Raw genomic sequence first — 54,597 nt, forward strand, 5'->3', positions numbered from 1 at the left:
GATCCATATTGTCAGTTTTATACCCCTAGGGGGTATCCGTCAAGGATGCGTCCGTCACCGCGAGCGGCGGAAGTGCTCGGCGACTATCGGTGCGACACAGCGTTCACAGAGCGGTCGCGAACGGATTGTCCAAGAACGCGGCAACCACCTGAGGCCAGGAACGGAGTTGATGCGGGGTGTCCGCGACCGTCAACCGGGCAGTCGGCAAGGTATCGGCCAGGAGTTCTCCGCTGCTCACCGGATGTGCGTGATCCCCGGTCCAGCTCAGCACGAGCGCCGGGATCCCCAGGGATGCCAGCACCGAGGGCGCCGGGAGATCCGATTCGGCGGCCCCGCGGAGCACCCAGGGAAAGATGGACGCGCGGACGGCGATCGGGGCGACGAATCGCCTGGCGTCGGCCAGGGCGGGCGAGATCGGTTCGTCCACTCCGCCCCGCTCGAAGGCGGCGAGACCGTGGCGATCGATCAGGTCTGCCGCCTCGAGGCGCTCCGTGGCCATCACCCGGCGAGTGCCCCAGATCGTCGGCGGAGTGACGAGGACGAGGCTCCGGAACCGATCCGGTTGGGCAAGTGCGGCGTACACGATGGTCGCGGCTCCCATCGACGCCCCGATCGCATCGACGGGGTCGCCCGGCGCGGCGACATCCAGCAAGCCCAGCAGATCGGCCCCCAGCTCTGGCCAGGTGTATTCGTGGGCCGCCGTACCGCCCGTCGACCGGCCGTGGCCTCGGGCGTCGTACCGGATGAGGCGCCGCGTCGAAGAGACCGCCCGCCAATCGAATTCGCCGGACAACTCCTGCCGGTAGGCACTCGAGCCCAGTCCGTGCGCCCAGATCGCCGCGGGCCCGCGCCCAGTTTTGGTTCCAGGCGATGCGGGCACCGCGGACATCGTCGACCCGGAACGCCGGCGTCATCGGTGGTCGGTGGCCTCGACGGTCAGAGTGTCGCGGTGTCGATCACGAAGCGGTAGCGCACATCGCTCGCGACCACCCGCTCATACGCCTCGTTGATCTTGTCGGCACCGATCACCTCGATCTCGGCCCCGATGCCGTGCTCGGCACAGAACTCCAGCATCTCCTGGGTCTCGGCGATGCCACCGATCATGGACCCGGCAAAGCTGCGCCGGTTGGCCGTGACCGCGAACGCCGGCACCTCGATGGGGTGTTCGGGAAGGCCGAGCTCGACGAGCGTGCCGTTGATCGCCAACAGTCCCAGGTACTGCTTGATGTCGAGGTTGGCCGACACGGTGTTGATGATCAGGTCGAACTCGTTGCGCAGATGGTCGAAGGTGTCCGGGTCGCTGGTCGCGTAGTAGTGGTCGGCGCCGAGACGCAGGCCGTCCTCCATCTTCTTGAGCGACTGCGAGAGCACGGTGACCTCGGCGCCCATCGCGTGCGCGATCTTGACGCCGACGTGCCCCAGCCCACCGAGCCCGATGATCGCGACCTTCTTGCCGGGGCCGGCCTGCCAGTGACGCAGCGGCGAGTAGAGCGTGATGCCGGCACACAGCAGAGGCGCGGCGACGTCGAGGTCGATGCCCTCGGGGATGCCGCACACATAGTTCTCGTCGACGACGATCCCGGTGCTGTAGCCACCGTGGGTGGGCTCGCCGTCGCGGCCGACGGCGTTGTAGGTGCCGGTCATCCCACGTTCGCAGTACTGCTCCTCGCCTCGGCGGCAGGGCTCGCACTCGCGGCACGAGTCCACGAAACAGCCGACGCCGACTCGATCTCCCACGCTGTGGCGGGTGACGTCGGAGCCGACGGCCGAGACGGTCCCGGCGATCTCGTGGCCGGGGACCACCGGGAACGCGGTCCGGCCCCACTCACTGCGCGCGGTGTGGATGTCGGAATGACAGATGCCTGCGTAGGCGATGTCGATCGCGACATCGTTCGCGCCGAGGTCACGGCGTTCGATGGTGGTGGGGCCGAGCGGCTGGTCGGCGGCGGTCGCGATGTAGGCGTTGACGGTGGTGGGCATGGAAGCTCCCTCGGTTCGACGTCGGATTCGCGGATCGGACTCCTGGTCCGTGACTCCGCTGCGGGTCGCCCCGCACTCCTCCAGTGTTCCGGAGAAGCGTCGGCACGTGGGGTGCCGCGCGAATAGATCACATTCAGGAATATTCATGTGCGCAGATGGCTCGTACGACACCACCAGGTCACCGGCGAGACTCGGCACGACTGGCGCGACACCCACCCAGATCCGGTTTGACCGACTTGCCAGTTCGGGTGGTGGACGGTCGGCACCTCGACGATTGATTCGAGCGATTCCTCTCCGACATCGACGTGCCGCGGACCATCGCCTTCGACGGCATGGTGGTCGTGACACAGGGTGTGATCCTCACTTTGATCTACTTCTTCGCACCCCGAAACGGGCTCCTGACCAGGTGGATCGACAGTCGCCGGACGTCGATGAGCGCCGCCTGACGCGCCGCGTACCGGGTGCGGGGCATGCTGCGTCGTTACACTTGCCGATGGTGACGATGCAGAACTCCGCAAACGACGACCTACGCAGACAGCTGCCCACGGTGTCGCCGATCGCCGAGATCACCCGATTCGGCACGGCGACCGCCCACACGGCGGCGGGCGTCGGGCGCTTCGTGTTCCACACCCTCGACGACGCCGTCCACGGTCGTCGCCCGACCGCACAGCGCGTCGCCCACGAGATCCGGACCACGTTCGAACATCTCGGCCCCACCTACGTCAAACTCGGGCAACTCATCGCCTCGAGCCCCGGGGTGTTCAGCGACACGCTCTCGGCCGAGTTCGAATCCCTGCTCGACCGGGTTCGTCCCGCCGACCCCACCGACATCCGGCGACTGTTCATCGAGGAGTTCGGCCGCGGTCCCGAGGAGGTCTTCGCGGCCTTCGACGTCGAGCCGATCGCGTCCGCCTCGATCGCGCAGGTTCACACCGCGACCCTGCACACCGGCGAAGAGGTCGTGGTCAAGATCCAGCGCCCGGGAATCACCGACCGTCTCGCACCGGATGTCGCCCTGCTCGAGCGATTCGCGGGACTCGCGGAGATCTCCGAGTACGGCCGGATGCTGAGCGCCCGACACGTCGTCGAGGACTTCGCCGACGGCCTGTCGGCAGAACTCGACTTCCGCAACGAGGCGGACGCGATGCGGGAGTGGTACGAGTGCCTGCGAGACGGCCCATACGGTAGCCGCGTCCGGGTTCCCGAGGTCCACGACGAGTTCACCACCTCGCGAGTGCTCACGATGGAACGGGTGTACGCGATCCGCATCGACGACGCCGCGGCAGTCCGCGCCGCGGGCCATGACGGCGTCGCGCTGTGTCGCAATCTGCTGCTCTCCCTCCTCGAGTCGGCGTTCCACGGTGGCCTGTTCCACGGCGATCTCCACGCGGGCAACGTGCTCGTCGACGCCAACGGCACGCTCGTACTACTCGACTTCGGCATCGTCGGGCGGTTCACCAAACGGACGCGACGGATTCTCCGGCAACTCGTCGTCGACCTCATCGTGCGCGGCGACTACGAGTCGGCCGGCCGCGCGATCTTTCTGCTCGGGGCCGTCCACAATCCGACGTCGTCGACCAGCGAGGGCGCCGAGGACATCAAGCGCGTGGCCATGCCGCTGTCGTCGACCGATCTCGGCTCGATGTCGTACGGCGATCTCGGACGCCAACTGGCCGCGGTCGCCAAGGCACACGACGCCCGATTGCCCCGCGAACTCGTTCTCGTCGGCAAACAGCTCCTTTACGTAGAGAAATACATGAAGTTGCTCGCGCCGCGCTGGAAAGCCATGTCCGACAAAGAGATCTACGCATATATGGCCGGGATCATGAAAGAGGCCGAACGCGACAGACGGTCCGATCGCAGCCGGTCGGGCTGACCGTCGGACGGCTCGGGGGAGGCGTATGGCACGGTCGTTGCCAGGAATGTCCGAGACCTCCGTCGGGTTACGGCACGGCGCCGCTACTGTTGTGACGTTGAGTCCGGAGTACAGGAGTGGAGAGAATGAGACGACTTTGGCTGGCGCTGCCGGCGTTCCTCGGCGCCGCATGCATCGCCGCTGCCATAGCCATACCGCTGTTCCTCGTACCGCAACTGCGCGTGGTGCCACTCGACCTGGACATCACGTCGGTCGCCACCACAGTGCCCGAGGACGGATCCAGCGGTGACCGGTTCCCGGCCGAGATCTTCGATCGCTGTTCGGTGAGTGAGCGCAAGGCACGTGTGCTGGACGCCCATCTCACCCAGCAGCGCCGATCGGTCATCGTCGACCCGTCGGACAAGCGCCAGGCGACCCTGCAGTCGGCGCAGACCGTCCAGATCGACCGTGTTCGCGACGCCGCAGGCAACGAGACGGACCCGTCGATGGCAGGTGCCGACGGCGAGCGCAAATGCGACGATGGTCTGCTGACCGCGAACATCGACCGGGTGTCGGTGAATCGCAAGTCGTCGGTGCCGAACGGGACCGTCAGCTCTCTGCAGCTCGAGGCCGCACCCGAAGGGGTGAACCCGAAGGACGTCTCGGTCGACCTCCCCGATCGCAAGGGCTTCCAGTACAAGTTCGGCTTCGACGTCGGAAAGCGCGCGTATCTCTACTACGACACGAACACGCGCCAGGACATCCCGGTCAACTTCAAGGGCGAGAAGGACATCAACGGGGTCAAGACCTATGAGTTCGTCGGCGACGTACCGGAGACCGACGTCTCGGGCCTGCCGAACGCCCAGGGTGAGGCGGCGCTCGGCACGATGCTGACCATGCCGGCGAGCTGGTGGGGTATCAGCGGACGCGGCGTGAAGCCGAACGACAAGATCACGATGCACCGGTACGCCACCGCCACCCGGCATGTGTTCGTCGAGCCGGAGACCGGCACCATCATCGACGGTCTCGAAGATCAGCACCAGTACTTCCGGTCGCCCGACCAGAGCTCCGACACCCCCGCACCGGTTCGGGACTTTCAGATGGACGTACTCAAGGCGCGATTCAAGTGGTCCGATCAAACGGTCAAGAACCAGGCCGAGACGGCCGACCACTACAAGGGGCTGTTGACCCTCGGCAGCTTCTGGCTGCCGCTGATCCTCGGCATCGTCGGTGTGTTGCTGTTGGCTCTGTGGGGCTTCCTGATGTGGCGTGCACGCCGCAACCGGGACGGCGACGACACCCCGCCCGCCGACGACGAGACGGCTACCTGGGACGCCCCCGACGCGGCCGGCACCACCGCCGGGCGACATGAGGTCGATCCGACCGTTCCGGTGGCCGGCGCAGCTGCCGCCGGCGCAGGCGCCTCCCTCGACCCATGGGACCGGCCGACCGAGCAGATCCCCCGAGTGGACACGCCGGACGAGACTCCCGCCGACGACACTGCGACGCAGACGTTCACGCCGCCGCCGGCGGACGACTCCGCGACGCAGACGTTCCGGCCCACGGATGAGTTCCGCCCGTCGGACGACGACGACGAGACCCACCACTTCCGTCGTCCGCCCGGCGAGTAGCCCGCCGTAGTCCCGCACAAGGCTCCCACCACCCGCTCACTCCGAGCACGTGGTGGGAGCCTTGCTCGTTGGCAGGGCCACCCGCCACCGTCGCCCGCGCTGCCCTGACCTGCCCAGCCGATCGTGCGCAAAAGCTCGCCGAACGTGCGCAGATTCCCGTCGATCGTGCACGGGTCGCAGGGCATGGACCCCCATTGCGCACGGTCGACGAGCAAGTGCGCACGGTCGACGAGGTTCTGCGCACGATCGACGGGGTTCTGCGCACGATCGACGGGGTTCTGCGCACGGTCGGCGAGCGAGCGCGCACGATCGGCACGACAACAAACGCGGCCGGTGACCCTCAGGTCACCGGCCGCGTCGGTCGGAAGTCAGTCCGCAGCGATCAGAAGAACGCCGGGCGGAACGTGGTGGCCCACGACTGCTTGAAGTCGCTCTCCCAGTAGTCCCACCAGTGGACGCCGTCCGGGGTGATGTGCGTGGTCAGCTTGACGCCGGGGACCACGGCCAGACGACCGATGTAGAGCTGGCTGCTGGTCGACGCGGCGACCTCGAGCGGAACCATCTGCGCGAACTTGACCGGGTTGAAGTTGGCGCTGGCCGGGTTCACCGACGAGTCGTACTTGCTGCCGACGCCGGTGCCCGCCGACACGTAGACACGCTTGCCCGCGAGATTGTTGGCAGTCAGGAACGGGTCGTTGGCGGCCCATTCACCGGCCGGCCAGAAGCCCCACATGTTGATCGGGTTGCCGCCCATCTCGGCGACCGACGCCTGGATGCCCTGGTTGAAGCCCGGCAGGGTGACCGTCGGGTAGCCGCTGTACGAGGCGACCGCGCGGTAGAAGCCGGGGTGACGCGAGGCGAGGTTCAGCGCCGACGTGCCCGACATCGACAGACCGGCGATGCCGTTGCGGCGGTTGTCGCTGTTGTGGCGACGCTGCATGTATGCGGGCAGCTCGCGGGTCAGGAAGGTCTCCCACTTGTTGACACCCAGCTTGGGATCGGTGCGCTCCCAGTCGGTGTAGAAGCTGCCGCCGCCACCGAACGGGATCGCGACGTTGGTGCCCTTGCCGACCATGAAACGGTCGACATCGGTGTTCTGCAGCCAGCCGCTGGTGTTGTTCGGGGCGCGCAGGCCGTCGAGGACGTACAGGGTGGGCTTCGGGCCGCCACCGCCACCGTCGACGATCCGGACCGGGATGTTGCGGTGCATGGCCGCGGAGTAGACGTACTCGGTGTTACCGGCCGCCTGAGCGGTCGGAGCAGCAACCATGGTCACGCCCGTCGCGGCCACGACAGCCACAAGTCCGGCGACCAAGCGCTTACGGGCGCGTGTCAGCATTGATTTTTTCCTTATCGATCTCGACCACGAAGTGGGCCACATCATCTCACGGGGGTCATCTCACGGGATTCTATGGCTCGTCGGCCCTGCGCATACCCGTCGTGAGGCAGTGTAACGGCTCGATAACACACCGGCAAAGGCCAGGACGAAGGCCGTGACCGACGACAACCCGACATAACGCACCGGCGGATCGCACCACCTGCGCAAACCCGAGCCGGACCGGCGGCTGGATCGGACCCCTTACTGGGACGGTCGTACAGCGTTATGGCGCCGTTATCGCATTGCTCGATGAACGGTGATCATCACCGATTCGCCGCCCGAGATCCTTCCGGCCGGACACCCCGGCGCCGTAATGTTTGCCCGGTGAACCTGAGCGAGTATCGCCGCCTCGACGCCACCTCCCTCGCCGAACTGGTCACCCGAGGCGACGTCACCCCCGCCGAACTGCTCGCACTCGCCAGGCAACGCGCCGACGCGGTGAATCCCCGACTCAATGCGATCGTCCGTCGGATGGACGAGGAGGCCGACGCACGAGCGGCCGGCCCCGACCTGTCGGGTCCGTTCGCGGGCGTCCCCTTCCTGATCAAGGATCTGGCCCAGGAGTACAGGGGCTACCCGACGTCGAGCGGCTCGCGATCCCTGGCACACCACATCGCTCCCGAACACTCCAACGTGGTGCGCCGCTTCCTCGACGCCGGACTGGTGATCTTCGGCAAGACCAACACCCCCGAGTTCGGCGCGAAGGGCATCACCGAATCCGACCTCTGGGGTCCGGCCCGCAACCCCTGGAACACCGACCACACGCCGGGAGGTTCGTCCGGCGGTTCGGGCGCGGCGGTCGCCGCGGGCATCGTGCCCGCGGCCGGCGCCAACGACGGCGGCGGGTCGATCCGAATCCCGGCGGCCTGTAACGGGCTCGTCGGACTCAAACCGACGCGCGGGCTTGCCCCGTTCGGCCCGGCCACCGGCGAGGCGATGTTCGGGATGGCGGTCCAGGGGGTCGTGTCCCGCACGGTGCGCGACGCCGCCGCCCTCTACGACGCCATCGTCGGGCCCACGCCCGGCTCGGTCTACCCGACACCGACGCCGAGCACGCCGTTCGCCACCCGGATCGCGGACCCGCCGTCGCGGCTGCGGATCGGTTACTCGGCGTCGTCGGCGATCAATCCGAATCCGGATCCCGAGGCGGTCGCCGCCGTCGAACATGCCGCGAAGGTCCTCGACGAGCTCGGTCATCACGTCGAGGAGGTCGCACCGCCCTACGACGACGCCGCGCTGGCCCGCGACTTCCTCACCATCTGGTTCGCGGTGCTCGCGACCGAGGTCGACGAGACCCGCGCACTCACCGGTGCGACCGACCGCGACTTCGAGGCCGACACCCTGGCGATGGCGGAACTCGGACGGTCCGCCGGTGCGGTCGCGGCGTTGAGCGCACTGAACAAGGTGAACGACCATGTGATCTCCCTGGAGACGTTCCACCGGTCCTACGACTATTTCCTCACACCGACGCTCGCCACTCCTCCGCTGAAGATCGGTGCCACCACCACGCCCCCGCCACTACAGGCCGCCTCTCGGGTGATCTCCAAGCTGCACGCGGGAAACCTGCTGGCACGCACCGGAATCCTCGACGATCTCATCGAGCAGAGCCTCGGCTGGGTGCCCTACACGCAGCTCGCCAACCTGACCGGCCGCCCGGCCATCAGCGTGCCGCTGCACTGGACAGCTGCGGGCCTGCCGCTCGGCGTGCAGTTCGTCGGGCGCCTCGGTACCGACGGCGACCTGCTCGCGTTGGCCGCCCAGCTCGAACAGGCCGATCCCTGGGTGCATCGCTACGCCGACATCCGAATCTGAGAGCGTCGGGCGAATCTGAGAGCGTCGGGCGAATCTGAGAGCGTCGGGCGAATCTGAGAGCGTCAGGGGGTCACACAGGTCAAGTCGGGGTGCCCGTCGCGTGACGGGCGCTAGTCTCGACGTCAACGGAGAAGTAGGGAGGGCGCGGTGAGCCAGCAGCAAGCCGACGCGGTGGTGGTCGGATCGGGGTTGGCCGGACTGGTCGCGACCTACGAACTCACCCAAGCCGGGCGCAAGGTCATCGTCGTGGATCAGGAGAATCGCAACAACCTCGGCGGGCAGGCGTTCTGGTCGCTGGGTGGGCTTTTCCTCGTCGACACCCCCGAGCAGCGCCGGCTCGGTATCAAGGACTCGGCCGAACTCGCACTCCAGGACTGGATGGGGTCGGCCGGCTTCGACCGCGACGACGAGGATTTCTGGCCCCGGCAGTGGGCCCGCGCCTACGTCGACTTCGCCTCGTCCACGAAACGGCAGTACCTGCACGACCTGGGGCTACGGATCACCCCGGTCGTCGGGTGGGCCGAACGTGGCGGCGGATTCGCCGATGGCCACGGCAACTCGGTACCGCGCTTCCACCTCACCTGGGGCACCGGCCCGGAGGTCGTGCGGGTGTTCGCCGAACCCGTCCTCGAGGCCGAGAAGCAGGGACTCGTCGAGTTCCGGTTCCGCCACCAGGTCGACGAGATCGTCGTCGAGGGCGACGCCGCCGTCGGTGTCCGTGGCTCGGTACTATCCCCCACCGAGCTCGACCGGGGGGTCGCTTCCGCCCGAGACGTGGTCGGCGACTTCGAGATCCGGGCCGACGCGGTCATTGTCACCACCGGCGGCATCGGTCACAACCACGAGCTCATCCGCAAGAACTGGCCGACCGAGCGTCTTGGCCCAGCACCGAAGACGATGATCTCCGGCGTCCCGGCCTACGTCGACGGCCGAATGCTCGGCATCGCCGAATCGGCGGGCGCCAGTCTGGTCAACCGGGATCGCATGTGGCACTACACCGAAGGCATCCACAACTGGGATCCGATCTGGCCGGACCACGCGATCCGCATCATCCCGGGACCGTCGTCCCTGTGGCTCGATGCCAACGGAAATCGACTGGCCCCACCCAACTTCCCCGGTTTCGACACCAACTCGACGATGAAGGCGATCCTGTCCACCGGCCACGATTATTCGTGGTTCATCCTGACCCAGAGCATCATCGAGAAGGAGTTCGCGCTCTCCGGCTCCGAGCAGAACCCCGACATCACCGACAAGGACCTCAAGTTCGCCGCCAAGAGCCGCTTCGCCAAGGGCGCCCCCGGGCCGGTGGACGCGTTCACCCGACACGGCGTCGACTTCGTGGTGCGCGACAACCTGCCTGAACTCGTCGCCGGGATGAACGCGATCACGCGCGGCCCGAAGCTCGACCTCCAGCACGTGGAACGGGTCGTCTCCGCGCGCGACGCCGAGATGGGCAACAAGTTCTCCAAGGACGCCCAGTTGATGGCGATCACGAACGCCCGTCAGTATCTGGGCGACAAACTCGTACGCGTCGCGAAACCGCACCGACTGCTCGACCCCGCGCACGGCCCCCTGATCGCGGTGCGGCTCAACATCCTGTCGCGCAAGACATTGGGCGGACTGGAGACCAACCTCGATTCCCAGGTCATGCGACCCGACGGCACGGCGTTCGACGGTCTGTTCGCGGCGGGCGAGGTCGCCGGGTTCGGCGGCGGCGGGGTTCACGGCTACAACGCCCTGGAGGGCACCTTCCTGGGCGGCTGCATCTTCTCCGGGAGGGCCGCCGGACGGGCGATCGCCCGCGGCTGAACCCGTCCGTCGGAGGCCTAAAAGGTTTGCCTCGCCAACCCATTCGGGGCGCGGGCGCTACGCTCACCGCCCATCGGTGGTCCGCTAGAGTGAACTGGTGCCGGTCCCGCAGACGATCCTGACGCGCAAGACGAAGGCGGCCCTGTTTCTCGTCCTCACCATCGACGACGGCGGCGAGGACACGGTCCGCGATCTGTTGTCGGATCTCCCCACGCTGGCCCGCGCGGTCTCCTCACGCGCTCCCGAGGCCGCGCTGTCGGCGATCGCCTCCGTCGGATCGCAGGCATGGGACCGCCTGTTCGACGGCCCCCGGCCCGGGTCGCTGCGTCCCTTCGTCACCTACGAGGGTGAGGTGCACACCGCGCCGACCACCCCCGGCGACATCCTGCTCCACATCAAGGCCGATCAGCTCGATCTCTGTTTCGAGGTGGGTCGCCTGGCCATGGATGCGCTCGGTGACGCGGTGACCGTCGTCGACGAGGTCCACGGCTTCCGCTACTTCGACCTGCGCGACCTCATCGGATTCGTCGACGGCACCGAGAACCCGGTCGGCCAGGCGGCCATCGACGCCATCACCGTCGGCGACGAGGATCCCGACTTCGCGGGCGGGAGTTACGTCGCGATCCAGCGCTACGTGACCGACCTGGAGGCCTGGAACGGGCTCACCGTCGAAGACCAGGAAGCCGCGATCGGCCGCACCAAGACCGACAACGTCGAGATGTCCGACGACGTGAAGCCGACCAACTCCCACATCGCGCTCAACGTGGTCGAGGACGACGACGGCGAGGAGATCGACGTCGTCCGCGACAACATGCCCTACGGCGACGTCTCCGCGGCCGGCGAACGCGGCACGTTCTACATCGCCTACTCCGCGGGCCCGGATGTGACCGAGGAGATGCTGCGGAAGATGTTCATCGGCGATCCGCCCGGGAACTACGATCGGCTCCTCGACTTCACGACCGCGGTGACCGGCGCACAGTTCTTCACGCCGACGATCGACTTCCTCGAGGACCTGCCCCCGGCACCGGCGGAGCGCTCCGCATCGGACGAGCCCGCCGCGACCGACGAGACGCCGGAACCCACCGTCGCCCGATCATCCGATCGCTCACTCGGCATCGGATCCTTGCGTTGACCACCATCAGAACCCCGTACCGGCCGACCCCCAGGAGACACCAATGAGCAATCTGCATCGCGAACTCGCACCGATATCCGAGGCCGCCTGGGCCGAGATCGAGGAGGAGGCCACCCGCTCGTTCAAGCGCAACAGCGCGGGCCGCCGTCTCGTCGACGTCAAGGGCCCGCTCGGCAACGACGTCGCGTCGATCACGCTCGGGCATCGCACCAAGATCGACTCCCCCGCCGACGGCATCCTCGCGTTCGCCCGGCAGTCCCAGTCGCTGGTGGAGCTGAAGGTGCCGTTCACGGTCACCCGAGAGGCCATCGACGACGTCGACCGCGGCTCCAAGGATTCCGACTGGGACCCCGTTCGCAACGCCGCCGCCGAGCTGGCCCGCGCCGAGGACCGCGCGATCTTCGAGGGGTACCCGGCCGCCGGGATCAGCGGAATCCGCGCCACCGCGTCGGCCACGCCGATCGCGCTGCCCGAGGACGTGCGGGACTACCCGGAGGCGCTCGCCCAGGCCACCAGCGCACTGCGGCTCGCCTCGGTCGAGGGCCCGTACTCGTTGGCGCTGTCGGCGGACGTCTACACGCTGGTCAACGAGACCTCGAACCACGGCGTCCCGATCCGCGACCATCTCCAGCGACTTCTCGTCGCCGGCGGCGAGATCGTCTGGGCACCCGCGATCTCGGGCGCTTTCCTGCTCAGCACCCGGGGAGGAGACTTCGAGCTGAACATCGGCCAGGACGTCTCCATCGGGTACGACTCGCACGACGGCGACACCGTGACCCTCTACTTCAAGGAGTCGTTCACCTACCTGACGTACACGCCCGAAGCCGCGGTACCGTTCACATTCGCCGGCTGAGTATCGGGCCCGCCGCGGCCTGGCATCAGGGTCAGATATCCGGTCGCAGGCCGTCGGTCGGAGTTGCTAGCGTCATCGGGGTGATCTCGTCATGTTGAGTCGGCTGATCCGCACGTATCTGTCGAATTACCCCCGGAACATGGTCGCCGTCGTCGGGCTGCAGCTCGTCGCGACCGCGGCGATGCTCTATCTGCCGACGCTGAACGCCGACATCATCGACGACGGCGTCGCCCGCGGCGACACCGACTACATCCTGCGCACCGGCGGCTGGATGCTCGTCATCTCCGTCGTCCAGGTGATCTGCACCATCGTCGCCCAGTATTTCGGTGCGCGCGCTGCGCTCGGCGTCGGCCGCGACATCCGCCACGACCTGCTGCACCGGGTGAACACCTTCTCGGCGCGGGAGATCGGCGGGTTCGGCGCGCCGTCGCTGATCACCCGGACCACCAACGACGTGCAGCAGGTGCAGTTGTTGGTGGTGATGAGCACGGCGATCCTGGTGATGGCCCCGATCATGTGTGTCGGCGGCATCGTCATGGGTATCCACGTCGCGCCCGGACTGTCGTGGGTGCTGGCCATCGCGGTCCCGATCCTCGGCGTCACCATGGCGTTGATCATCGGACGGATGATCCCGGGATTCCGTGCCATGCAGGAGCGCATCGACGCCGTGAATCGTGTGCTGCGCGAGCAGATCACCGGAATCCGCGTGGTCCGCGCGTTCGTGCGGGAACCCCATGAGATCCAGCGCTTCTCCGTCGCCAACGACCGCCTCGCCGACGCGACCCTGCGCGTCGGCCGCCTGATGGCCCTGATGTTCCCCGTCGTCATGCTCATCACCAACGTGACCATCGTCGCGATCATCTGGTTCGGCGGGCACGCGGTGTCCGACGGCAGCGTCGAGATCGGCGCGCTCACCGCGATGATGAGCTACGCGATGCAGATCATGATGTCGGTGATGATGGCCTCGTTCCTGGCGATGATGGCGCCCCGCGCCACGGTCTGTGCCGAACGCATCTGCGAGGTCCTCGACACCGACACCTCGGTGCAACCGCCTGCCGAGGCGGTCGGGTTCGCCGGCGATCCCGCCACCGTGGAGTTCCGGGGTGCCGAGTTCCGCTACCCGGGCGCCGACGACCCGGTGCTGCGCGACATCCGCTTCCGCGTGGAACCGGGCACGACGACCGCGATCGTCGGGTCGACGGGCTCCGGCAAGACCACGGTCCTCGGGCTCATCCCCCGACTCATCGACGCCACCGACGGTGAGGTCCTCGTCGGCGGGACCGATGTCCGCCGGCTCGATCCGGACCGACTCCGCTCGGTCGTCGGACTCGTACCGCAACGGCCCTATCTCTTCTCCGGGACCATCGCGTCCAATCTCCGCCACGGCAAACCCGACGCCACCGACGACGAGATCTGGGCGGCACTGCGGATCGCACAGGCGGAGGACTTCGTGTCCCGGATGCCCGACGGCCTCGAGACCACGGTCGCCCAGGGCGGCACCACCGTCTCCGGTGGCCAGCGCCAGCGGCTCGCGATCGCCCGCGCGCTGATCCGCAAACCCGCCGTCTACCTCTTCGACGACTCGTTCTCCGCCCTCGACCTGACCACCGACGCCCGGCTGCGCGCCGCGCTCCGTCCGGCCACCCGCGAGTCCGCGGTCATCGTGGTCGCCCAGCGGGTCTCGACCATCGTCGACGCCGACCAGATCGTCGTGCTCAACCGCGGACGCGTGGTGGGGCTCGGGCGTCACGACGACCTCGTCGAGAGCTGCGAGACCTACGCCGAGATCGTCGAATCGCAGCTCGCGATCCAGGAGGCGTCATGACGCGCGGCGGCGGCCCGGCGCTCGCAGGTGCTCCGGCGGAGAAGCCCCGCTCCTTCGGTCCGTCGGTGAAGCGACTGATCCATCGGCTGCTCGCCTACCGGATCTTCACGGTGACGGTGCTGACGTCGATCGTCGTGTCGGTGATCCTCGCGGCGGTGGCGCCCCGAGTGCTCGGGCATGCCACCGACCTCGTGTTCGACGGGGTGATCGGTGCGACGCTGCCGGCCGGGCTCACCAAGGACCAGGCGATCGCCGGGATGCGCGAGAGCGGCCAGAACACCTTCGCCGACATGGTGAGTTCGATGGACGTCACGCCCGGTGTGGGTGTCGACTTCTCCGCGGTCGGCAAGGTGCTGCTGATCGTGCTCATCCTGTACGTCGGGTCGTCGCTGCTGGCGTGGCTGGCCGCGTATCTGCTGAACATCGTCGTCGTCGGGACCATCCGGCGCCTGCGCGCAGAAGTCGAGGAGAAGGTCCATCGGCTGCCGCTGCGCTACTACGACGCCTCGGCGCGTGGCGATCTCCTCAGCCGGGTCACCAACGATCTCGACAATCTCTCGCAGAGCCTGCAGCAGACCATCGCCCAGTTCCTCAACTCGGTGCTGACCGTGATCGCCCTGCTGGTGATGATGATCTGGATCTCGCCGCTGCTCGCGCTCATCGCGGTCGTGACGGTGCCGCTGGCGGTCATCGCCACCACCCAGATCGCCAAACGGTCCAAACCCCACTTCATCGCGCAATGGTCGTCCACCGGGGCGCTCAACGCGCAGGTCGAGGAGGCGTTCACCGGACACGAGCTGGTCAAGGCGTTCGGTCGGCAGCACGAGATCGAGGCCACCTTCGACGACCGCAACGAGCAGCTCTACGAATCGAGCTGGCGGGCCCAGTTCATCTCCGGGATCATCATGCCGACCATCATGTTCCTGGGAAATCTGAACTACGTGGCGATCGCCGTCGTCGGCGGTCTGCGCGTGGCATCGGGCGCGCTGAGCCTCGGCGAGGTGCAGGCGTTCATCCAGTACTCGCGTCAGTTCACGCAGCCGCTCACGCAGATCGGGTCGATGTTCAACCTGATGCAGAGCGGTGTCGCCTCGGCCGAGCGGATCTTCGACGTCCTCGACGCCGAGGAGGAATCGCCCGACCCCACCGATCCGGAGTCGCCGACGCACGGCCACGGGCACATCGCCTTCGAGGGGGTGTCGTTCCGCTACACCGACGACAAGCCGCTCATCGAGAACCTCTCGCTGGTGGCCCAGCCAGGACACATGGTCGCGATCGTCGGGCCCACCGGCGCGGGCAAGACGACCCTGGTGAACCTGATCATGCGGTTCTACGACGTCGACGACGGCACCATCCGGGTCGACGGGGTCGACTCACGACGGATGACCCGCGACGACCTGCGGGAACGCACCGGCATGGTGCTGCAGGACTCGTGGCTGTTCGGCGGCACCATCTACGACAACATCGCCTATGGCGATCCGACGGCGTCGCGAGCCGAGGTCATGGAGGCGGCCGCGCTCAGCCACGTCGATCACTTCGTGCGCACGCTCCCCGACGGCTACGACACCGTCCTCGACGAGGAGGGTGGCGGCGTGAGCGCCGGTGAGCGACAGCTGATCACCATCGCACGTGCGTTCCTGGCGAAGCCGACGATCCTCATCCTCGACGAGGCCACCAGCTCGGTGGACACCCGCACCGAACTGCTCATCCAGAAGGCCATGGCCAACCTCCGCACCGACCGCACGAGTTTTGTGATCGCACACCGTCTCTCGACGGTCCGCGACGCCGACGTCATCGTCGTGATGGAGGACGGGCGGATCGTCGAGCAGGGCAATCACGACCAACTGCTCGCGGCGCAGGGTGCCTACTGCCGGCTCTACAACTCGCAGTTCGCCGGACCGGCGGAGGTCGAGGAAGAAGAGTCGGTGACCCCGTAGTACGTGATCCGGGTAGTACGGGTGCCGGGTCAGCGTTCCCGACCGGGTTCGAGCGCGGCCGCGATCCGGCCCTCGAGTTTCTCGCTCGCGGCCGGCGGGACCGCGATGAGGCCGTCGAGCTCGGAGCGCGCCTTCCGGTACGCGGCCTGGCGTTCGGCCGGTGTGGCGCCGCTGTCCGCGGCCACCGCCACCAGCCGCCGGGCGCGCTCGAGACGCTCCCGCTCGACCGGGGAGAAGTCGCCCTGCTTCCGACGGCGGGCCTCGCGCTCGGCAGCGTCGAATGCCGTCGCGTACTCACCGACGGCATCGCGGTACTCGGCGAAGACGGCGGGGTCGAGAAGTTCGCCGGCATCGGCGGGGCGCAGGTCGTCCGCGTGCACCTTGGCCCGATGGAAGGCCAAGGTCAGTGACTCACGCAGGTCGGTCATCATCGGATATTCGATCAGGGTGGCCAGATCGAGTTCATAGCCGAACCAGCGGGCATCGACGTCGTCGTGCCGCGTCAGCACCTTGGCGATCGACGCCTTGCTGGTCTGGGTGATCCGCAGCTGCTCGGTGTGTGCCGACGCCCTGATCCGGGCCAGCTCGATCTTGTCCTTGCGACGCTTCTCGTTGTAGGCGGCCACGCGCGCGGCCCAGCCGCCCGCCACACCCATGACCGGGAAGACCAGCCACCAGTGTCCGCCGATAAATGCGAAGACCTCGCCCACCCCTCAACTGTACCGAGGCCACCTAGGCTTCTTCCATGGCCGACCCCGACGCCGAACACCTCCATCCCGGCTCCCTCGACGAGTGGCACAGCTGGCTGCGCGAAAACCACGACAAATCGGGCGGAGTCTGGTTTGTGTTCTGGCGCAAGGAGTCCGGAAACCCGCCGCTCGACTATGACGAAGTGGTGCGCGAGGCGCTCTGCTGGGGTTGGGTGGACGGCCACACCCGCACCATCGACGACGCACGGCGCGGCATGTGGTTCACCCGCCGCGGACGCAACAGCGCCTGGGCGGCGTCGAACAAGGCGCGGGTCACCGACCTGATCGCCCAGGACCGGATGCAGCCCGCAGGCCGGTCGGTGATCGACGACGCGAAGGCGCGCGGCCTGTGGACCCTGCTCGACGACGCCGAGGCACTCGTCGAGTCCCCCGAACTCACGGCCGCGCTGAACGCCGTCCCGCAGGCCCGGGCGAACTGGGATGCCTTCCCGCCCAGCGCCCGCAAATTCGGGCTGAGCCAGCTCGCCTTCGCCAAGCAACAGGCGACCAAGCGCAAACGCATCGCGACCATCGTCGAGAAGGCATCGCGCAACGAACGCCCCTGAGCTGCACGCCCGCACCCCCACCGCCGATCGAGCAGCCCGCGCGCCCACAACCACCCGCCGGTCGAGTGGCCGCGAACGTAGTGAGTGGCGTATCGAGACCCCCCGACCCCGCCCCCCCCCGCGACCTACAGATCCGGGATCGGCAGATCGAGATTTGGCGTGACGATCCCGCCGTCGACCTCGAGGATCTTGCCGGTGACATACGAACCCGCAGGCGAGGCGAGGTAGAGCGCCGCCGCTGCGACATCCTCCGGATCGCCGAGCCGGTGCAACGGGGTGGCCGCCTCGATCTCCGACCGCATCTTCTCGTCGTCGGCGACGATGTCGAGCGCCGACGTCAGGATCGCTCCGGGCGCGATGCCGTTCACCCGAATCCTCGGGTTGAGGTCCATCGCGGCCAGCCGGGTGTACTGCGCGAGGGCGCCCTTGGCGGTGCCGTATGCGGCATAGGCCCGCCCGGGCGACCGCCCGACCATCGACGTGATGTTGATGACCGACCCACCGTCGGCGTTGGCGAGCAGATGCGGCACCGCCGCGACGACCAGGGCGTGCGCATTCGAGACGTTGAAGTCGAACGCCTGCGAGAGGTGTTTGGGCTTGGTGTCCATCAGGGGCCTCGGCAGTGCCCCGCCGACGTTGTTGACGACGATGTCGAGCCTGCCGAACTCGTCGACGGCGGTCTGCGCCAGCCCGGCCACGGCGTCGAGGTCGCTGAGGTCGGCGGCCACCACCTTCGCCCGTCGGCCGACCTCGCGGATACGCGCGGCGACCTTGTCGAGTTCGCCTTCGTTGCGGGCGGAGATCACCAGGTCGGCGCCCGCCTCGGCGAACGCCACCGCGATGGCGGCACCGAGACCGCGTCCGGCGCCGGTCACCACGGCCACTTTGTCATCGATACGGAATCTGTCGAGAATCACCACCCGAGGATGCCACCGATCCCGCAAAACTGGAACACGTTCTAGAAGATCCGTCTATCCCGACCGTCCCGACACCCACTCCATGTCCGGGTACCGCTCCCCCGCCGGACGCAGCGCCGCCAGCCGATCCAGCTGATCCGCCGACAACGTCAGTTCGACCGCACCGACGTTCTCGTCGAGATACCGGCGACGCTTGGTGCCGGGGATCGGGACCACGTCGTCGCCCTGGGCCAGCAACCACGCCAGCGCCACCTGGCCCGCCGTCGCCCCGACCTCGCGGGCCACGGCGCGGACCTCGTCGACGAGCGTCAGATTCGCGGCCAGGTTGCCACCCTGCCATCGCGGCAGAGTTTGACGGAAGTCGTTGTCCGACAACTCTGTCGGCGCCGATCCGGTGAGCATGCCCCGGCCGAGCGGGCTGTACGGCACGATCGCGGCGCCGATGTCGCGGGCGGCGGGCACGTCGTGGTCCTCGATGTCACGACTGAACACCGACCACTCCGACTGCAATGCCGCGATCGGATGGACCGCGGCAGCACGACGCAGTGTCTCGGCATTCGCCTCGGACAGTCCCAGCGCACGCACCTTGCCCGCTGCCACCAGCTCCGACATCGCGGCGACCGTCTCCTCGATCGGACGTGACGCATCCACCCGGTGCAAGTAGTAGAGGTCGATGACGTCGGTGCCCAGGCGGCGCAGTGACGCGTCGACGGCCGCCCGCACGTACTCGGGGGAGCCGTTCAGCTCGCCGGTCGGGTACCCGGTCTCCGGATCCGTGATGATGCCGAACTTGGTGGCGAGAACCACCTCGTCGCGACGCTTGCCCAGCACCCGCGACAGCAGCTTCTCGTTGGCTCCGCCGCGGCCGTACATGTCGGCGGTGTCGAGGAAGTTCACGCCCGTGTCGATCGCGTGATCGAGGGTGGCGAGCGCTTCGGCCTCGTCGACGTCGCCGTACGCGAAACTCATTCCCATACAACCTAACCCGATGGCCGAGACGTCGAGATCGCCGATGCGTCGTCGCACGATCCCGCGGTTGTTCGATGCAGTGTTGTTCGATGCAGTGGCGTTCGATGCAGTGGCGTTCGATGCAGTGCTGTTCGATGCAGTGGCGTTCGATGCAGTGCTGTTCGATGCGGTGCTCATGGCTGCGTCTTCCCTCCGTAGGTGGCGATCTTGTATTCGGTTGCGGCCAGCGACAATGTCAGCTCCGCGATCTGCCGTCGAACCGTGTCACGGTGCTCGAGCAGCATCTCCAGCCGCTCGTCGACCGTGTCGTCGCCGCGGTCGACCAGTTCCACATAGTGCTGCAGGTCGCGGATGGCCATGCCCGACAACCTCATCCGAGTGAGGAACACCAGGCGCCGAACTGCCGCGGCATCGTAGGTCCGGTTGCCGACGGCGTCGCGCGGAACGTCCACCAGGCCGATGCGCTCGTAGTAGCGGAGAGTGTGCGCGGAGACGCCGAGCAGGTCCGCGGCCTCCGCGATCGTGCGGACGCCGGCGATCTCGTCGGCCTCCACCAGTTGATGGATGACCTCGACGGACAGCGGTCCGTCCTGTTCACCCAGCGCCGCGAGCGCCTTCTCCATCAGGTGATCTGTGCTCATGGAGACGACGCTAGGCCTTCGAGCGCACTCCAACGCAAGGCCGAGCCGGCGACAGGTGCGCGATCAGTAGTCGCTGCCCGGCGTGACAACCGCCAGGAGCTCCTCACCGGCCAGGAATCGCCGGATGTTCTCGGCCAGCCACGGCGCCATCGTGCGGGTGAGTCCCGACGACGGGTTCGCGACGTGCGGTGTGATGATGACGTTCGGCAGCGACCAGAGCGGGTCGTCGGCGGCGGGCGGCTCGGGGTCGGTGACGTCGAGTGCGGCCCCGGCGATCTGCCCCTCCCGCAGTGCCGTCACCAATGCGGCCTGGTCGACCAGTGGTCCCCGCGCGACGTTCACGATCCAGGCGTGGGAGGGGAGCGCGGCCAGCGACTCCGCGTTGATGACGTGTCGGGTCTCCGCGGTCGCCGGTGCCGCGAGCACCACGTGATCGGTCTGCCCCCACACCTCGCCGGTGCGGTCCGACGGCAGCGTCACGGTCGCACCGTCGACGGGACGTCCGGACCGGTTCACCGCGATGACGTCGGCACCGCACGCGGAAAGGCGCGGGATCAGCGACGCGGCGATCCCGCCCGCGCCGATGATGGCGACGGTCGAACCGTGCAGTGAGCGGACCGCGGTGTCGATCGGCTCTTTGTCCCAGTGCCGGAGCACCCCGGTGTTGACCTGGCGCAGGCCGGCGAGCAGCAGGGTCAGCGCGTGCTCGGCGACGTTCTCGGCGTAGAAGCCGGATGCGTTGGTCCAGACCCGGCGGTTGTCGATGGCCCCGGCGGACACGAACTCCTCGATACCCGCGGTCTTCAGGGCCACCCATTCGACCTGGTCGGGCAGGTCCGGAAAGTCCGCGGCGGTGCCGATCCACACCAGCACACGCGCCTCGTCGATCCCGACCACCCGCCCGCCGGCGCCCTCGACCGCGGCCACCAGGTGCCGATCGGGCGTGGGTTCGACGGCTACCGGCAACGGCTCACTCATCGGCGCCCGTCGGCGATCTGCCTCGCGGCGGTCGTCGCGAGTTCGTCGGCGATCTCGTTGTAGTGGTCACCGGCATGGCCCTTCACCCATTTCCAGGTGACCTCGTGGCGCTTCTCCTCGTCGATCAGGCGCCGCCACAGGTCGGCGTTCTTGACCGGCTTCTTGTCGGCGGTCTTCCAGCCGTTCCGCTGCCAGCCCGCGACCCATTTGGTGATGCCGTTGCGGACATAACTCGAGTCCGTGTAGAGGATCACGGTCGACGGTTTGGTCAGCGCGGCCAGTGCCTCGATGGCGCCGGTGAGCTCCATCTTGTTGTTCGTGGTGTCCGGATCGGAGCCGGAGATCCGCTTCTCGTGCTCCCGGTATCGCAGGACCGCACCCCAGCCGCCCGGACCCGGATTGCCCAGGCACGCGCCGTCGGAGGAGATCTCCACGACGTCGGTCGAACCAGGCGTCACGGTGTCGCTCGGGGTCACGATCTGCGGGTCGTCGAACACGGCGTCTGTCACCCAACGAAGGGTACTGCACCCCTGTCCGGGGCCGGGTCGACCATGTTTGTCACCTTTCGACCCTGCTCGTACCCGCTCTCTCGCACTACCCTGGACCCATGCAGACCTGGGATCCGGACCGCTACCTGCAATTCGCCGATGACCGCGCGCGCCCATACCTCGACCTCATCGCCCAGATCCCGACGGCACCGGCGACGATCGTCGACCTCGGTTGCGGTCCAGGTCATCTCACCCGCCACCTGCGTGCACTCTGGCCCGATTCACAGGTCCTCGGCATCGACTCGTCGGCCGAGATGATCGACAAGGCCATCCGCGAGAACGCGGATGCGCTGGCCAACTACGACATCGCGGAAGTGTCCTGGTGGACACCGAATCAGCCCGTCGACCTCATCGTCTCCAACGCGATGTTCCAGTGGGTGCCCGACCAGTTCGACGTCATCGATCGGCTGCTGGGGCACCTCACCGACGGCGGCGTCTTCGCCCTGCAGGTGCCCGACAACGGCGACAATCCCACCTACCGGTCGCTCCTCGAACTAGCCGACGATCCACGCTTCGCCGAGCAGCTCTCCGCCGTCCGACGCGTGCCGCGCTTCGGTCCGCTCGAATATCTGACCTTCTTCACCGAGCGCGGCTTCTCGACGAATGCCTGGTCGACGACCTACCTGCATGTTTTGCACGGCGCCGACCCGGTGTACGACTGGATCTCCGGGACGGCCGCGCGTCCCTACCTCAGGGCCCTCGACGACGACACCCGGGAGGTCTTCGTCGCCGAACTCAAGGAGCGGCTGCGTGCGGCCTACCCGGCGGAGTCCTGGGGGACGGTGCTGCCGTTCCAGCGGACCTTCGCGGTGGCGGCGCCGTCGGCCTGAGCGACTCGGCGCGGGCCGTGCAACATCACCGGCCAACATCACCGTGCAACATCATCGCGCGGCAGGCCGTATCCCGCCGGCGGTGCGTGCGAGCAGATCCAAGATAAGCTCCGCCCTCGGATCGTCCGGCCACGTGCGCGATATGTCGGGCCGCCGCCACGGTGATCGCCGATCCCGTGAGTACCCGATCGGTGCCCTGATGCGACGGGAGAACTGGCCGGGTAACGCCTCCGTCTCGGTTCGGCCCACAACCTGTGGAGGAAGTGCGACTTCTGCAACACTGGCGACACTTGTCACAGGTCCCCAGGGGGTACCGATGTCCGGATGGCGGATGCTCATCACCGGGACGGCGGTCGCGGCGTTGGCGGTCACCGGTACTGCGTCGGTGTCCGCACCTGCCGATGCCTCGGTCTGTAGCGCAGTCGGATTCCACGGCGGCGATGTCGGCAGCACCGGAAGCGCCGGATCGAGTCAGATCGGTCTCGGCAGCATGGATTTCGGCAGCTACCGGGCGGGTGGCAAGAAGCCGCAGGGTCCTCTCGTCAAACTTCGCGGGGCGAGCACGGCGATCCAGTGGGTGACCGGGCCACGCAGCCCCAACCGCACCGACCAGCGGTTCTCCATCACCTCGACCGACGTCGGCGTGCCGTGGGACAACGGGTCCGGCCAGGTTCTGATGGCATTCGGCGACACCTGGGGCAGATGCGCGGGACAAATGGTGTGGCGGCACAACACGATGCTGCGCAGCAACGGCAGCTCGAACCTCGACAATGGCATCACGTTTCCGAACGCCATCCCGGGGGCCATCCGGTCCGGAGCTTCGGTGACGCCCGCGCACCCGACCTTCGCGCAACCCATGCTCAACGCGATCGCGATCCGCAACACCGAGGTCGGCAAGATCCCGACCGGCGGTATCTCGATCAATGGCGTCCAGTTCATGAGCTACATGTCGATCCATCAGTGGACCGGCCCCGGCCGGTGGGTGACGAACTATTCGGCGATCGCCGTCTCCCGCGACAACGGGCAGACGTGGACCACCGACAACAACACCGTCCGGGCCAACCTCGAACTGACCGTGCCGGGCATCACCCAACTCGCCCAGGGACACGGACGCTTCCAGATGGGCGCGTTCCTCCGCTCCGGCGGCTACGTCTACCAGTACGGCACACCCAACGGCCGGCTCGGCGCGGCCTTCATCTCCCGGTTCCGGCCGGCGGACATCCTGAACCTCAACCGCTACGAGTACTACCGGGGCGGCGGCGCGTGGTCCCCCCGCCCGATCGACGCCGTGCCCATCGTGCGTCAGCCGATGAGTGAGATGTCGGTCGCCTACAACGGGTACCTCAAGCGGTTCGTCATGCTCTCCGAGCGCGCCGGGAGCATCGAGCTCCGCACCTCCCCCACACCCGTCGGTCCGTGGAGTGGCGAGAAGGCGATCGTGCCGGCCACGCAGACACAAGGGCTCTACGCACCCTTCATCCATCCGCGGTCCACCGGCCGGTCCCTCTATTTCGTCGCGTCCCGCTGGGACGACTACAACGTCATGCTCATCCGGACCGATCTGGCGAAGGTCCGGTGACGCTGGATCGAGCTCGCCGTATTCGTCGACAAGATGCGGCTGCACGTCGGGCCTTTGGGCCGGGCCGGGCCTGTCCGCGCCCCGGCCGGCGCGCGGCATCGTCAGGTCACACATCTCACGTATGCCGTGGCCCCGGTCGGGTCGGCGGCGTAACGTCGCCAGCAGTCGACTCGGCCGGTTCACCCGCTCCGGCGCCGGGTGGGCCGACCGCCATCACCGACGAGCAGTCCCGCTCAGTGAGGAGTGTGATCATGGGTCAGCCTGTCCCACCCCCACCACCGCCACCGGAGCCGGTTCCGGCGCCGGAACCGATGCCCGAACCAACCCCGGAACCGCCGATCCCGGTACCGGAACCCGAGCCGATCCCCCAGCCGGGTCCTGAACCCGGACCAGGACCACAACCCGAACCGGGTCCGAATCCCGGACCCCCGCAGCCGGATCCGCCGCCGCGACCGGTTGTCATCTGACCGAACGCCCGACCGGCGAGGAGAACGATGCCGCGACGAGTGGTGCTGATCCGTGCGATCAACGTGGGCGGGGCGAAGCTCCCGATGGTCGATCTCCGGGCCATGGCAGCCGAACTCGGCGCCACCAAGGTGTCCACCTACATCGCGTCGGGCAACCTGCTCTGTGATCCGCCCGGTGCGACCGACGAATTCGACCGGGCTCTGGAGGCGGCGATCACCGAACGCTTCGGCTATTCGCGTGAGGTGATCAGCCGGTCCCGCGACGACCTCGCCGCCGCCCTGGAGGCTCATCCGTTCACCGTCGTCGACCCGAAGTATTCGTATGTCTACTGCCTCACCGGCACACCCGACGCCGCGAAGATCACCGAGTTCGGGAAGCGCGCCTTCGGCGACGACGAGTTCACCGTCATCGGCGACGACCTCCACATCCGATATGACGGCGGCGCAGGCGTCTCGAAGCTGACCGCGCCCGTCATCGCCAAAGGCCTCGGAGTGCAGGGCACGGGCCGCAACCTCAAGACGGTCCGCAAGCTCATCGAGCTGGCCGACGAGGACTGAGCCGGCTCGGGCCCGACCACGTGTCAGGCTGTCGACGGCGGACGTTCTGGCACAGCGTGTTTCCGCAACATCCGCACCCGCAGCGCATCATAGATGGGCTGCGAGCGCAGCAACGAGGCGACGACCACCGCCATCGCTCCCGACATCAGCATCGGGATCGTGACGGTGGTGACCGCAGTCATCTCGATGACGAGCACGAGTCCGGTGAACGGCGCCCGCACGATCGATGCGAACAGTGTGGACATGCCGACCAGCGCGAACGCGACGGTCAGATCCGTGTTCAGTCCCGGCACCACGACCTCTGTCACGCGACCCGCGATGAGCCCCATCAGGGCTCCGAGCGCCAGAATCGGCGCGAAGATGCCGCCGGGAGTGCCTGCCGCGTACGACACCGGGCCCGCGACGAAGCGCACCGCGACATACAGGATCACGACGGGCAGCGCGAAACGCTGTCCCGCCAGGATGAGATCGGCGAGCCCGTCGCCACCGCCGACCACCACCGGCTCGGCAAAGAGCAGCGCGCCGACGGCGGCACCGATGAGTCCGGCCTTGACGATCGCGGGTACGCGGCGGACCCTGTCGAATCCGTCGAGGCACACCAGGATCAGCTTGTTGTAGACCACACCGAGCAACCCCACGACGAGGCCGAAGACGGCGAAGATCGGCAGGGTCGTCAACGACGGCGTCTCGACCGATCCGACATGCGTGAAGTCCGGCTCGTTACCGAGGACCAGCCGACTGGCACCGACACCGATGGCGACCGCGACCATCGTCACGATCGCCTCGCGCAGCCGGAATGTCTTGGTGACCTCCTCGAAGATGAAGAACACCGCGCTGATCGGGGCATTGAAGGCGACCGCGAGTCCGGTACCCGACAGCACTGTCTGCAGCAGCCGGATCTCGTCCTGCGCACGGTGTGCGAGCCGTCCGGCAGCGGCACCGATCGCAGCCGCCATGTGCACCGTGGGGCCTTCACGGCCGAGGACCATCCCGGCCAGGCCGACCGAGAGCAGCCCGCCGACGAACCGGGCCGGGACCACCGACAGCGGCGGCGGGTCGGATTCCCCGCGGTCGACGGCCTCCACGTGCTGGATGCCGCTCCCCGCGGAGAGCGGCTGCCATCGGGCGATCGCCGCCGCTCCTGCCGCCGCGACGGCCGACACCGCGATCGGGATCAGCCACCCCCACCCCGAATGCCCGTGCGCCCAATCGACCATGTCGCCACGCCACTGCTCGGTGTGTTCGAGGAGCCACCGGAAGGCACCGCCCACGAATCCGGCGAGGGCGCCGGCGATCGCGGCGAGCACGAGGATGACCCAGAGCGTGCGGCCGGTGAGGATGTCCTCGGTGACTCCGGCGTGGGCTGACGGCTCGTGGTCGGGATCGCCCACATCGCGCTGTGCCGTCATGCGTCGACGAGGGCCGACGTCACCTTCTCCAGGTCGGCGAGCTGAGTCTCCTTCGGCGCCTCCCAGAGCTTCCGAGGGAGTTCTTCGAGTACCAGGATGGCCGATTCGGCGGCCTCCAGCCTCGCCGACCGATCCTCTTCATCGACCACCTCCGCGGTCGCGATCAGCTTGTCGTCGAGGTCGAACACGGCGTCGTCGAGGCGGTCCCGCGCCGCGACGAGGCTCTGGTCATGCGGTATCGCCGGATTGGCGTGCACATCGGCGATCGCATACCGCACGCGTTGATGCAACAGAGCTTCCTTGGAGGTCGCCGACGTCCAAGCGACGGGTGCCCGTCCGGGCTTGCCCGGGATCAGATCGGTCGAGCGAGCGAACTTCTTGACCCGTTTGTCCGAATCCCAGGCGAACCATGCCGCGCCACCCAGGATGAACAGTGCCACCACGATGGTGACCACGATGACCAGGATGGCGATCACGCCGTTCACCTCGTCTCTGCGATCGTCGGCTCAGCCATGTGTCGACCTTAGCCGCCGGTCCTCGGACGACTTCAGCGGCGCGGCACCTGGCAGTACCGCTGGACCGGCAGCCACGGACCGAGCGATCCGAAGTCCGGCAAAGTGCTACTGGTGGTCAGGTAGCGGTTCTGGATGGCCAGCTTCGCACCGAGGAATCCGCCTCGCAGTCCCCAGAATTCGACGACATGGGCGATTTCCAGGCGCGCGCGCCGGTCACCGGTCCACACGCTCGCTCCGCGGAACTGCACCGGCTTGCTCGGCAGGAGTTGCTGCCAGCCCGACCAGGTGGCGCCCGCCATCGGCACCGCCCGCCCGTTGATCAGGCGAATCGCACGGGTGCGGATGTTGGCACCGGGACTCCGATCGGGAGAGAGGACGGTGAAGGACGCGTCACGTGCGGTGAGTCCGTTCGGTGAGACGCGACAGTCGGCCTGTTTGGCCAACAACACCTGTCCGGTTTGACCGCGCTTGACATCGATCTGGGCGTTGGCGACAGATCCCGCTGCGAGCACTGTCGCGAGCAGAACACCGAGGGTGATCAGCATGGCACGGCATCGAGAGTTGCTCATGATTCGCCTCCTCGCGGCGATCGACGACAACTACTTCGACGCTAACACCGTCGGGCCCACCGCGTGACCTGTCTCGACGACCGTCCGGCGGCCTCGATTCACGGCCCTTCCGACTCGGCACGGAGAGCTGCGACGTTCACCCGGGTGAGGACCGCATGCAGTTCCTCGAGGTCGGCCATGTCGACGCCGAGCGCGGAGACCACGGCCGGCGGGATGTCGAGCGCCTTGGTGCGCAGCTCGCGGCCGGCGCCGGTCAGTGCGACGTCGACATTGCGCTCGTCGTCGTCGCGACGCTGCCGGATCACCAGCCCGGACCCTTCGAGCCGCTTCAGCAAGGGCGACAAGGTCGCCGAATCCAGTTGCAGCACATGCCCGATGTCTTTGACGGCCCGTGGCGACGTCTCCCAGAGGGCCAACATCACGAGGTACTGAGGGTGGGTGAGACCGAGTGGTTCGAGCAGTCGGCGGTAGATCTTGAGGACCGAGCGATTGGCGACGGCGAGGGCGAAGCAGACCTGACGTTCGAGGAGCAGTTGATTCTCGTCGACCATCGCCCTGTCGGCCATTCGCCTCACCTCTCGACTGCACGTGCTCAGCCGAGTCTAGCAATTCGGTCGTGCGCGATCAGTTCGTGCGTCGCGTCAACTGGTCGGCGTCTGGAACTCGGGCTGGTCGATGATCCGCACCCACGAGCCGTCGTCCTGTCGTGCGACAACCTGCGCACGCGCACCCGCACCATCCCGCGGCGGAGTCGACGTCAAAGCCAGGTCGTCGCCGAAATACAGCGTCGGCAGGGGCGCTTCCGGGACGAATGTCGGATTGTGGGCCAGCACCGAGGCCCACAGCTCGCGGATGGCCGCGCGACCACGCGTGACCTCGCCCGGTGGGTAGGCCATCACGGCATCCGGGTGGTAAAGCGACGCCACGCCGTCCGCCTCACCGGCGTTCGAGAACTCGACGAACAGTCGAGTGATGTCCTCCGGGGTGGCGGCCCTGTCGGTGAAAGTCATTGTCTCCTCCTGGACTCGGGTGGTTCTGCTTCCACCATCGCGCGAACCCGATGAGAAGTACAACTGATTCTTTGTATCGGGACTATCATTCTTGGTTATGGAACTGCGCCAGCTCGAGTACTTCGTCGCGGTCGCGACCGAGTCGGGATTCACCACCGCGGCGGCGCGCGTGCGCACCACCCAGCCGAACATCAGCGCCCAGATCCGCGGGCTCGAACGTGAACTGGGCGCCGAGTTGTTCGATCGGTCGGGACGTCGGGTGACCCTCACCGGCGCAGGCCGCGCGGCCCTGCCTGCCGCCCGCGACGCGCTGGCCGCGGCCGAGTCGGTACGGCAGGCGGTGGCCGACGTGAACCAGGTGGTGCGCGGCCACCTCTCGGTCGGGATGGTCGACGGATGCACGGTCCGACCACTGTTCACCACGCTCGGGCTCTTCCGCGATCGCCACCCGGGAGTGGGACTGTCGCTCACCGAGGGCGCCTCGGACGGGCTGGTCGCGCAGGTACTGCGCGGCGAGCTCGACGTAGCGCTGGTCGGCTATGCCGGCGACCTCCCCGACGGTGTCGACGAACTGTCGGTGGTGCGCGAACGTGTGGTGGCGGCGCTACCCCGCGATCATCCGCTCTGTTCGAAAAAGGTGCTGTCCCTTGGTGATCTACGCGGTCACCCATTGGTGGGGCTGCCGCGCGGCGCCGGCATCCGGACCGCGTTCGACCGGGGGGCCGGCGACCTCCGGACCGCCTTGGCGGCGTCGTCGCCGGATGCCGTCGTCGAACTCGTCAGAAGCGGGTTGGGCATCGGGGTGCTGAGCGAGTCCATCGTCGCCGACCGCGCCGACGTCGTGGTCGGGCGCCCGATCCGCGGGGTGGACGACCCGGCCTCGCTGGGGTTCGTGTGGCGCACGCCCGCCGGGCCCGCGGTGCACGCCTTTCTCGACCTGGCCCGCCGGGAGTTCGGGTCGGGCGCCGATCAGGCCGTGTCCTGAACCGTGCCCGGGGTGCTCTGATCTCGACCCGCAGCGCCCGGATCTCCGCCGGCACCGCCCGGATCCTGGTCGGTCGGCCGGCCCGCGACGAGGTCCTCCACGTCGAGTCCCCATGAGCCATACCGGGCGTCGAATGTCGTCGCACGCGCGGTCGCCTTGGCCAGCTTCGTCGTCGAGTAGCGTCTGCGTGCCCATCGCGACCGAGGTCGCGCCAGGCGAATCGCACCCATCCACGCCACCGGTGCGATGAAGGCTCCGATGGCCGCCGTCGAGTACTTGCCTTTCGCGACGCACAGGAGCAGGCAGCCGATGGTGATCGGCAGGTTCACCGACAACACGAGGGGGCCGATCGAGACCTTGTCGTCGTCATCGGACTGCAGCGGGTTCACCCCGAGTACCGACAAACCCAGTGCCGCGATGGTGAGACACACAACCTGGACCGAGAGCTGCCCCTCGCGCGCCCAGTAGACGTCCTGCATGTGCAGGATGAGCGCGAACTCGTCGAGCACCAGCGACGTCCCGACGCCGATCAGTACGGCACTGATCTCGGCACCCGGCGAGGACCCGTCGACCGCCACCGAGACGAACGCGCCGCCCACGGTCAGGATGATGCCGGGCACCGCGTGGTGGATGTGGACCCCGCCCCGCACGTTGTTCTTGAACGGACCTCGACCGGCCCGGATGAGCCGGGTGATGAGACGCGTGACGAGGAAGGTGACCACGAACGACAGGAAGAGCAGGAACAGCGGCAGCCCCGCCCCGGTGATGTCTGCCGTGTCGAAATGCATCGCGATGCGGGGCGTGCGTGGGTCAGGACTTCGGCGCGACGAGGCCGGTGCGTCGTTGTTCGATGATCAGGCAGCGGTCCTCGACGTAGAGCAACCCGGCATCGTCGGCGATCGCACGGGCCTCCTCGGATGCGATGCCCAGCTGTAGCCACAACGCGGTCGCGCCTGCCGCGACCGCCTGCAGCGCAACCTCCGCGGCATCCTCGGACGGACGGAACACGTCCACCAGGCCGACCTCCTCGGGGACCTCGGCCAAGGTGCGATAGACCTTCTGGCCCACGATCTCATCGGCATGCGGATTCACCGGGATGATCCGCCATCCGTGCTCCGCCATGTACGCGGGAACCTCGTTGGCGGCCTTCGACGGATTGGCGCTCGCACCGACGACGGTGATGGTGTCGTAGGTACGCAGGATCTGTTCGACGACCTCATCGGTTGTGCTCATGGGTCGAGTCTAGGAGTCACACCTCACGCCGAGGGGGTAACCGCAGTTCTCCGGTCCGCCTCGAGATCCCGACCGCCACGAACGGCGTGTTTCGAGCGTCGCCCTCTGCGGACAAATATTCTCGTTCCCGTGGCCGATACGCACGACAGTCCCGGCGAGCCCGCGGACATACGCCCCGACAACGAGCGCGTCATCCGCTGGCGCGAGACCGTGGCCGTCGTGGTCCTCTCGGTCACGGCGATCCTCACGGCGTGGAGCGGGTTCGAGGCGAGCAAATGGGGTGGCGCGATGTCGATCTCGTTCTCCCAGGCGTCGTCCGCGCGTATCGAGGCTGCGCGCGACGCCGGTGCGGTGAACGCGGCCAAGCAGATCGACCTCTCCTCGTTCAGCCTGTATGTCCAGGCCGTCGCGGAGAAGGACGTGGCGCTCGAGAAGTTCGTCGAAGAGCGCTTCACCGACCGCTTCCGCCCCGCGTTCGACGAATGGCTGGCGGCGAAACCGCTGCAGAATCCGAACGCGCCGAAGACCCCGTTCGAACTCGCATCGTATGTGCCACCCGGCCAACGAGAAGCGGCCGCGGCAGATGCGCGCGCCGACCGGTTGTTCCAGGTGGCGCTGCGCAACAACCAGCGCGGCGACAACTACACGATTCTCACCGTCCTCTTCGCTCTCGTCTTGTTCTTCGCGGCGTTCTCCGGCCGCTTCGAGACCCACCGGCTCAGCTGGGCCATGCTGATCGGTGCCGTGGTGTTGCTGATCGTCGGGATCTGCTTTCTCGCGGCCTTCCCCAAGCTCGTCTGACATCGCGCGAAACGAGATAGCCGCACCCCGCCCTTCCGCCCTCGATGACCTCCGTGCACTCTCGACAGAATGACGACCTGGGAACTGCTCGCCGTGCTCGTGGCAGGCGTCGGAGCGGGAGCCATCAACGCCGTGGTCGGCAGTGGCACTCTCATCACCTTCCCCACCCTTGTCGCGTTCGGGGTGCCGCCGGTGAGTGCGACGATGTCGAACGCGATCGGTCTGGTCGCGGGTGGGGTGTCGGGCACCTGGGGATATCGACGCGAGTTGTCGGGCCAATGGCCGCAGTTGCGCTGGCAGATACCCGCGTCCTTCTGCGGGGCCATTCTCGGTTGCTGGCTACTGCTGCATCTGCCCGAGACCGTCTTCGAGGCGGTCGTGCCGGTGCTGTTGGTCGCCGCGCTGTTCCTGGTGGTCGCGCAGCCGCGAATCCAGAAGTGGGTCGGGCATCGTTCGATGGGCCCGGATCACCCGACCGTGAGCCTCACCGGTCCCCGGATCGCCGTGATGGTGACCGCCACGTTTGCCGTCGGCGTCTATGGCGGGTATTTCACTGCTGCGCAGGGCATCCTGCTGGTGGGCGCACTCGGCGTGATCGTCCCCGACGACCTGCAGCGGATGAACGCCGCGAAAAACCTTCTCTCGCTGGTGGTCAACGTGGTGGCCGCGGTCACCTACACCCTGGTGGCCTTCGACCGGATCGACTGGGCCGTCGCCGGGCTGATCGCGATCGGATCACTGTTCGGCGGCGTCCTCGGCGCGCGTTACGGGCGACGACTGTCGCCGACCGCACTGCGCGCGGTGATCGTCGTGGTCGGTCTCATCGGGTTGTGGCGGTTGCTGACGACCTGATCGTCGCGGGCTCACCGGGCGCGTTGAGTAGGTCGCCAGGAACGCCCGTGCCCACCCCATCCTGCTGGTTGAGTAGCCCGCGAGGAACGAGCGTGCGTATCGAAACCAAGCCTCCACAAACGCTGGTCAGCCGATCTTGTCGGTGCCCCCCGATATGGTTGTTTCCAGTTGATGGTGATGCGGGCTTTTCGTTTCCTATGACGGGCAGATGTTGTTGGTGTCCTGTCGGTTTCGATCTGCGAAGGCCCCTGCTGTCGTGTTCACATGTGCTGATCCCGCTGCCGCTGATGCGGCCATCTCGTCGGCGTCATCGACCGACGTCGCCGCGGCCGCACGCGATCATCTACGCACGAGCCGCCAACACGAAGCCCGATCACTACTGAGCGCCTACCGACTGGGCCAATCGGTCTATGACGACATGCTGGTCTCGCTGTCGACCACCCAACAGATGACCGTGCGCAGGGCCGCCGACAAAGCCGCCGTCGGCGAGATCTCACTGCAGCTATCGATGCGTCGACGGGGCGCGCCCCAACAGCGACCACCAGTACTCCTCGGGGATCTCCTCACCCGCACGGAGCACCCTCGCGAGTCCGATTGCCATGAAGATCCCGAGAACCCCGAGCCACAAGCCGGACAGCGAGATCAGCGTCCACGCGATCGCGACCGCGAACGACCAGGGAGCCAGAATCAGCAGAATCGGCGCGAAGAAGAACCCGACCGCCACGAACCAGTACGAGCCCCAGCGGTCGCAACGCATGACGATCGTCAGCCAGCGTGGGCTCGATGCTGTCGGTGCGGCGGTGGGAACCGGGACAGGATGCCGGACAGGATGAGTGTGCGATGTCATGCGGACCTCCTCGATGCCGTACGTCCATCCTCCGGCGGGACCCTCGTCGGATCCACTACCTACCAGGTAATGAATCCGCATGACCGCCGTGTCGGCGCCGATCGAGCAACCACTTGGCCCCAACCGTCGCGACCGCTGTCCCCGATGACACCTCAGCGCAACGCCGAACCGCCCACCGACGTCGTCCCCCGCTCTGGTGTCATCTGGGACACGGCGGCTCAGCGATACGGGTAGTCAGAAAAACGGGTAGTCAGAAAAACGGGTAGTCAGCGATATGGCTGGCGAGCGGTCTCCGGGTCGCCGTAGGTGATGGCGCGTTCCTTCCGGGAGTCGGTCAGTAGCGTCGCGCTCCAATTCATCACAGTGCCCATACGGTTACGCATACCGGCGAGGAAGGCGATGTGGATGACGCCCCAGGCCAACCAACCGGTGTACCCGGACAGCTGCAATTTGCCGGCCTGCACCACGGCATGCCGACGAGCGATATACGCGGCGCTGCCCAGATCGCGGTAGCGGAATGGCGCGCGCTCGGTGCCGCCACCGGCGAGATGGGCGATCACCGCCCCGACGTGCCGTCCACCCTGCATCGCCACCTCGGCCACACCTGGCAACTCGTCGCGGGAACTCATGTCCCCGACCACCCACACGTTCGGATACCCCTGCACCGAGAGGTCCGCCGCGACCGGGATCCGTCCGCCGCGATCCTGCTCCACACCGAGTGCGCGGGCAAGCGCCCCGGCGAACGGCACCGCCTCCACACCCGTGGTCCACAGGGCGGTCTTCGCCTCGTAGTGGATGACCTTGTGTGGCTCGGACTTGCTGGTGGTCTCCACCTGGTCGGCGGTCACACCGGTCACATGGACGCCGAGGTGGGTCTCCACGCCGAGCTCGTCGAGGATCTTCTGCGCACGTCGCGACAAGGCAGGCGTGAACGACGGCAACACCCGATCTCCGCCGTGCAGCAGGAGGACTCGCGCCTCACCGGGATCGATGGTGCGGAACTCGTTCTCGAGCGCCAACGTCGCGAGTTCGCGGATCTGACCGGCGAGCTCCACCCCGGTCGGTCCGCCACCGGCCACCGCGAACGTGAGCCACGGACGCCTCTGGGTCACGTCCGGCAGGGACTCCGCCAGCTCGAAGGCCCCGATGATCTTGCGGCGGATGGCGAGTGCATCGTCGAGGGTCTTCATGCCCGGAGCGAACTCCGCGAACTCCTCGCACCCGTGATAAGCGGTACGCATCCCGGCCGCGACGACGAGGTGGTCGTACAGGATCGTCATGGTCGATCCGTCGGGGCGCTCGACCGCAACGGTCCGCGCGGCCGCATCGACGTTCTTGGCCTCACCCAGCACGACGTTGGCATTGCGTTGTCGTCGCAGCAGGTGCCGGATCGGACTGGAGATCGCCCCCTGGGACAGCAGCCCTGTCGCGCATTGGTAGAGCAATGGCTGAAACAGATGGCTCGTGCCGCGATCGACAACGGTGACCTTGACATCGGCCTTCTTGAGGCGCCGAGCGGCATGTAGGCCACCAAATCCGGCACCGATGATCACGACGTGGGTTCGGCCGTTCTCGCTACGAGTGCGCACAACTCACGATTCTTCCAGAACGCAGACCCGGGGATCGGCCGATCGGTGTTGTCGACTCACCCCTTGCGGGTCACCGCATATGTACTCGCGGCGGTAGCCGCCGTCACCGCGAACACTGACGGCGAGGCCCCGATCTTCTTCGCGAGCGGATGCGACGCACCGAAGGCACCCAGATATCCGGTCAGCAGACCCGCCGCGACGACCGGACTCTGCCGTGCCCATTCCCGCGTGCACCAGGCGCCGGCAGCGGCAAGCACCACGCCGCCGAGTTCGCGGCGACCGGTGAATCGCGCTGCGGCATAGCCACCGACGAGGCCGGCGGATGAGACCAGGACTGTTGGGTTGACGCTCATGGCGGCCAGAATAGGCCCACACTATGGTCATGACCGAACCAGGTGCCCCTGATCCGATCAGCCCGGGCAGCCCCGTGGACATTCCTTCACACATGGCGGTGAGTTACCTCAAGGAGCGCGTCTACGCAGCGTTCACCGGACTGGCGATCGTCCTCGTGATGTACCGAGGATCAGACCACTACAACCCCGCGTACGCGTTCGAGATCCTCGCCCTCGGCGTTTTCGCAGTGGTCCTGGCCGGTTTCGCCGCCGATGGCATCGCCTACCTCGCGGTGCACCGGCATTTTCCGGTCGGCGACGACCTCCGCATCATCGTCGGCATCGCCACCGGCGCTCTCGGCACACTGATCTTCCCGCTCATCCTGATCACCCTCGCGTGGCTCGACGTTCTGCAGCTCGACACCGCGCTGCTCATCGCCGCCTACATCTACCTCGCGACTCTCGCCCTCATCGGCTGGCTGGCGGTTCGCAAGGCAGAGATCAGCTGGTGGCAGAAGCTGGCCGCACTGGTCTCGCTCGTCCTGATCGGCTTCGTGGTATTGGCGATCCAGGTACTGGCGCACAGCCACTGAGTCGCCCTCCGATCATACGCCGACCGATCTCCCCACACGATCGCGTGCACCGGAGAAGTGCAGGTGCTCATCCTCGACGTCACCGCGCAGCAGTCGACGATCGGCGTAGTAGCTCATCGACATCACCCATGGTGCCTCCGACCCCTGTTTGGGCAACGTCGCCAGCGCGCGCTGGACATAGCCCGCACCGAAGTCGAGGAGCGGCCTGGTCGGCATCGACGGGTCGGCGACGGCCCAGACGCTGTCGTATCCGTGGCCGTCCATGTAACTGAGCAGCTGGCAGAAATACTCACACAGCAGCCCGATCTTGAGCGTCCACGACGCGTTCGTATAGCCGATGGCGAGCGCGAAGTTGGGAACTCCCGAGAGCATCATGCCGCGATAGACCACCGTATCGGGCAGCGAGACCGGCCTGCCGTCGACGAAGAGGTCGATGCCGCCGATGATCTTGATGTTGAGGCCGGTGGCGGTGACGACGATGTCCGCCTCGAGTTCCTCGCCGCTCTCGAGCAGCACACCTGTCTCGGTGAACGTCGCGACGCGATCGGTGACGATCGACGCCTTGCCCTTGCGGATCGTGCGGAACAGGTCGGAATCCGGCACGACACACAGTCGCTGATCCCATGGGTTGTACGGCGGATTGAAATGCGTGTCCACCGGATAGCCCTCGGGCAGCTGGGATGCGTTGATCTTCCGGATCATCCGGCGTGCAACAGACGGGAACCGTTGGCAGAGCTCGAAGAGCAGGCGCTGCTGCGCGACATTCTTCTGCCGGGTCAGCGCGTATCCGCGCTTGTCGCCGAGGGCCTTCTTGAGGGCGTTGGCGATGGCGTCCTCACGGGGCAGAGGGATGATGTAGGTCGGCGTCCGCTGCAGCATCGTGACGTGCTCGGCGTCGTCGGCCATCGCCGGGAGCAAGGTCACCGCGGTCGCGCCACTGCCGATCACCACGACGCGCTTGCCCGCGTAGTCGAGGTCCTCCGGCCAGTGCTGCGGGTGCACGATCTGACCCTGGAACCGCTCGCGCCCTTCGAATTCCGGGGTGAATCCCTCGTCGTAGTCGTAATAGCCCGAGCCGCAGAAGATCCAGCCGGCACTGATCCGGGTCCGTTCGCCGGTGTCCCCACGATCGATCTCGACGAGCCATCGCGCGTCGTCGGACGACCAGGCCGCCGACACCACCCGGTGCTGATACCGGATGTGCTCGGTGAGTCCGTTCTCGTCGATGGTCTCGTGGAGGTAATCCAGGATGCGCGGGGCGTCGGCGATGGCCTGCTTGTCGGTCCACGGCTTGAACTCGTAGCCGAAGGTGTACAGATCCGAGTCCGATCGGATGCCCGGATATCGGAACAGATCCCAGGTGCCGCCCGCGGCGGCGCGCGCCTCGACGATCGCGAACGACTTCGCCGGCTGCTCGGTGGTCAGATACCGGGCGGCGCCGATACCCGAGATCCCGGCACCGACGATGAGGACGTCGATGCTCTCGGTGGTGGTCGAAGTGGTCACCCGGTGCTCCCCTGGTCGCTCGCGGTCATGGTGCTCCTACCAGCATGCGCAGCCGCGCGGCCCAACGCCAGGGGCAAAGTGCAACAACGACCGGACGCGAGTGGTGCAGAATTGTGCACATGACAGTCGGTATGCCGGATTGGCCGAGACCGTCGGAGCGGATTCGAGAACTGCTGAGGCGGGGCGCCGAGACCGCCCTGAACCCGCCGGACGAGTGGATCGAGGAGATGCACGCGGCGGCGCTGGGCGGCGTCCGGATGACCACCGTCGCCGACGACCCGGTACTCGCCGAAGGTGCACGTCGCACCAACCTCGCCAACATGCTGCACTGGGCGGCCGCGAACATTCACGAACCCGGCCGACGGGTCCCGGTGAACCTCACCGCCGACATCCTGGACACCGCGCGCGACCTGGTGCGACGTGGCCTCGGTGAATCCTCGCTGGACTCCTACCGGACGGCCCAGACCGTGGCGTGGCGCCGCTGGATGGACATCTGTTTCGACCTCACCGACGATCCGGCCGAGCTCCGCGAATTGCTCGAACTGTCGTCGTTGTCGATCTCGACGTTCATCGACGACACCGTCGCGGCGATGTCGGCACGGATGGAGGCGGAGCGGGCGGATCTGACCAGGGGCACCCACGCCGAGCGCCGGGCGACAGTCGCATTGCTCCTCGAGGGCGCACCGATCCCGGCGAGCCGGGCCCAGACGCAGTTGGGTTACCGGCTCAGCGGTCCCCACACCGCCGCGGTGATCTGGAGCGACGCGGGCAGCGACGCCGCCCATGACCTCGAGGCCGTCGCGGACGCGGTGACCAAGGCGTCCGAACACCGGGACCGACTCACCGTCGTCGCGAGCGCCGCCGCCCTGTGGATCTGGCTGCCGACGACCGCGGTGCCGACAATCCGTACGATCTCCGATCACCCGCGGGTCCGGGTCGCGTTCGGACGGCCCGGCCACGACCTCGACGGATTCCGCCGCAGTCATTTCCAGGCGCTGGCCACACAGCGCCTGGTCGCGCAGTTGGCGTCGCCGCAGCAGGTGGCCCGTCACGAAGATGTCCGGCTGGTCGCCTTGCTGACCACCGACCCGACCGCCACCGAGGAGTTCCTCACCGACACCCTCGGCCACCTCGCCACCGCCGACATCGACGTGATCGAGACAGTCCGCACATGGATCACCGAACAGTGCAACACTTCTCGCACCGCCGAGCGTCTGTACGCCCATCGCAACACCGTCATCCGACGTCTGGCCCGAGCCGACGAGCTCCTCCCCCGACCGATCGGCGAGAATCTCGTCGACGTGGCCGCGGCCCTGGAAATCCTGCGCTGGCGCCCGAACGACCGCTGACGGCAACCCATTCCCCGCCGACAGCAACCGCCACATCGCCCACAGCAACCCTCATCCCGCAGCGCCCAACCGATCGTCGGCGGTGAATCCCGCCGGCACCCGCCCGGCCCGTACCGCATCGGCGCCGGCCGCCCCGATCACCGGCGCGTGCTTGAACAAGTTGTGACCCGCCACGGCGAAGATCCGGCCGGCCTGCCAGATCGCCACCCCGTCGTCACCCCAGGGCAGCGCGGTGACCCAGCAATGCACGACGTCACGAGGCGTCGGGTCCATACCCGGCAGCGCCCGCTCGACGTATTCGGCTGCGGCGGAGGCCAACCGAGTGAGACGAGGCCCGTCGTCGATGGCACCGTCATCGTGTGCCTCGACGTTCTCCGACAGTCCGAGTCCGTATCCCGAACGGTCCGGGTACGCAGCCGCGTACACACCCGTGGCACCGAACGCGCCACTCCCGTCCTGCAACGTCGGCAGGCGATCCACACGCCCGCGAGTCGCGAACGACACCCGCACATGTGCGCCCAGCCGCACCGGTAGTGCCAGGCCGACACCACGAGCCAGGGCAGCAGTACCACGACCCGCACAGATGACCACCGCGCCGTGGTCACCGAGCGTGGTCGGAGCATGCACCGTGACGCCGTCTCCGCGGTGATGAAGGGAGATCACCTGTTCGGCGACGATCCGGTCTGCGAATCGCGACCGCAGCGCCTCGATCGCCGCGCGGGTGTGGATGGAGCCGCCGCCCGGATCGATCATCGCGGCACCGTCGTAGTCGGCGAGCGCCGGAAGGAGTTCGCGCAGCGCCCCTCGATCGATCGCCTCGACCGGGACACCGGCCTGCCGGAGCAAGGCCAGCCGTCGAGGCACCGCACCACCGAGAGCGATGGCGCCGTCGTCGGACACGAGCTCGGTTCCGAACTCATCCGACCAACCGCGCCACAGCTCACGTGCCCGCACCGCCAACTCGATCAGACGCGGATCGTCGTGGGCGTGGCGAAAGATTCTCGACTGCCCGGCGGACTGACCTCGCCCCGGGACCCCGGACTCGTAGATGGTGACCGAAAGGCCTTGTTCGGCAAGGTGATATGCCGTCGACAGACCGATGATCCCGGCCCCGACGACGGCGACATCGGAGGTGACGGACATGGCGCCCACGCTACGCGCCCGGTAACGGGTGGACAGCCCGGAAGACCAGGGTACGGTCGGACCCAGAAGGGTCTGTCCAACAGCGCGGCAGGCGGTCGGGTCTCTCCCACGCCGAAAGGACATCGCCCATGCCCGAAGAACTCAGCCGCATCACCGTCGCATTCCTGGTCGCGCCCGAGGGCACCGAACAAGTGGAACTCACCGAGCCGTGGAAGACCGTCGAGGCGACCGGCGGAACGCCGAAACTGGTCTCGACCGCGAGCGGAACCATCCAGGCGTTCGATCACCTCGACAAGGCCGACACCTTTCCGGTCGACGCGACAACCGACACCACGAGGGCCGACGAGTACGACGCACTGGTCCTGCCCGGTGGCGTGGCCAATCCCGACTTCCTGCGCACCGTCGACAGCGCGGTGGGATTCATCAAGAGCTTCTTCGACGCCGGCAAACCCGTCGCCGCGATCTGCCACGCGCCGTGGACGCTGATCGAGGCCGACGTCGTCCGCGGCCGGACTCTCACGTCCTACCCGAGCGTGCGCACCGACGTCACCAATGCCGGCGGCACCTGGGTCGACGAGGAGGTCGTGGTGGACAAATCAGGTCCGAACACGCTGATCACCAGCCGCAAGCCCGACGACCTGCCCGCCTTCAATGCGTCACTGGTGACAGAGTTCGCCAAGGCGCGCGCGTGACGGGGCCGCCACTCACCCGTCCTGCTCGTCGAGCTTCGTCGCGACGTCGGCCGGGAACCCGCCGGTGGCCACCGGGCCCCACCGGGTGGGCGTGATCCGGATCAGTGACTTGCCCTGCAACCGCATGGCGGCGCGGTATTCGTCCCAGTCCGGGTGCTCACCGGAGATGCTGCGGAAGTAGTCGACGAGGCCGTCCTCGGCCTCCGGCATGTCGAGCACCTCGGCGTCGCCGTCCACCTGCACCCACGCGGCATTCCACTCGTCCGACAGCACGCACACGCTGACCACCGGCGTGTGCCGGACGTTGGCGGCCTTCGCCCGTCCCGGATAGGTGGCGACGACGATCCGGCCCTCGTCGTCGACGCCACCGGACACCGGCGACAGCTGTGGTGTGCCGTCGCTGCGAACGGTGCTCAGCACCATCCGATGTCGCGGGCGGATGAAGTCGAGGAGAGCGGAGCGGTCGACGGAATCGGAGGTCGCAACGGTACTGGCCATGGTTCGACCCTACGCGGGGGTGTCCCCCAGAAGATGTTTCTCAGAGCTTGAACCGCCCGGCGAATCCCCGCAACGGCATATCCGCGCTGGTGAGGATTCCCGGTCCCGCCGCCACCACGGATCTGATGGAGTTCAGCGCGGGCAGACCGGTCACTGTCATGCCGATCGACGCGAACGAGGACGGATCGGACAGATCGACGCCGGCTTTCGGGAAGATCATGTGTTTGCTGTAGATCGACGGGTCGCCGGTGATCTGGGTGATGTAGCAGCCCTTGATGTCCCACGACGGATCGGTGTAGGGGGTCATCTGCCATTCCAGATGCGACTCGACCCGCGCGACGCCGTCGACCATGCCCTGGTACTTGATGTAGCTGCCGCCCAGCGATCCCTGGGGCAGGCTGTACCAGCCGAGATCGATGTCCTTGGTGCACGCCCCGAGTTCATAGCTGAAGGTCACCTCGTCGAGCTCTAGGTCGAAGCAGTCGGCCATCAGGTACACGGAATCGGCGAAGACCTCGGTGTACTTGCGCAGCGAGTCCGGGATCGACGGATCGTCCACCGGGCGTCCGTATCCGACCGCCTTCCATGTGTCGACCGAGTGGTGACACGAGACGTCGACCGACTCGGTGACCGTGACGTTCTCGATGTCGGCGACGTCCATCGATCCCACGATGCCCAACACCTGGCACGCGCCCGGATTCATGCCGGTCCCGTAGAACGTGGAACCGCCCTTCTGACAAGCCTCTTCGAGAATCTCGGTGGTCTTGCGGCCACTCGGGTGCGGATGATTGGTATTGCGGTGGAAGCCGGTGATCCAGTCCGCCGTGGTGACGATGTCGATACCGGCCTCGAGCACCCGTACATAGAGATCCTCGTCGGGAAACACACCGTGGAAGGTCAGCACATCGGGCTTCGCGGCGATGATCTCGTCGACCGATCCCGTCGCGATCACCCCGACCGGGTCGAGCCCGACGATCTCGCCGGCGTCGCGCCCGATCTTGTCCGCTGTGTAGCAATGCAATCCGACCAGTTCGAGATCCGGGTGATTCTGAATCCTGCCGATCATCTCGGTGCCCAGATTTCCGGTGGCCACCTGGAATACGCGGATCGTGTCGGGGGTACTCATCTGCTAATGCCTTCCTGTCGTGATGAAGACGCCGCGCGGACGGCGCCACTCTCGGGCCGTACGGGGTCGGGGCCGGCGGGTCCGCCGTCGGGGTAGAACTGTCCGGCCCACTCACGCAGCGCAGTGAAGCCTTGATACTCCTTGCGCGACAACGCCGGCGGGTCCGAGTAACGCTGGTGCGACCAGATGTGGACGTCGGCGGCGAACTGCTCGATGACGAAGTCGGCCATCGTCTTGCCGTACTCGGTCATCGGCCCGTCCTCATCGCCAGGCCTGCGGCCGATCCACACGGTGAACCGGATGTCCGAGGTGTACTCGTCAACCGGTGTCACCGCCGGCATGGTGCGGTTGTCGACCATGCCCCAGCTCTTGGTGACCGAGCAGCCGAGGCCGGCGTTGATCGATTCCACTCCACTGGTGGCGTTCTCGAGCGTGGCACCCTCGTCGAACGCGATGGTGAAGTCGACATAGGACACCGGCCCGGAGAAGTCGTGCCGGGTGAACTCCGGCATGAACGGCGTCTTGTGCACGAACTTGAAGTGCGCGAAGTCGACCCCGTTCTCCATCACGTACTGCGGGTGCATCTCGAGCCCCTCGCGGAGCAACGTCGCACCCGGCACCGGCGGGTAGTAATCCGCCGCCGTCCGCCCGTCGCCGAAGTCCGCGAAGATGTCCGGCACCTCGAAATACGGTGCGCCACCGTCGACGTCGTACCAGATCCACACGGCCTCGTTCCGCTCGACGGTGGGATAGCTGCGGATCCGTCGGCCCTTGTTGGGGCGGTTCTCGTACGGGATGCACACATTTCGACCCTCGCCGTTCCATTCCCACCCGTGGAACGGGCACACGAGGTTCTCACCCTCGACGTGGCCGCCGAAGCCCAGGTGGGCGCCGAGGTGTTCGCAGTAGGCGTCGAACACCGACACCACTCCGGACGCGGAACGCCAGGCGACCATCTCCCTGCCGAAGTACTTCATCGTGCGCACGTCGCGTTCGGTGATCTCCGCCGACCACGCAACCTGGAACCATCCCGTCGGCTCCATGGACAGGGGCGGTTTCGCCATGTCGATCGTCCTTTCCAGCACGCCGAGGTCTGGGCATCCAAAATGGTAGTGGGTTCTACGAAAGAATGACAGGGGGTTCTACGAAAACATCGCGGACCCGGCTAGGATCGGCAGGCATGACCACCCGAGCGGGCGTCAGCGGCCGACGGACCAACCGCCGTGGCGTCGCCACCCGTCAGGCAATGCTCGACGCCGCGCTGAGATCTCTGGCGTCTGGCGGTCCCGGCTCGGTGTCCGCCAATCGCATCGCGAAGGACATCGGCGCCACCTGGGGCACCGTCAAGTACCAGTTCGGTGATGTCGACGGACTGTGGGCGGCCGTCCTGCAACGCAGCGCGGAACGACGTGGAGAACTCCCGTATCGCGAGAACAACACGGCGCCGCTGCCCCGACGTGTCGCGGAGATCGTCGAGATGCTGTTCGTCGGCCTGACGACGTCGGTCGACGCGCGCGCGCTCGAGAATCTGCGGGCAGCTCTGCCCCGCGATCATGCGGAGCTCGAACGTCTCTACCCGAACACCGCCGCCGAGCTCGCCTCGTGGAAGGAGAGCTGGGCGCGGTCCTGCCAGAAGGCGTTCGCGGACCTTGACGTCGACCCGGTCCGGGTCCGCGAGGTCGCCGCGTTCATCCCGGGCGCGCTGCGTGGCATGGTCTCCGAGGCGCAGCTCGGTACGTACTCGGATCTCGACGAGGCACGTCGCGGTCTCACCAACGCAATCGTCGCGTACCTCGAGCAGCCACGGAAGGACTGAAAACCTACTGTGGACAGGAGTTTTGGGGGAACTCCCCATCAGCACCGGCCGATGCCCTAACGTCGGACGGTGATCATCACCATCAAGATCTACCCAAGGAGCCGTCTCGCATGTCGCCAGTGATCGTCGTCGCCACCATCTCCCCCAAACCCGGTGAGGAGGCCGCCGTCAAGGATGCCGTTCTCGCCGCGATCCCCAAGGTCCACGCGGAACCCGGGTGCATGAAGTACTCGCTGAACGAGGCCACCGGCGACTCGACGGACCTGGTGATGATCGAGAAGTGGGAGTCGATGGACGCGCTGGCCACCCACGGCGGCGCACCTGCCCTCACCGAACTCGGTGCCGCGATCGGCAACCTGCTCGCCGGCCCGCTCGACGTGAAGACATTCACGGCGGTACCCGCCGGGGACGCAGACCGCGGCGCGGTCTAGCCCGAACGGTCTAGCCGTCTGACCACGCGAACGGAACCCGCGGAGGTATTGATTCCGCGGGTTCCGCCGTGCTAGACACGTAGAACGAGCGTTAGATCGGCGCCCTTCACCCTGTCTCGGCGCCGCGTGCATATCCGTGCATATCCGTGCATATCCGTATCCGGGAGGAACCCTCATGCCTGAAGCCGTCATCGTCGACGTCGTCCGCCTCGCCTCCGGAAAGGGTAAGCCGGGAGGCGCACTCTCCGAGACCCAGCCGGTGGAGCTGCTCGCCCACGTCCTCCGCACCCTCGTCGAGCGCAACGACATCGATCCGGCGCTGGTCGACGACGTCATCGGCGGCTGCGTCGGACAGGCCGGCGAGCAGGCCCTCAACATCTCCCGCACCGCGCTGCTGTCGGCGGGCTTCCCGGAGTCCGTGCCGGCCACCACCGTCGACCGCCAGTGCGGCTCCAGCCAGCAGGCCGCCCACTTCGCCGCACAGGGCGTCATCGCGGGCGCCTACGACGTGGTGATCGCGGCAGGCGTGGAATCGATGAGCCGGGTCCCGATGGGCTTCACCGTCGCCGGTCAGAACCCGTACGGCCCCAGCATCGCGGCCCGCTACCCCGACGGCCTGGTCGGACAGGGCATCTCCGCCGAGCTCGTCGCCGCCAAGTGGAAGTTCGACCGCGACGCCCTCGACGCCTTCGCGGCCGAGTCGCACCGCCGCGCGGCGCAGGCCGCGGCCGACGGTTTCTTCGATCGGGAGATCATTCCCATCGACGTCACCAACGCCGATGGTGAGACGTCCACCCACACCGTCGACGAAACCGTCCGTGCGTCCACCACTTCCGAGAAGCTGTCCGGACTCAAGTCGTCGTTCTACTCCGAGGAGTACGCGCAGCGATTCCCGGAGATCAACTGGCACATCACGCCGGGCAACTCGTCGCCGCTCACCGACGGCGCGTCCGCCGCGCTCATCATGAGTGACACGATGGCGTCCAAACTCGGCCTCACCCCACGGGCCCGGTTCCACTCGTTTTCCCTCGCGGGCGACGACCCGGTCTTCATGCTCACCGCACCCATCCCGGCGACCCGCAAGATCCTCGAACGGTCCGGTCTGTCTATCGACGACCTGGATGCCTACGAGGTCAACGAGGCCTTCGCGTCGGTGCCGCTCGCATGGGCACAGGAGTTCGGCGCGGACCCGGCCAAGCTGAACGCGCGCGGCGGGGCGATCGCCCTCGGCCATGCACTCGGATCGTCGGGCACCCGCCTACTCAGCACGCTCGTCAATCACCTCGAGGCGACCGGCGGCCGCTACGGACTACAGACGATGTGTGAAGGTGCAGGCATGGCGAATGCCACGATCATCGAACGTGTCTGAGACCTCGCCCGCGACCGGGGTGAACCCTGGGGATTGGCGCCAGATCGAGCCCATCGCCTTCCCGGTCACACTCGCGGCGGCGAAGGACGCCTTTCACGATCGGGGCTTCCACGGCACGTCGATCCGCGACATCGCGGCTCGCGCCGGGGTCTCGCTGCCCACTCTCTATTACCACCACGAGAACAAGCAGGGCATCCTGGTCGCGCTCCTCGAAGCGGGCATGAGTTCGGTCCTCGGCCGGGTCCGCGCAGCGATCAGCGACGCCGGCACGCCGCCCGAACAACTGTCGAATGCGGTCGAGGCCATCGTGCTGCACATGACGGCCGACCTCGAACTGGCAAGTGTCGCTCGCGAACTCCGGTATCTGGACCACGACAACCCCCACCGGCAGCACTACGTCGGGATGCGCACCGAGGTGGAAGATCTCCTCGAGGGCATCCTGCGACGAGGCATCGACTCGGGCGACTTCCAGGTCGCGGGAGACATCAAGGAGTCGCTCCGCTATCTGCTCGGCGCCTGCCAGGAGGTCACCACCTGGTACCACCCGTCCGGCACCCGATCACCCGCGGAGGTGGCGGCCTCCTATGCCGCGACCTCACTGCGCGCCGTCGGTGCCCGGCCGACCACCAACCCCTGACCATCACCCGAACCACACCGAGGAGTTGAGGTAACACCATGAAACGCACCGTCTTCGAGTCCGAACACGAGCAGTTGCGGGCGACCGCACGTGAGTTCCTGGCCCGTGAATGCGCCCCCAACGTGGAGAAGTGGGAGGCCAACGGACAGATCGATCGTGAGGTCTACAAGAAGGCCGGCGACGCCGGACTGCTCGGCTTCAACATTCCGGAGGAGTTCGGCGGCGGCGGCACCGACGACTTCCGGTTCAATGCCGTGGTGGTCGAGGAGTTCGCCCGCTTCGGCGGTGCCGCACCCGGATTGAGCCTGCAGAACGACGTCCTCGTCCCATACTTCCTGAACCTGGCCGACGACGAGCAGCGGAAGCGGTGGATGCCGGGGATCGCCACCGGCGAAACCATTCTCGCGGTGGCGATGACCGAGCCCGGTGCCGGCAGCGACCTCGCCGGGATCAAGACGTCGGCGAAGCGCGACGGCGACCACTACATCCTGAACGGCAACAAGACCTTCATCTCGGCAGGTATCAACTCCGACCTCGTCGTCGTGGTCTGCCGGACGAACGCCGATCCCGCCGCAGGCCACAAGGCGTTCTCGCTGCTCGTCGTCGAGCGCGGCATGGAAGGCTTCGAGCGCGGACGCAAGCTCGACAAGATGGGCCTCAGGGCCCAGGACACGGCCGAACTGCACTTCAACGATGTACGCGTGCCCGTCGAGAACCTCCTGGGCAAAGAGGGCCGGGGTTTCTATCATCTGATGGCGAATCTGCCGTCGGAGCGACTCTCCATCGGCCTCGGTGCGATCGCCGGCGCCCGTGCGGTCTTCGACGAGACCCTCCAGTACGTCAAGGACCGCAAGGCTTTCGGGCAACCGATCGGCTCCTTCCAGCACAATCGCTTCACCCTGGCCGAGATGTCCACCGAGCTCGACATCGCCGAGCAGTACATCGATCGCTGCCTGCGCGCGGTGGTCGACGGCGAGCTGACCGCCGTGGATGCCGCCAAGAACAAGTGGTGGTGCACCGAGCTGGCCAAGAAGGTCATCGACCAGTGCCTGCAGCTGCACGGCGGCTACGGCTACATGAACGAGTACCGGGTTGCCCGGGCCTACACCGACTCCCGCATCCAGACCATCTTCGGTGGGACGACGGAGATCATGAAGGACCTCATCGGCCGCGACATGGGACTGTAGGCACCCCGACCGGCACTCCAGGTCACTCCCGGGCCGGCGCTCATGTCAGGTGCCGGACGAAGAACCTGGCTGCGTCGTCTCCCGCGTACTGCGGGACGCCCGTGTGCCCGCCCATGTTGGCCTGCAGGGTCTTCTCCTGGGAGCCGAAGGCGTCGAACAGATCGAGTGCCAGTTGCCGGTCGTTTCCTTCGTCGTCCCACTGCAGCAGGACGTGCAGCGGAATCGTGATCTGACGGGCTTCGTCGATCATGGCGCGGGGGACGAAGCTCCCGGCGAAGAGGCCGGCAGCGGCGATCCGAGGTTCGACCACCGCCAGCCGGACACCGATCGCGATCACCCCACCCGAGTACCCGACCGGGCCGCGGATCTCCGGCAGTGAGAGCAGTTCGTCCAGGGCGGACTGCCATTCCGGGACCGCCGTCTCGACGAGCGGGAGCACGAGTCGGTCGACGATCTCGTCGACCGACTCCCCGGTCGCCAGCGCCCGGCGCAGGTCGGCGCGGGCCTGCTCGGCGTCGGCCGATCGAGGCCGGTCACCGCTGCCGGGAAGCTCGATGGTGGCCGCGGCGAAGCCGTTCGCCACCGAACTCCGGGCGTGGCCCGCCAAACGCGGGTACATCTTTCGCAATCCGCCGGGGTGGCCGAGCAGGATCAGCGGCGCTGGTGACGTCGTGGGTGTCCACAGGATGCCGGGGACCTCGCCCAGGGTGAATTCGCGCTCGAGAGTGCCGTCGTCGAGGCGCTTTTCGGAAGTGAAGTGCAAGTGCATGGTCGTGCCTTTCGGGAGTGCTCGTTGAACGGCGCTCCTCAGGCGACCTATCGCCCGACCGTGACCCCGGAGAGGAGCACCCACGTCGATACGTTCACGGGTGATCACCTCCTCAGTTCTCTCGCACGGACCTCGGGAGAATAGCAGTGGGCGTCACGCCTACGCCACCGGATTCACGGATGTTCACCCCGGACTCCTGCACCGAGCAGCAGGTGGGCACGCTCCTGCCCGTCGAGTGCACGGCTCGTCCGGCACCCGATCTTCCAGCCGTCGGCGGTCCGGTCGAGGGTGAAATGGTTGGCCGTCGCACGGTGGACCACAAAGCCGTGGTCCTGGTGCCGGATGAGCAGCGAATGGCACACCGCCACAGCACTGTTCCCGTCGACGTGGACGCGCACCGGGCCGAGGACATGGGCACATCCTTCGGCGATCAGTCCCTGATGGGGACGCGATCGCACCATCGCGGCGATGTCGTCGCGACCCGTCATCGACAGGCCGTCGACGTCATAGGAGCCGTGTCGGTCCCAGAGTTGCGCGACGTTCTCGGCGTCACCGTCGTCGACCAGCGGGCCGTACGAGGCGATCAGCTGCGCGATCGCCTCGGAATCCTCCAGTCGGCGCACCCGTGCCTCGAGTGCTGCCAGCCGGTCGTCCACAGCTCGATCTTCCACCGCTCGATCTTCCACGGCGATCTCCGTCCTGTCACTCACTCGAACCTGTCACTCGAATCCACGTGCCGACAACTCAATTCGTCCCGAACAACTCGGCCGTCGCCTCGAGCTGTTCGAGGTGGTGGTCGGTCGACGATGCCCGGATCGTCACGTCCACGATCGTCGCACCCGCTTCGACCGTGCGCGCCACGGCATCGCGCGCGGCCTCCGGCTCGGCGGTCGGATCGATCGAGCCGGCCGCCAGCACCACCTCGAAACCATCGGGGCGGTCCACGTCGCCGAGCATCTCACGCAACCTGTGGCGGCCGAGCCCGAACGGCACCCAGCCGTCACCGAGTTCCACGGCCCGGCGCAACGACCTCACGGTTCGCCCGCCGATCCAGATCGGCACACGCGGCGCAACGGCGGCCGGCCGGACCACGACGTCGGCGAAATCATAGTGCGCACCATGGTATTCCGGACGTTCCGAGGAAAGAGCCGCCCGCAATGCACGCAGTGCGTCGTCGGCACGGGCACCGCGATCGTCGAACGACGCACCGAGCAGCTCGAACTCCTGCTCGAGTGAGCCGACCCCGACACCCAGGACCAGCCTCCCGCCGCTGATCGCGTCGAGGGTTCCGTACCGCTTCGCGATCTCCAACGGGTGGTGGTACCCCAGCACGAGTACCTGTGTCGCCAGCCGAATCCGTTCGGTGCGGGCGGCCAGGAAACCGAAGGTGGCCAGCGGATCCCAGTAGGTGCCACCTCGCTCGTCGGCCACCGCGACGGGGACGGCCACGTGCTCACTGCACGTGAGGTGATCGAAGCCGAGACGATCGGCGGTAGCAGCGATCCGCGCGAGGTCTCCGATCCCCGCCTCCGTCTCCCAGTCCGAGTGCGCACCGGGGAACTGCGTCACGATGGGACTGTTGAGACCGATCCGCACCATCAGCGGCCCGACCGCTCACGCGGCAGCATCTGCCGCATCGCCTCGTCGGCACCGAGCACCAGAGCGGCACGGTCCGTGCCGTTACGCTTCTCGACGGCCCGTCCGTTACCGCCCGCGATCCACACCGGACCATCGGTCAGATGTGCCAGACCCTCGGCCGCGACATCGTCCGGTTCGGCCACCCGCATGCCCGGGATGTCGAAGTCGAGTCCGGCACGTTGCATCGCGGGTGTCCGGGTGACCCCGAGAATCAGCTCCAGGACGTCGATCCCGTATTCGCGGAGCTCCAGCCACAGCGACTCGGCGAAGATGCGCCCGAATGCCTTCACGCCGCCGTAGATGCTCTGCTCGCGTGAGCCCAGATAGCCACTCATCGAGCCCACCAGGATGATGCCGCCGCGTCCGGTATCGCGCATCCGCCGGCCGAACCGATGGACCAGCGCCAGCTGGCTGGTGACGTTCAGGTCCAGAACCGAACGGAAGCCGTCGAGCTCACCATCGAGAAATGCCCGGCCGTAACTGTTCGCGCCGGCGTTGTAGATCAACAGGCCGACGTCGATATCGTCGGTCGCCGACGCGATCTCCTCGATCGACGACGGCTGGGTCAGATCAGCCGTGAGGGTGCGGACCTCGACTCCGCGCCCGCGCATCTCGGTCGCAGTGTCCTCGAGCGGTCCGGGCTTACGGGCGATGAGGACCAGATTCACGCCGGCGTCGGCGAGCTGCCGGGCGAATCCGGCGCCCACGCCCTCGGACCCGCCGGCGATCACCGCCCAGGGCCCATATCGGTCCACGTCGATCATTTGCGACCTCCTCATGTCCGGCGCCGGCGTCCGCAGCAGTGTCCGACGGCGGCTTCCCGGGATGACGGTACCGCCCCAAACAAATGCTTGGTCGGGACGTTACCGGACCGACGTGTGGCCCCGCGTCGGTCTCGCGATCCGACACCACAGACCGACCCACGGTTCTACAGTCAGTGCAGGTGTGGCGCCCCGCCACCACCGGCGAGGAGGTCGCCATGTCCGACACCGTCGAGGTCCACGGACACACGGATCCACGCTTCGACCGGGTGCGCGACGAGCTCGCCGCCCAACTCGCCGCAGGCGAGGAGGTGGGGGCAGCCATCGCGGTCGACATCGACGGCGACGTCGTCGTCGACATCTGGGGCGGCCACCGCGACGCCGCGCAGACCCTGCCGTGGGAACGCAACACGATCGTGAACGTGTGGTCGACGACGAAGGAGATCACCGCGCTGTCGGTGCTGATTCTCGTCGAGCGTGGGCTCGTCGACCTGCACGCCCCGGTCGCCACGTACTGGCCCGAATTCGCGCAGAACGGGAAGGAGTCCATCGAGGTGCGCCACATCATGGCGCACACCTCCGGCGTCTCCGGCTGGGAGAAGCCATTTGCCGTCGCCGACATGTACGCCTGGGACACTGCGATCGAACATCTCGCGCGCCAGGCCCCGTGGTGGGAGCCGGGTACGGCGTCGGGCTATCACGCACAGGACTACGGACACCTGCTCGGGGAGATCGTGCGACGGGTGACCGGCAAACATCTCAAGCAGTTCGTGGCCGACGAGATCGCCGGACCGCTCGGGGCCGACCTCCAGATCGGTGCCACCCCGGCCGACGACGATCGGATTGCCGAGATCATCCCGCCACCGCCGTTGGAGATCGATGTCGCTTCGCTACCGACCGATTCCCCGATGTTCAAGACGTTCACCGGTCCGGCCGCGGAGGCGAGCGCCGCCAACACGATCCCGTGGCGCCGTGCGGACATGGGCGCCCTGAACGGTCACACCAACGCCCGCGCCCTGGTGCGCGTGATGTCGACGATCTCGCGCGGCGGAACCGTCGACGGTGTCAACCTGTTGTCGGACAAGACCATCGACCAGATCTTCGACGAACAGGCACGCGGCGTCGATCTCGTGCTCGGCGTGCCGTTGCGCTGGGGTATCGGCTTTGGGCTGCCCGAGCCCGCGACGTTGTCGTACCTTCCCGATGAGCGGATCTGCTTCTGGGGTGGTTGGGGTGGATCGATGACGGTGATGTTCCCCCTGCAGAAGATGACGGTCTCGTACGTGATGAACAAGATGGCACCGGGCATCATCGGGTCGGATCGTTCGGAGGCCTACGCGCGGGCGATCCTGGCGGCTGCCGGCGGCTGACCGCGACGTGGGGTCAGCCCCGCGGAGATCCGTCCTGCCCGATGTTGTGACGGTGGAACAACGGCTCGGAAACAGCCGCCACCCCGACGAAGATCAGCGCCGCGACGGGGGCCGCGCGGTAGAGCGCGTATGCCGCGGCCAGGTAAATGACGGCCTTGGCCAGGTAATATGGCACCGGACGGAATCGACGCGGGGCCTTCGGTGCCATGAAGAGTGACCAGAAGGTGATCACGGCGACCAACAGGACCACTGTGACGACCCAGCCGAGTACGCCGGTCCCGCACCACGCCAGACCGAGCGACGCGAACGCCCCCAGGGCAACCAGCTCGATCAGGAACACGACCAATGCCGCCAGGTAGTACACGCTTTCGCCCTCCCGCGCATGCTGTGCCGCCGGACACGACGACATCCCCACGTAGGATCGCACGACGTGACTGACTCGACGGTGGAACACACGCATGTTTGACGGCGTCCGCACCCTGTACCGGTTGACCCGCGGTGAACGCGTCGTCGACGATCAACCGACCCCGCACACACTCCTCGCCGACGGTCCGCATCGACGGCTGGTGCGATACGGGTCCGACGCCGACCTCGCCGCGGCGCGATCGGCCGGCCGACTGCCCGTGCTTCTCGTGCCACCACTGGCCGTCCCGGCCCGCTGCTACGACCTCGCCCCGGATATGTCGCTGGTCTCCTTCCTACTCTCCACCGGTCGCGTGCCCTATCTGGTCGACTTCGGCGAGATGCACTATGCCGACCGGCATCTCGGCTTCGCGGATTTCTTCGACGACATCGTGCCCGACGCGATCGGACAGGTGATCGCCGACTTCGCGGCGGAGACCGGTCAGGTCGACCTTGCGGCCTGGAGCCTCGGAGGCACAGTGGCGTTCCTGACCGTCGGCGCTCACCCCGAGTTGCCGGTGCGATCGATCACCGCCATCGGCACACCACTGAATTACTCTCTGGTGCAGCCCTATCCGCTGGTGAAGCGGATCGTCCGGCCGATCGGTCCGGCGCCGGTCACGTACACGCTGAAGGCGATGGGTGGCATCCCGGCGCCGCTGGTCCGCGTCGCCTATCGGGCGACCGCATGGGAACGGGAGATCAAGAAGCCCGGCTATATTGTGCGAAACGCAGACAACACCGAGGCTCTGGCCCGGATGCAGGTCATCGACTGGTTCCAGGACGCGCTGCCGGGTTACCCCGGAAAACTGGCCGAACAGATGTGGGAGAATCTGGTCTATCGGGATGAACTCGCCTGTGGTGTACTCGATTTCGATGGCAGACAGGTCGACCTGACCTCTGTGGGAACACCGATCCAGTTGTTCGGCAGTCATCGCGACGCGATCGTCAGCTGGGCCGCCGCGCGGCACGGCGTGGAGATCTTCGCCGATTCTCCAGAGGTCCACTTCACCACTGTCGAGACCAGCCACCTCGGACTGATCGCCGGCAGCGACGCCGCGACATACACATGGCCGCGGATCGACGCGTTCCTCGGCGCACTGGACGACAGAGACGAGGCGTAGGCCGGTCGCCCGTTGTTCCCGAACTCGACGACGTCATGCTCAAGTGCGGTCCTCGGCCGGCACCACCCCGTGCAGCGTGCGGCCCACACCTTGGGCGGCCACCTGTGCCGCAGCCACCAGACTGGCCCGATTGCGCCCCAGCGACGGGACCACCACACCCAGGGCGGCGACCACGTCCTCGCCGTTGCGCACCGGAACCGCGATCGAACAGGCGCCGAGCGTCATCTCCTCGGAGGTTGTCGCGTATCCCTGTTGCCGGATCTGGCGGAGCTGTCGGTCGAGCATACCCGGGGCGACGATGGTGTGACGGGTCATCGGCCGGAGGTCGGCCATCGCGGCCCGCCGGATCTCGTCGGGAGCGTGCGCCAGCAGAACTTTCCCGACACCGGTGGAGTGCAGTGGCAGTCGACTGCCGACGCGACTGACGACCGGGACCGATGCGCGGCCCGACAGTCGATCCAGATAGAGCACCTGAATCCCATCGCGGACAGCGAGGTGAACCGTCGCAAAGGTGGCGGCATAGAGGTCCTGCAAGAATGGCGCGGCCACCTCCCGGATACCGGACTGGATCGGCGCGAGCAGACCCAGATCCCACAACCGTCGGCCGACGACGAACCGGCTGTCGGGTCGGCGGGTGAGCGCCCCCCAGGTCTCGAGTTCACGGACCAACCGGTGCACAGTCGGTACGGGCAGCTGAGCCCGCTCGGCGATCTCGGTCAGGGTGAGTGCACGGTGGAATCGGTCGAACGCCCCCAGCACTGCGAGTAGGCGCGCCGCGACCGACTGCCCCGGGGTGCCCGTGTTGCCTGCCATCACCACCATCCGATCTTTCACTCAGTGGAATTGAGTGTATTCCCCGATGTGTTTCCCGGGACCTCGACGAGTTTCACCCGCTCGTATGCTGGATTCATCCCGCCGAGGGAGTCAGAGCGCTCTGAACTGCATCGATCATTCTTGTCGGTGCGGTGTAATAGGTTGGTTGTCAGCGGAATCGAAGTGTTGATGTCGGATCAGCCCTGACGGGCGGGTC

Annotated in this window: 57 protein-coding genes (1 of these 57 cut by a window edge); 26 read left to right on the forward strand and 31 right to left on the reverse strand. The window is 67.2% G+C overall.

Annotated elements, in window-relative coordinates; genetic code table 11:
• The 3 genes from ACPXCG_RS22710 to ACPXCG_RS22720 all read right to left on the reverse strand — a co-directional run.
• Positions 1 to 7: the 5' portion of a heavy metal translocating P-type ATPase gene (locus tag ACPXCG_RS22710; RefSeq protein WP_425794596.1), read on the reverse strand. 2,078 nt of this gene lie to the left of the window's left edge; the window shows 7 of its 2,085 coding nt (coding positions 1–7); the start codon lies at positions 5 to 7; the stop codon falls past the left edge of the window.
• Positions 8 to 103: 96 nt separating this feature from the next.
• A complete protein-coding gene (locus ACPXCG_RS22715; protein WP_425794597.1) occupies positions 104 to 880 on the reverse strand; it encodes an alpha/beta fold hydrolase in 777 nt (258 codons plus the stop codon).
• A 56-nt stretch (positions 881 to 936) separates the two neighbouring features.
• Positions 937 to 1,980 carry an NAD(P)-dependent alcohol dehydrogenase gene (locus tag ACPXCG_RS22720; RefSeq protein ID WP_425794598.1) on the reverse strand — a complete coding sequence of 348 codons (1,044 nt, stop codon included), beginning with the start codon at positions 1,978 to 1,980 and terminating at the stop codon, positions 937 to 939.
• A 305-nt stretch (positions 1,981 to 2,285) separates the two neighbouring features.
• On the opposite strand from ACPXCG_RS22720, the gene ACPXCG_RS22725 reads away from it, so the two are divergent.
• The 3 genes from ACPXCG_RS22725 (at position 2,286) to ACPXCG_RS22735 (ending at position 5,466) form a co-directional block, all read left to right on the forward strand.
• Positions 2,286 to 2,426: a hypothetical protein gene (locus ACPXCG_RS22725; RefSeq protein WP_425794599.1), complete on the forward strand. Its 141-nt coding sequence runs from the start codon at positions 2,286 to 2,288 to the stop codon at positions 2,424 to 2,426.
• Between the two features lie 56 nt (positions 2,427 to 2,482).
• Complete coding sequence (locus tag ACPXCG_RS22730; RefSeq protein WP_425794600.1) at positions 2,483 to 3,856, forward strand: ABC1 kinase family protein; 1,374 nt, start codon at positions 2,483 to 2,485, stop codon at positions 3,854 to 3,856.
• Between the two features lie 125 nt (positions 3,857 to 3,981).
• Positions 3,982 to 5,466 (forward strand): DUF3068 domain-containing protein, encoded by a 1,485-nt coding sequence (locus tag ACPXCG_RS22735; protein WP_425794601.1) that lies wholly within the window; start codon positions 3,982 to 3,984, stop codon positions 5,464 to 5,466.
• A 382-nt stretch (positions 5,467 to 5,848) separates the two neighbouring features.
• Here ACPXCG_RS22735 and ACPXCG_RS22740 read toward each other — a convergent pair whose 3' ends face one another.
• Positions 5,849 to 6,805, reverse strand: coding sequence for an alpha/beta hydrolase (locus tag ACPXCG_RS22740; protein ID WP_425794602.1), 957 nt, complete (start codon positions 6,803 to 6,805; stop codon positions 5,849 to 5,851).
• A gap of 363 nt (positions 6,806 to 7,168) precedes the next feature.
• Here ACPXCG_RS22740 and ACPXCG_RS22745 point away from each other — a divergent pair, with 363 nt between their 5' ends.
• From ACPXCG_RS22745 to ACPXCG_RS22770, 6 genes are all read left to right on the forward strand, one after another.
• Positions 7,169 to 8,656 (forward strand): amidase, encoded by a 1,488-nt coding sequence (locus ACPXCG_RS22745; RefSeq protein WP_425794603.1) that lies wholly within the window; start codon positions 7,169 to 7,171, stop codon positions 8,654 to 8,656.
• 147 nt (positions 8,657 to 8,803) lie between these two features.
• On the forward strand, positions 8,804 to 10,465 hold the full coding sequence (locus tag ACPXCG_RS22750; RefSeq protein ID WP_425794604.1) for an FAD-binding dehydrogenase: 1,662 nt from the start codon (positions 8,804 to 8,806) through the stop codon (positions 10,463 to 10,465).
• A 97-nt stretch (positions 10,466 to 10,562) separates the two neighbouring features.
• Positions 10,563 to 11,597, forward strand: a complete 1,035-nt coding sequence (locus ACPXCG_RS22755; RefSeq protein ID WP_425794605.1) for a Dyp-type peroxidase — start codon at positions 10,563 to 10,565, stop codon at positions 11,595 to 11,597.
• A 43-nt stretch (positions 11,598 to 11,640) separates the two neighbouring features.
• Positions 11,641 to 12,450, forward strand: coding sequence for a family 1 encapsulin nanocompartment shell protein (locus ACPXCG_RS22760; RefSeq protein WP_425794606.1), 810 nt, complete (start codon positions 11,641 to 11,643; stop codon positions 12,448 to 12,450).
• 91 nt (positions 12,451 to 12,541) lie between these two features.
• Positions 12,542 to 14,275: an ABC transporter ATP-binding protein gene (locus tag ACPXCG_RS22765; RefSeq protein ID WP_425794607.1), complete on the forward strand. Its 1,734-nt coding sequence runs from the start codon at positions 12,542 to 12,544 to the stop codon at positions 14,273 to 14,275.
• A complete protein-coding gene (locus ACPXCG_RS22770) occupies positions 14,272 to 16,212 on the forward strand; it encodes an ABC transporter ATP-binding protein (protein WP_425794608.1) in 1,941 nt (646 codons plus the stop codon). The genes ACPXCG_RS22765 and ACPXCG_RS22770 overlap by 4 nt, the downstream gene beginning before the upstream one ends.
• A gap of 29 nt (positions 16,213 to 16,241) precedes the next feature.
• On the opposite strand, the gene ACPXCG_RS22775 is transcribed toward ACPXCG_RS22770, so the two are convergent.
• Positions 16,242 to 16,868, reverse strand: coding sequence for a hypothetical protein (locus tag ACPXCG_RS22775; RefSeq protein ID WP_425794658.1), 627 nt, complete (start codon positions 16,866 to 16,868; stop codon positions 16,242 to 16,244).
• Positions 16,869 to 16,957: 89 nt separating this feature from the next.
• Here ACPXCG_RS22775 and ACPXCG_RS22780 point away from each other — a divergent pair, with 89 nt between their 5' ends.
• On the forward strand, positions 16,958 to 17,527 hold the full coding sequence (locus ACPXCG_RS22780) for a YdeI/OmpD-associated family protein (RefSeq protein ID WP_425794609.1): 570 nt from the start codon (positions 16,958 to 16,960) through the stop codon (positions 17,525 to 17,527).
• A 125-nt stretch (positions 17,528 to 17,652) separates the two neighbouring features.
• Here the strand turns inward: ACPXCG_RS22780 and ACPXCG_RS22785 are convergent, their stop codons facing one another.
• The 5 genes from ACPXCG_RS22785 to rnhA all read right to left on the reverse strand — a co-directional run bounded on the left by ACPXCG_RS22785 (position 17,653) and on the right by rnhA (position 21,490).
• Positions 17,653 to 18,444, reverse strand: a complete 792-nt coding sequence (locus ACPXCG_RS22785) for an SDR family oxidoreductase (protein WP_425794610.1) — start codon at positions 18,442 to 18,444, stop codon at positions 17,653 to 17,655.
• Between the two features lie 54 nt (positions 18,445 to 18,498).
• Positions 18,499 to 19,590, reverse strand: a complete 1,092-nt coding sequence (locus tag ACPXCG_RS22790; RefSeq protein ID WP_425794611.1) for an aldo/keto reductase — start codon at positions 19,588 to 19,590, stop codon at positions 18,499 to 18,501.
• On the reverse strand, positions 19,587 to 20,054 hold the full coding sequence (locus ACPXCG_RS22795; protein WP_425794612.1) for a MerR family transcriptional regulator: 468 nt from the start codon (positions 20,052 to 20,054) through the stop codon (positions 19,587 to 19,589). Before ACPXCG_RS22795 ends, ACPXCG_RS22790 begins: the two co-directional genes overlap by 4 nt.
• A 63-nt stretch (positions 20,055 to 20,117) precedes the next feature.
• Positions 20,118 to 21,032, reverse strand: coding sequence for a D-isomer specific 2-hydroxyacid dehydrogenase family protein (locus ACPXCG_RS22800; RefSeq protein WP_425794613.1), 915 nt, complete (start codon positions 21,030 to 21,032; stop codon positions 20,118 to 20,120).
• Positions 21,029 to 21,490: a ribonuclease HI gene (rnhA, locus tag ACPXCG_RS22805; protein WP_425794660.1), complete on the reverse strand. Its 462-nt coding sequence runs from the start codon at positions 21,488 to 21,490 to the stop codon at positions 21,029 to 21,031. The genes ACPXCG_RS22800 and rnhA overlap by 4 nt, the downstream gene beginning before the upstream one ends.
• A gap of 149 nt (positions 21,491 to 21,639) precedes the next feature.
• Between rnhA and ACPXCG_RS22810 the strand changes: the two genes are divergently transcribed.
• From ACPXCG_RS22810 to ACPXCG_RS22820, 3 genes are all read left to right on the forward strand, one after another.
• Positions 21,640 to 22,410: a methyltransferase domain-containing protein gene (locus ACPXCG_RS22810; protein WP_425794614.1), complete on the forward strand. Its 771-nt coding sequence runs from the start codon at positions 21,640 to 21,642 to the stop codon at positions 22,408 to 22,410.
• Positions 22,411 to 22,726: 316 nt separating this feature from the next.
• On the forward strand, positions 22,727 to 23,989 hold the full coding sequence (locus ACPXCG_RS22815; RefSeq protein WP_425794615.1) for a DUF4185 domain-containing protein: 1,263 nt from the start codon (positions 22,727 to 22,729) through the stop codon (positions 23,987 to 23,989).
• 494 nt (positions 23,990 to 24,483) lie between these two features.
• The gene (locus ACPXCG_RS22820; protein ID WP_425794616.1) at positions 24,484 to 25,014 is read left to right on the forward strand and encodes a DUF1697 domain-containing protein; all 531 of its coding nucleotides are present in this window, start codon (positions 24,484 to 24,486) and stop codon (positions 25,012 to 25,014) included.
• A gap of 23 nt (positions 25,015 to 25,037) precedes the next feature.
• On the opposite strand, the gene ACPXCG_RS22825 is transcribed toward ACPXCG_RS22820, so the two are convergent.
• The 5 genes from ACPXCG_RS22825 to ACPXCG_RS22845 all read right to left on the reverse strand — a co-directional run bounded on the left by ACPXCG_RS22825 (position 25,038) and on the right by ACPXCG_RS22845 (position 28,517).
• Positions 25,038 to 26,423, reverse strand: a complete 1,386-nt coding sequence (locus ACPXCG_RS22825; RefSeq protein ID WP_425794617.1) for a ClC family H(+)/Cl(-) exchange transporter — start codon at positions 26,421 to 26,423, stop codon at positions 25,038 to 25,040.
• Positions 26,420 to 26,899, reverse strand: a complete 480-nt coding sequence (locus ACPXCG_RS22830) for a hypothetical protein (protein ID WP_425794618.1) — start codon at positions 26,897 to 26,899, stop codon at positions 26,420 to 26,422. The genes ACPXCG_RS22825 and ACPXCG_RS22830 overlap by 4 nt, the downstream gene beginning before the upstream one ends.
• A gap of 71 nt (positions 26,900 to 26,970) precedes the next feature.
• On the reverse strand, positions 26,971 to 27,507 hold the full coding sequence (locus tag ACPXCG_RS22835; protein WP_425794620.1) for a hypothetical protein: 537 nt from the start codon (positions 27,505 to 27,507) through the stop codon (positions 26,971 to 26,973).
• A gap of 98 nt (positions 27,508 to 27,605) precedes the next feature.
• The gene (locus tag ACPXCG_RS22840; RefSeq protein ID WP_425794621.1) at positions 27,606 to 28,073 is read right to left on the reverse strand and encodes a MarR family winged helix-turn-helix transcriptional regulator; all 468 of its coding nucleotides are present in this window, start codon (positions 28,071 to 28,073) and stop codon (positions 27,606 to 27,608) included.
• 75 nt (positions 28,074 to 28,148) lie between these two features.
• Positions 28,149 to 28,517: a YybH family protein gene (locus ACPXCG_RS22845; protein WP_425794622.1), complete on the reverse strand. Its 369-nt coding sequence runs from the start codon at positions 28,515 to 28,517 to the stop codon at positions 28,149 to 28,151.
• Between the two features lie 97 nt (positions 28,518 to 28,614).
• Here ACPXCG_RS22845 and ACPXCG_RS22850 point away from each other — a divergent pair, with 97 nt between their 5' ends.
• Complete coding sequence (locus tag ACPXCG_RS22850; protein ID WP_425794624.1) at positions 28,615 to 29,502, forward strand: LysR family transcriptional regulator; 888 nt, start codon at positions 28,615 to 28,617, stop codon at positions 29,500 to 29,502.
• On the opposite strand, the gene ACPXCG_RS22855 is transcribed toward ACPXCG_RS22850, so the two are convergent.
• The gene (locus ACPXCG_RS22855) at positions 29,487 to 30,290 is read right to left on the reverse strand and encodes a hypothetical protein (RefSeq protein WP_425794625.1); all 804 of its coding nucleotides are present in this window, start codon (positions 30,288 to 30,290) and stop codon (positions 29,487 to 29,489) included. The two genes, ACPXCG_RS22850 and ACPXCG_RS22855, sit on opposite strands and share 16 nt — an antisense overlap.
• A 22-nt stretch (positions 30,291 to 30,312) precedes the next feature.
• Positions 30,313 to 30,735 (reverse strand): CoA-binding protein, encoded by a 423-nt coding sequence (locus tag ACPXCG_RS22860; RefSeq protein ID WP_425794626.1) that lies wholly within the window; start codon positions 30,733 to 30,735, stop codon positions 30,313 to 30,315.
• A 129-nt stretch (positions 30,736 to 30,864) separates the two neighbouring features.
• Between ACPXCG_RS22860 and ACPXCG_RS22865 the strand changes: the two genes are divergently transcribed.
• A complete protein-coding gene (locus ACPXCG_RS22865; RefSeq protein WP_425794627.1) occupies positions 30,865 to 31,536 on the forward strand; it encodes a hypothetical protein in 672 nt (223 codons plus the stop codon).
• Positions 31,537 to 31,605: 69 nt separating this feature from the next.
• Complete coding sequence (locus ACPXCG_RS22870) at positions 31,606 to 32,388, forward strand: sulfite exporter TauE/SafE family protein (protein ID WP_425794628.1); 783 nt, start codon at positions 31,606 to 31,608, stop codon at positions 32,386 to 32,388.
• A 502-nt stretch (positions 32,389 to 32,890) separates the two neighbouring features.
• Here the strand turns inward: ACPXCG_RS22870 and ACPXCG_RS22875 are convergent.
• From ACPXCG_RS22875 to ACPXCG_RS22885, 3 genes are all read right to left on the reverse strand, one after another.
• Complete coding sequence (locus ACPXCG_RS22875; protein ID WP_425794629.1) at positions 32,891 to 33,235, reverse strand: hypothetical protein; 345 nt, start codon at positions 33,233 to 33,235, stop codon at positions 32,891 to 32,893.
• Between the two features lie 266 nt (positions 33,236 to 33,501).
• Positions 33,502 to 34,824 (reverse strand): NAD(P)/FAD-dependent oxidoreductase, encoded by a 1,323-nt coding sequence (locus tag ACPXCG_RS22880; protein ID WP_425794630.1) that lies wholly within the window; start codon positions 34,822 to 34,824, stop codon positions 33,502 to 33,504.
• 56 nt (positions 34,825 to 34,880) lie between these two features.
• On the reverse strand, positions 34,881 to 35,177 hold the full coding sequence (locus ACPXCG_RS22885) for a hypothetical protein (RefSeq protein WP_425794632.1): 297 nt from the start codon (positions 35,175 to 35,177) through the stop codon (positions 34,881 to 34,883).
• Between the two features lie 29 nt (positions 35,178 to 35,206).
• Between ACPXCG_RS22885 and ACPXCG_RS22890 the strand changes: the two genes are divergently transcribed.
• Positions 35,207 to 35,749 carry a hypothetical protein gene (locus ACPXCG_RS22890; RefSeq protein WP_425794633.1) on the forward strand — a complete coding sequence of 181 codons (543 nt, stop codon included), beginning with the start codon at positions 35,207 to 35,209 and terminating at the stop codon, positions 35,747 to 35,749.
• Between the two features lie 12 nt (positions 35,750 to 35,761).
• Here ACPXCG_RS22890 and ACPXCG_RS22895 read toward each other — a convergent pair whose 3' ends face one another.
• Positions 35,762 to 37,255, reverse strand: a complete 1,494-nt coding sequence (locus ACPXCG_RS22895; RefSeq protein WP_425794634.1) for a flavin-containing monooxygenase — start codon at positions 37,253 to 37,255, stop codon at positions 35,762 to 35,764.
• 119 nt (positions 37,256 to 37,374) lie between these two features.
• Between ACPXCG_RS22895 and ACPXCG_RS22900 the strand changes: the two genes are divergently transcribed.
• On the forward strand, positions 37,375 to 38,604 hold the full coding sequence (locus tag ACPXCG_RS22900) for a PucR family transcriptional regulator (RefSeq protein ID WP_425794635.1): 1,230 nt from the start codon (positions 37,375 to 37,377) through the stop codon (positions 38,602 to 38,604).
• Between the two features lie 51 nt (positions 38,605 to 38,655).
• Here the strand turns inward: ACPXCG_RS22900 and ACPXCG_RS22905 are convergent, their stop codons facing one another.
• On the reverse strand, positions 38,656 to 39,747 hold the full coding sequence (locus ACPXCG_RS22905) for an NAD(P)/FAD-dependent oxidoreductase (protein WP_425794637.1): 1,092 nt from the start codon (positions 39,745 to 39,747) through the stop codon (positions 38,656 to 38,658).
• 128 nt (positions 39,748 to 39,875) lie between these two features.
• Between ACPXCG_RS22905 and ACPXCG_RS22910 the strand changes: the two genes are divergently transcribed.
• Positions 39,876 to 40,439, forward strand: coding sequence for a type 1 glutamine amidotransferase domain-containing protein (locus tag ACPXCG_RS22910; RefSeq protein ID WP_425794639.1), 564 nt, complete (start codon positions 39,876 to 39,878; stop codon positions 40,437 to 40,439).
• 12 nt (positions 40,440 to 40,451) lie between these two features.
• Here ACPXCG_RS22910 and ACPXCG_RS22915 read toward each other — a convergent pair whose 3' ends face one another.
• From ACPXCG_RS22915 to ACPXCG_RS22925, 3 genes are read right to left on the reverse strand one after another with little or no spacing between them, the layout of a single operon-like run.
• Positions 40,452 to 40,937 (reverse strand): PPOX class F420-dependent oxidoreductase, encoded by a 486-nt coding sequence (locus tag ACPXCG_RS22915; RefSeq protein ID WP_425794641.1) that lies wholly within the window; start codon positions 40,935 to 40,937, stop codon positions 40,452 to 40,454.
• Between the two features lie 40 nt (positions 40,938 to 40,977).
• The gene (locus ACPXCG_RS22920) at positions 40,978 to 42,063 is read right to left on the reverse strand and encodes a dihydrodipicolinate reductase (RefSeq protein WP_425794642.1); all 1,086 of its coding nucleotides are present in this window, start codon (positions 42,061 to 42,063) and stop codon (positions 40,978 to 40,980) included.
• A complete protein-coding gene (locus ACPXCG_RS22925; protein WP_425794643.1) occupies positions 42,060 to 43,127 on the reverse strand; it encodes a Rieske 2Fe-2S domain-containing protein in 1,068 nt (355 codons plus the stop codon). The genes ACPXCG_RS22920 and ACPXCG_RS22925 overlap by 4 nt, the downstream gene beginning before the upstream one ends.
• Before the next feature lie 116 nt (positions 43,128 to 43,243).
• Here ACPXCG_RS22925 and ACPXCG_RS22930 point away from each other — a divergent pair, with 116 nt between their 5' ends.
• From ACPXCG_RS22930 to ACPXCG_RS22950, 5 genes are all read left to right on the forward strand, one after another.
• Complete coding sequence (locus ACPXCG_RS22930; protein ID WP_425794644.1) at positions 43,244 to 43,879, forward strand: TetR/AcrR family transcriptional regulator; 636 nt, start codon at positions 43,244 to 43,246, stop codon at positions 43,877 to 43,879.
• 110 nt (positions 43,880 to 43,989) lie between these two features.
• Positions 43,990 to 44,310 carry a putative quinol monooxygenase gene (locus tag ACPXCG_RS22935; RefSeq protein WP_425794645.1) on the forward strand — a complete coding sequence of 107 codons (321 nt, stop codon included), beginning with the start codon at positions 43,990 to 43,992 and terminating at the stop codon, positions 44,308 to 44,310.
• A 175-nt stretch (positions 44,311 to 44,485) separates the two neighbouring features.
• Positions 44,486 to 45,679 carry a thiolase family protein gene (locus tag ACPXCG_RS22940; RefSeq protein ID WP_425794646.1) on the forward strand — a complete coding sequence of 398 codons (1,194 nt, stop codon included), beginning with the start codon at positions 44,486 to 44,488 and terminating at the stop codon, positions 45,677 to 45,679.
• Positions 45,672 to 46,316, forward strand: coding sequence for a TetR/AcrR family transcriptional regulator (locus tag ACPXCG_RS22945; RefSeq protein WP_425794647.1), 645 nt, complete (start codon positions 45,672 to 45,674; stop codon positions 46,314 to 46,316). Before ACPXCG_RS22940 ends, ACPXCG_RS22945 begins: the two co-directional genes overlap by 8 nt.
• 38 nt (positions 46,317 to 46,354) lie before the next feature.
• Positions 46,355 to 47,503 (forward strand): acyl-CoA dehydrogenase family protein, encoded by a 1,149-nt coding sequence (locus ACPXCG_RS22950; protein WP_425794648.1) that lies wholly within the window; start codon positions 46,355 to 46,357, stop codon positions 47,501 to 47,503.
• Between the two features lie 40 nt (positions 47,504 to 47,543).
• On the opposite strand, the gene ACPXCG_RS22955 is transcribed toward ACPXCG_RS22950, so the two are convergent.
• The 4 genes from ACPXCG_RS22955 to ACPXCG_RS22970 all read right to left on the reverse strand — a co-directional run bounded on the left by ACPXCG_RS22955 (position 47,544) and on the right by ACPXCG_RS22970 (position 50,674).
• Positions 47,544 to 48,266 carry a dienelactone hydrolase family protein gene (locus tag ACPXCG_RS22955; RefSeq protein ID WP_425794662.1) on the reverse strand — a complete coding sequence of 241 codons (723 nt, stop codon included), beginning with the start codon at positions 48,264 to 48,266 and terminating at the stop codon, positions 47,544 to 47,546.
• 179 nt (positions 48,267 to 48,445) lie between these two features.
• Positions 48,446 to 48,982 (reverse strand): nuclear transport factor 2 family protein, encoded by a 537-nt coding sequence (locus ACPXCG_RS22960; protein WP_425794649.1) that lies wholly within the window; start codon positions 48,980 to 48,982, stop codon positions 48,446 to 48,448.
• Between the two features lie 34 nt (positions 48,983 to 49,016).
• Positions 49,017 to 49,868, reverse strand: a complete 852-nt coding sequence (locus tag ACPXCG_RS22965) for an LLM class F420-dependent oxidoreductase (protein WP_425794664.1) — start codon at positions 49,866 to 49,868, stop codon at positions 49,017 to 49,019.
• Between the two features lie 2 nt (positions 49,869 to 49,870).
• The gene (locus ACPXCG_RS22970) at positions 49,871 to 50,674 is read right to left on the reverse strand and encodes an SDR family NAD(P)-dependent oxidoreductase (RefSeq protein ID WP_425794650.1); all 804 of its coding nucleotides are present in this window, start codon (positions 50,672 to 50,674) and stop codon (positions 49,871 to 49,873) included.
• Positions 50,675 to 50,889: 215 nt separating this feature from the next.
• Here ACPXCG_RS22970 and ACPXCG_RS22975 point away from each other — a divergent pair, with 215 nt between their 5' ends.
• Positions 50,890 to 52,041, forward strand: a complete 1,152-nt coding sequence (locus ACPXCG_RS22975) for a serine hydrolase domain-containing protein (RefSeq protein ID WP_425794651.1) — start codon at positions 50,890 to 50,892, stop codon at positions 52,039 to 52,041.
• 13 nt (positions 52,042 to 52,054) lie between these two features.
• On the opposite strand, the gene ACPXCG_RS22980 is transcribed toward ACPXCG_RS22975, so the two are convergent.
• Positions 52,055 to 52,468 (reverse strand): YrdB family protein, encoded by a 414-nt coding sequence (locus ACPXCG_RS22980; RefSeq protein ID WP_425794652.1) that lies wholly within the window; start codon positions 52,466 to 52,468, stop codon positions 52,055 to 52,057.
• 31 nt (positions 52,469 to 52,499) lie between these two features.
• Here ACPXCG_RS22980 and ACPXCG_RS22985 point away from each other — a divergent pair, with 31 nt between their 5' ends.
• Positions 52,500 to 53,567 carry an alpha/beta hydrolase gene (locus ACPXCG_RS22985; protein ID WP_425794653.1) on the forward strand — a complete coding sequence of 356 codons (1,068 nt, stop codon included), beginning with the start codon at positions 52,500 to 52,502 and terminating at the stop codon, positions 53,565 to 53,567.
• Between the two features lie 39 nt (positions 53,568 to 53,606).
• Here ACPXCG_RS22985 and ACPXCG_RS22990 read toward each other — a convergent pair whose 3' ends face one another.
• Entirely contained in the window at positions 53,607 to 54,380 is a 774-nt protein-coding gene (locus ACPXCG_RS22990; RefSeq protein ID WP_425794654.1) for an IclR family transcriptional regulator, read from the reverse strand.
• Positions 54,381 to 54,597: the final 217 nt, after the last annotated feature.

Source organism: Gordonia sp. DT218 (assembly GCF_049847105.1).
GTDB lineage: Bacteria > Actinomycetota > Actinomycetes > Mycobacteriales > Mycobacteriaceae > Gordonia.

Excerpts from the sequence above, each read along its gene's own strand:
- ACPXCG_RS22885 (WP_425794632.1), bottom strand. The coding sequence starts at position 35,177 with ATGAGCGTCAACCCAACAGTCCTGGTCTCATCCGCCGGCCTCGTCGGT.
- ACPXCG_RS22915 (WP_425794641.1), bottom strand. The coding sequence starts at position 40,937 with ATGGCCAGTACCGTTGCGACCTCCGATTCCGTCGACCGCTCCGCTCTC.
- ACPXCG_RS22860 (WP_425794626.1), bottom strand. The coding sequence starts at position 30,735 with ATGAGCACAACCGATGAGGTCGTCGAACAGATCCTGCGTACCTACGAC.
- ACPXCG_RS22950 (WP_425794648.1), top strand. The coding sequence starts at position 46,355 with ATGAAACGCACCGTCTTCGAGTCCGAACACGAGCAGTTGCGGGCGACC.
- ACPXCG_RS22910 (WP_425794639.1), top strand. The coding sequence starts at position 39,876 with ATGCCCGAAGAACTCAGCCGCATCACCGTCGCATTCCTGGTCGCGCCC.
- ACPXCG_RS22850 (WP_425794624.1), top strand. The coding sequence starts at position 28,615 with ATGGAACTGCGCCAGCTCGAGTACTTCGTCGCGGTCGCGACCGAGTCG.
- ACPXCG_RS22740 (WP_425794602.1), bottom strand. The coding sequence starts at position 6,805 with ATGCTGACACGCGCCCGTAAGCGCTTGGTCGCCGGACTTGTGGCTGTC.
- ACPXCG_RS22920 (WP_425794642.1), bottom strand. The coding sequence starts at position 42,063 with ATGAGTACCCCCGACACGATCCGCGTATTCCAGGTGGCCACCGGAAAT.
- ACPXCG_RS22870 (WP_425794628.1), top strand. The coding sequence starts at position 31,606 with ATGACGACCTGGGAACTGCTCGCCGTGCTCGTGGCAGGCGTCGGAGCG.
- ACPXCG_RS22775 (WP_425794658.1), bottom strand. The coding sequence starts at position 16,868 with ATGGGTGTGGCGGGCGGCTGGGCCGCGCGCGTGGCCGCCTACAACGAG.
- ACPXCG_RS22795 (WP_425794612.1), bottom strand. The coding sequence starts at position 20,054 with ATGAGCACAGATCACCTGATGGAGAAGGCGCTCGCGGCGCTGGGTGAA.
- ACPXCG_RS22825 (WP_425794617.1), bottom strand. The coding sequence starts at position 26,423 with ATGACGGCACAGCGCGATGTGGGCGATCCCGACCACGAGCCGTCAGCC.
- ACPXCG_RS22800 (WP_425794613.1), bottom strand. The coding sequence starts at position 21,032 with ATGAGTGAGCCGTTGCCGGTAGCCGTCGAACCCACGCCCGATCGGCAC.
- ACPXCG_RS22770 (WP_425794608.1), top strand. The coding sequence starts at position 14,272 with ATGACGCGCGGCGGCGGCCCGGCGCTCGCAGGTGCTCCGGCGGAGAAG.
- ACPXCG_RS22890 (WP_425794633.1), top strand. The coding sequence starts at position 35,207 with ATGACCGAACCAGGTGCCCCTGATCCGATCAGCCCGGGCAGCCCCGTG.
- ACPXCG_RS22970 (WP_425794650.1), bottom strand. The coding sequence starts at position 50,674 with ATGATCGACGTGGACCGATATGGGCCCTGGGCGGTGATCGCCGGCGGG.
- ACPXCG_RS22855 (WP_425794625.1), bottom strand. The coding sequence starts at position 30,290 with ATGCATTTCGACACGGCAGACATCACCGGGGCGGGGCTGCCGCTGTTC.
- ACPXCG_RS22925 (WP_425794643.1), bottom strand. The coding sequence starts at position 43,127 with ATGGCGAAACCGCCCCTGTCCATGGAGCCGACGGGATGGTTCCAGGTT.
- ACPXCG_RS22875 (WP_425794629.1), bottom strand. The coding sequence starts at position 33,235 with ATGACATCGCACACTCATCCTGTCCGGCATCCTGTCCCGGTTCCCACC.
- ACPXCG_RS22840 (WP_425794621.1), bottom strand. The coding sequence starts at position 28,073 with ATGGCCGACAGGGCGATGGTCGACGAGAATCAACTGCTCCTCGAACGT.
- ACPXCG_RS22975 (WP_425794651.1), top strand. The coding sequence starts at position 50,890 with ATGTCCGACACCGTCGAGGTCCACGGACACACGGATCCACGCTTCGAC.
- ACPXCG_RS22815 (WP_425794615.1), top strand. The coding sequence starts at position 22,727 with ATGTCCGGATGGCGGATGCTCATCACCGGGACGGCGGTCGCGGCGTTG.
- ACPXCG_RS22930 (WP_425794644.1), top strand. The coding sequence starts at position 43,244 with ATGACCACCCGAGCGGGCGTCAGCGGCCGACGGACCAACCGCCGTGGC.
- ACPXCG_RS22720 (WP_425794598.1), bottom strand. The coding sequence starts at position 1,980 with ATGCCCACCACCGTCAACGCCTACATCGCGACCGCCGCCGACCAGCCG.
- ACPXCG_RS22780 (WP_425794609.1), top strand. The coding sequence starts at position 16,958 with ATGGCCGACCCCGACGCCGAACACCTCCATCCCGGCTCCCTCGACGAG.
- ACPXCG_RS22935 (WP_425794645.1), top strand. The coding sequence starts at position 43,990 with ATGTCGCCAGTGATCGTCGTCGCCACCATCTCCCCCAAACCCGGTGAG.
- ACPXCG_RS22940 (WP_425794646.1), top strand. The coding sequence starts at position 44,486 with ATGCCTGAAGCCGTCATCGTCGACGTCGTCCGCCTCGCCTCCGGAAAG.
- ACPXCG_RS22760 (WP_425794606.1), top strand. The coding sequence starts at position 11,641 with ATGAGCAATCTGCATCGCGAACTCGCACCGATATCCGAGGCCGCCTGG.
- ACPXCG_RS22835 (WP_425794620.1), bottom strand. The coding sequence starts at position 27,507 with ATGAGCAACTCTCGATGCCGTGCCATGCTGATCACCCTCGGTGTTCTG.
- ACPXCG_RS22900 (WP_425794635.1), top strand. The coding sequence starts at position 37,375 with ATGACAGTCGGTATGCCGGATTGGCCGAGACCGTCGGAGCGGATTCGA.
- ACPXCG_RS22845 (WP_425794622.1), bottom strand. The coding sequence starts at position 28,517 with ATGACTTTCACCGACAGGGCCGCCACCCCGGAGGACATCACTCGACTG.
- ACPXCG_RS22790 (WP_425794611.1), bottom strand. The coding sequence starts at position 19,590 with ATGAGCACCGCATCGAACAGCACTGCATCGAACGCCACTGCATCGAAC.
- ACPXCG_RS22905 (WP_425794637.1), bottom strand. The coding sequence starts at position 39,747 with ATGTCCGTCACCTCCGATGTCGCCGTCGTCGGGGCCGGGATCATCGGT.
- ACPXCG_RS22765 (WP_425794607.1), top strand. The coding sequence starts at position 12,542 with ATGTTGAGTCGGCTGATCCGCACGTATCTGTCGAATTACCCCCGGAAC.
- ACPXCG_RS22985 (WP_425794653.1), top strand. The coding sequence starts at position 52,500 with ATGTTTGACGGCGTCCGCACCCTGTACCGGTTGACCCGCGGTGAACGC.
- ACPXCG_RS22735 (WP_425794601.1), top strand. The coding sequence starts at position 3,982 with ATGAGACGACTTTGGCTGGCGCTGCCGGCGTTCCTCGGCGCCGCATGC.
- ACPXCG_RS22990 (WP_425794654.1), bottom strand. The coding sequence starts at position 54,380 with ATGGCAGGCAACACGGGCACCCCGGGGCAGTCGGTCGCGGCGCGCCTA.
- ACPXCG_RS22730 (WP_425794600.1), top strand. The coding sequence starts at position 2,483 with ATGCAGAACTCCGCAAACGACGACCTACGCAGACAGCTGCCCACGGTG.
- ACPXCG_RS22810 (WP_425794614.1), top strand. The coding sequence starts at position 21,640 with ATGCAGACCTGGGATCCGGACCGCTACCTGCAATTCGCCGATGACCGC.
- ACPXCG_RS22820 (WP_425794616.1), top strand. The coding sequence starts at position 24,484 with ATGCCGCGACGAGTGGTGCTGATCCGTGCGATCAACGTGGGCGGGGCG.